This window comes from Actinopolyspora biskrensis (assembly GCF_013408175.1).
In the GTDB taxonomy this organism is placed as follows: Bacteria; Actinomycetota; Actinomycetes; order Mycobacteriales; family Pseudonocardiaceae; genus Actinopolyspora; species Actinopolyspora biskrensis.
Genome location: NZ_JACBYW010000005.1, coordinates 285,896 through 343,038 on the forward strand (window position 1 = coordinate 285,896; position 57,143 = coordinate 343,038).

Consider the following 57,143-nt stretch of genomic DNA (forward strand, 5'->3'; position numbering starts at 1 on the left):
TTTCCACGGCGGGAACATCGTGGGAGACGTGGTGGTTGTCCTTGCGGGATTCACGGTTACACCCGCTTGGGTGAGAAGGATGGAGAGGTGTGCCCATGAGCACTGCCGAGCAGACGAGTCGTCCCGAGGTCTACTTCTATTTCGATCCGATTTGTCCGTTCGCGTGGGTTTCCTCGCGGTGGATGCTCGAGGTCGAGCAGGTCCGGGACATCGATCTGCGCTTTCGGGTCATGAGTCTGGCCGTACTCAACTCGGGTCGAGATCTCGGGGAAGAGTACGAGGACATGATGGCCAAGGCGTGGAAGCCGGTTCGTGTGGTGATCGCGGCGGCCGAGCAGCACGGCAACGAAGTACTGTCCCCCTTGTACACCGCGATGGGGACGCGTTTCCACAACCAGGAGGACAAGGACTTCGATCGGGTGATCTCCGAGTCGCTGGCCGAGGTCGGTCTGCCCGCATCGCTGGCGGAGGCCGCGAACAGCGATGAGTACGACGAGCAGCTGCGTTCCAGTCACCACGCGGGCATGGACCCGGTGGGCGACGAGGTCGGTACCCCGACCATCCACGTGGACGGGGTGGCCTTCTTCGGACCGATCACCACCCGGATCCCGCGCGGTGAGCAGGCCGGCGAGCTTTTCGACGCGGCGCGCTCCCTCGCGAGCTACCCGTACTTCTTCGAGCTCAAGCGGACCAGGACCGAGAACCCCCGGTTCGACTGAACGGACCACCGACCGTGCGGGACTGCTCCGCGGCGGACCGGTTCCTCCCGTCGTCGGAGCATCCCCGCGGCAGCGGGCCCGGCCTCAGCCTCGGTCGACTCGTCCCAGGGCGGTGCGCATGGTCTCCGGTGGGTACGGGCCGCGCTCGACCGCTTCTTCCGCGGTGATCCCACCGCGGGAGTAAGCGGCACACAGCTCGGCGACGGCGCGGAGCTCGTCGCGCTGCTCGGCGGCCTGTCGACGGCTCATGGGGGTTCCGTGGCCGGCGACGATTCGTTCGGGACCCCCGCGCAGTGCCACGTCCAGGGTGCCCGGCCAGTCGAGCGGCCGAGCGTCCCCGAAATCCGGCGCGGCACCGCTTTCGAGCAGGTCCCCCGCGAAGAGGACGGAAGCGTCCCGCACCGACACGATCAGGTCGTGATCCGTGTGACCCGGGCCGGGATGGGCCAGCCGTGCCGTTCTGTTCCCGAGGTCGAGCTCCACGGGATCGTCCACGAGACGATTCGGCGACCGCACTTCGGTGTTCGCCAACGCTTCGGCCCTTTCCCGGTCCCCGGAGGCGCGGTAGTGCTCGACCCACTCCGCCCGTTGGAGGTCGACCGTCCTTTCCAGGTGAGCCGGGAAGTTCACATGGGCCCAGCGAGGTTCCTGCCCGAAGGCCGCGGCTCCGAAGCAGTGGTCGAAGTGCGCGTGCGTGAGAACCAGCTGCCAGGGCAGCGCGGTAACCGCGCGCACCGCCGCGGCCAACTCCTCTCCCTGGGCGCGGTCGCCTCGCGCGTCGACCACCAGTGCCTGCTCGTCGCCGAGTACCAGTCCGACGGTCAGATCCAGTTCGGCGTAACGACGAATCAGGACCCCGTCCGCGAGCTCCCTCCAGCGGACAACGTCTTCACCGGTCACGGGGAGAAACGTCCAATCCGGTCGTGTCGCTCGGTGTCGGGGCGGTCCCGCCCCGAAAGCCGGGAGCGGCCCGTCCGCCGATCGTACCGACTGACGCTTTCCTGTCGTGCTGACGACCGGTGTGGCGCTTCGGCGCCGGCAGCGCCGAGCCCCCACGCCGTCCAACGGCGCCGCCAAGCAGACCAGCACCCCGGCTGCTCTCAGCGGTGGCTGAACACCCCCGCGCGCAGCCGGGGCGCCCTCGTGCTCGCGCCGGTCTTAGCGGCGAGCTCGACGTCCTCGCCGTAACCCCGGGAAACGAGTTCGCGTCCCGAATCGCAGTACCGGATCGCCCGTCGAAGGTCCGTGGTGCTCCGATAGCTCCGCGCGGCGGTGCCCGCCTCCACGGAGCAGGATCCGAGCCCGTTCGACAGCGCCGAGATGATCGCGCCCGCTCCGAGCAGGTCCTCGACCGCGAACCGGAACGCGCCGTTCCCGCGCAGCTCGCCCGCGGCCACCACCCCTATCGGGCCGTTGCGCGCCGCTGCCCCAGCGGCAGCGGCCACTGTCCCGGCGTTGCGCAGGCAGCCGGTGAACACCACCGCCCCCAGTTCCGAGGCCTCGGAGCACAGGGCGGCTCCGTTGGGCGAGGCCAGTCCGACCAGCGTTCCCCCGGGGACCCGTTCCAGAGTGGAGGGGCTCAACGAGTAGCCCCCCTGCTCGCGGGCCCCGGCGAGTACGGCCCCGGCCGCCTCCGCCGCGTCACGCGCCCGGTCGTCGTGGTGGGGCAGCGGAAGCACGTGCGCGCCCGCACCGGTCGCCACGTCGACCGACGTGGCGAACGAGAGAACGTCGACCACGACCAGTACGGCGCAGTCCGCGCCGAGCCCGCGCAAGCCTTCGAGCCCCCAGTCGAAGCGCACCGTGTGACCGGATTGCACGACCGCCGGATCAGTCGGCTCGTGCGACATGTTCACCCCCTGACCGGGTGACTAAGGTACGGGAAACGGTTTGGCACACTACAAGAGTGCGCGTCTATCTTGGTTCCGATCACGCCGGTCTCGATTTGAAAACTCACCTGCACGAGCGGTTGGACCGACTCGGCTATGAGGTGGTCGACGTAGGCCCCTTCGTCTACGACGCCGAGGACGACTATCCGCCGTTCTGCGTCGAGACGGCCCGCCGGGTGGTCGCCGACGCGGGGAGCCTCGGCCTGGTCATAGGAGGATCGGGCAACGGCGAGCAGATCGCCGCGAACAAGGTTCCCGGGGCCAGGGCCGCGCTGGTCTGGAACCAGGACACGGCCAAGCTGTCGAGGCAGCACAACAACGCCCTGCTCGCCGGGATCGGTGCCCGCATGCACACGATCCCCGAGATCGAGCAGTTCGTGGACGTCTTCCTGACCACCGAGTTCGAAGGCGGCAGGCACCAGCGCAGGATCGACATGCTGGCCGACTACGAACGCAGCGGCGAACCCCCGGAACTGCCCGCAACATGATTCCGTGAGTCGGCCGAGCCCGCCGACGTCCCCGCCACGCGCGGTGGACGTCGGCTCCGGGAAGCGCGTCTTCTTCATCTCTCGATCGTGTGATTGGTGGTGCCGTTCCAGTGCCGGAAGGACACATGCTGCACCGGCTCGCCCGGCTCCACCAGCAGCGTTTCGCGGGGAACCCGGTCGGGGTGCACAGTCCCCAGGGACGTTTCGCCGCGGCGGAGGAGCTGGACGGAGCGACCTTCGAGCACGCCGAGGCACACGGCAAGCACCTCTGGCACTTCTACGGGGACGACAGGGTGGTGCACGTGCACCTCGGGCTGTACGGCAAGTTCACCGAGTCCCCCGTGCCGCTCGAACAGCCGCGCGGAAAGGTCCGGATGCGGTTGGTCGGCCCCACGCACGGCACGGATCTGCGCGGTCCGGCCGCCTGCGAGGTGCTCTCCCCCGACGAGGTGGAGAACCTGCGGGCGAGACTCGGGCCGGATCCGTTGCGGGAGGACGCAGACCCCGAGCACGCCTGGGAGCGGATCACCCGCTCGCGCTCCACGGTCGCGGCCCTGCTGATGGACCAGACCGTGCTGGCAGGAGTGGGCAACGCCTACCGCGCCGAAGTGCTGTTCCGGAACTCCTTGCCTCCGCGGTTGCCCGGGCGTTCGCTGTCCCGGCCGCAGTGGGAGGCCGTCTGGGGTGATCTGGTGAGGTTGATGTCCGGAGGGGTGCGGACCGGCCGTATCGACACCGTGCGGAGCGAGCACTCGCCGGAGGCGACCGGAAGGCAGCCCCGCCGGGACCGGCACGGCGGCGAGGTCTACGTCTACCGCCGTGGCGGAGCTCCGTGCCTGGTGTGCGGCACCCCGGTTTCCACGGCGGAACTGCAGGGGCGAAACCTCTACTGGTGTCCGAGCTGTCAGGCGGACTGAGCACGCGGGCCACGTGGCCCGCTGGGCTTTCCTGCGGTCAGAAGCCGCCGAAGTCGAATCCGTCCATGTCGAACTCGCCGCCGTCCCCTCCGGGGGCGTCCGCGCCGCCGTCGGCGCCGTCCCCTCCCGCGTCCCCGCCGGCGTCCTGGCCGGCGGCAGCTTCGGCGGGAACCCCGGACATGCCGCTGAACAGGGCCCCCATCAGCAGGAACGAGCCCATGCCCCAGGCTCCCGCTGCGAGGGCGGGTTTCCACCACGGCTCGCTGTACCAGCCACGAGGCACGGGCCGCCCCGCGACCCGGCCTCCCGGGTAGTAGTGCGGAGTGCGCTCGCCGGGTTCGGGTGAGGCGGCCTGCTTGCCGCCGTTGACCTCGACCTCGCGGTACTCGGTGACCGCCCCCGCTTCCCGCTGGCCGCTGATGTCCGGAAGTTCCGGTCCGGGGTCCATGTCCATGGCGGTCCGCGCGGCGCGCACGTAGTACAGCCCCTCGAGAGCGGTGCGGGTGGTCAGCCTGCACTGCTCCGGTGTGTCCGCCCGCTCCAACTGGGAGCCCGCGGCATTGTGCCGCTCCGCGGCGTCGGCCAGGGCCTGCTTGGCCGGTTCGGTGCTCCCGACGAGATTGAGTACCTGGCCGCCGAGACGTTCGACCCAACGTCGGGCGTCGGCCTTGGCGTCGTCGAACTCACGCTGCCTGACGGTCGTGCTGTGGTGGTACCACCACAGCAGTCCGGCCAGCAGCAGAACGACGATCACGATGAGTGCCGCTGCCGTTCCCATGGCTCCCTCCCACCGAGACGGGACACGACTCGGTGACGTCGACGATACGCGTTGCGCCGATCCCCCCGGAGTTCGAGCGTTCGTTCCCGCGCGGTGAGCGGATCCCCGTCCGCGGGAGCGCCCACGGGTGTTCCGGTATGTGGGACACGGAGGTGCGCGGGAAGAACGGGAGGCGACAGCGCGTTCCCCCCGGCGATGTACCGACTTCCGAATCGGCGACCCGTTTTCCGGACGTGCCTGTTCGCCCAAGCACTGCAGTGCGTGGACAACGGCTTCTGAGCGCCTGCCGGGAACCGCGGTTCCCGCTCCCTGACCCGGCCCCGTCCGTACCCGCTCTCAGGAACAAGTTCTCACCCGGATCGGAGAGTCGAACGTGTCCGTTCAAACCCCGGAAGTCGAAGCGACGAAGGCCCCTGAGCCGGAACGGAGACTTCCGGCCGTTCAGAAGACCCCGTTGATGACCGGCGCCGTGCTCGCCGTGGCACTCGGAACGGCCACGGCTGCCGTGGGCGGCTGGCGGATGTTCGTGCTGTACCTGCTCGGACTCGCCTTCGGCCTCGTACTCTTCCACGCGCGGTTCGGCTTCACCTCGGCATGGCGTCAGCTGGTGTCGGTCGGCCAGGGACGCGGACTGCGCGCTCACACGCTCATGCTCGCGGTCGCCTGCGTGCTGTTCGCCCCGCTGCTCGCGGGCGGCGTGGGCATCGGAACCGCCCCCGAGGCCTCGGTCTCCCCGCTCGGGGTCAGCGTGCTCGTCGGCGGGTTCCTGTTCGGGGTGGGCATGCAGATCGGGGGGTCCTGCGCCTCGGGAACCCTCTACAACGTCGGGGGCGGGCAGACAGCGATCGTGTGCACACTCCTCGGCTTCGTCATCGGTTCGGTGCTCGGGGCGTGGCACTTCGCCTTCTGGACCTCCGCGCTGCCCAGCGCCCCGTCCTTCTCCCTGGCCACCAGCACTCCGCTGGGCTACCTCGGCGCCGTGCTGCTCAGCCTGGCCGTGCTCGGAATCATCGCGCTCGTGACCGTCGTGGTGGAACGGCGCAAGCGGCCGCCGCGGGTGCCCCGTCCGGCGGCCGCCACGGGGATGCTCAGGGCACTGCGCGGCTCGTGGCCCCTCTGGGCCGGCGCCGTCGGTCTCGCCGTGCTCAACGCGGTCACCCTCGTGGTCAAGGGAAGCCCCTGGGGAATCACCTCGGCGTTCGCCCTCTGGGGTTCGAAGCTCGCCCGGGCGGCGGGAGTGAACGTGCAGGACTGGCCCTACTGGTCCACTCCGGACAACGCCGCCGCGCTGAACGGGTCCGTGCTCGCCCACGCCACGTCCGTGATGGATCTCGGGATCGTTCTCGGTGCCCTGCTCGCCGCTGCCGTGGGAGGAGCGTTCGTGCTGCACCGCCGTGTGCCGGGCAAGGTGGTGCTCGGCGCGATCATCGGCGGCGTCCTGATGGGCTACGGGGCGCGGATCGCCTACGGCTGCAACATCGGTGCCTACTTCGCCGGTATCGCCTCGTTCAGCCTGCACGGCTGGTTGTGGGCGATAGTGGCGATCATCGGCACCTACGTCGGCCTGAAGGCGCGGCCGCTGATCGGGCTCACCGTCCCGAAGAGGACGGACTCCTCCTGCTGAGTGACCGGGGCGGCCACCCGCCCCGGCCGGGTCAGCCGGACAGTTCCACTTCGCCGATCCTGTTCCACTCGCTGCACGCCTGCTCGCGGTTGAGTTCCACCAGCGAGATGGCGGGCACGCTCAGCGTCACGGGGTCGGCGACAGTGGCGTCGAGTGTCGCCTTGGCGAACACGGCGGGACCGTCCGCCGTGGCGTAGGCCAGGCTCACGTGCTGGTCGATCTCGTCCGGTGTCTCCGGGGGCTCGGAGCCGAGCACCTCGGCGGTGACCTCGCGCAGTCGTCCCCGCAGATCCGTCAGCGTGGCCTGGGGTTCGGCGGGCAGCGCCAACGACTCGGAGAGCACGAGCCCGCCGTGGAACGACAGCGACAGCGGGGCGAAGGAGGACAGTCGTTCCCGCGCCGCCCTGAGCAGCTCCTCGGCACGTCCTGCCGGGGCCTGTTCGTTGTCCTCGACCTCCTGCAGAAGGATGTGCATCCACTCCAGCGGAACCGGGTCGAACCCCGGCAGGTCGCGTAGCGAGTACTGGTACTGGTTGGCCAGTTTGCGAAGTTCGGGGCGGTCCCCGAGGGGCAGCAGCCAGGCGAGGCTGCTTCCCGATCGCAGTCCTCGGTTCCAGGGTGCGTGTTTGCGGACCTGATCGGCGTGCGGCATGTCGGTCACTCCCGGATGGTGCCCCGTCGGATCGGGACGGGGTCGAAACGGCACGGTTCGCGCGAAACGACGGAACCGTCGCTTCGAATGTCGGTCATCTCGTCCCCAAGTCTGCCGTCCCGGCTTCGCCGGACGTGATCGCCGTCAGCCGACCGAGGAGCTCCGGCTCCCGGTTGTCGCCTCGCGGTCGAGCGTGGCCACCGCGTCGGCGTCACGCACGCGGGCGGTCAGGACGAGACCGAGCGCTCCGAACACCACGGGTACCAGGAAAGCCCCGTGGAAACCGGCCATTCTGGCCTGGGCGACCGCCTGCGGGTCGGTCGGTGTGACCCCGCCCATGGCGGAGTCGGTGAACATCACCAGCGCGCTGGCGACCACCGCGGTGGCCAGTGCCGTGGCCACCTGCCGACTCACGTTGAACAGCGAGGTCGCCTGGCCCATGTAGGCCCCCGTGGTCTGCGCGAACGCGGCGGTTTGCAGCGGGGTCATCAGCATCCCCATCGCGCACCCGAGCAGCACCAGCGAACCGACCAGGCTCCACAACGAGCTGGACAGGCCCACGAACTGGAACGTGCCCGCGCTGACGAGCAGTACGGCGAATCCGCCCGCGATCAGCCGTCGTGGACCGATGCGGCCGTAGACCCTGCTGACCAGTTGGGTGACCAACAGCATGGACAGGGCTTGGGGCATCAGCACCAGCCCGGCCAGCAGCGCCGATGTGGAACGCAGGTTCTGCAGGTACAGCGGAACGAGGAACAGCACTCCGAACATCGAACCCGTCTGGCACAGCAGCAGCAGATTGCCGGTGCCGAAGATCCTGTTGCCGAGCAGCCGCAGGTCCAGCATCGGGTCCGTGGCGCTGAGCTCACGCCAGACGAGTCCGGAGATGAGCAGCGCGGCCGTGATGAGACAGCCCCAGACGACCGGGTTCGCCCAGCCCAGTTCGGCCGCTCTGTCGAGGCCGAAGAGCAGCGTGGCCAGCCCGCAGCCCGCCAGCAGGAACCCTGGGAAGTCGAACCTCGCCGGTTTCCTCCCGCGCTCCTCGACGAGGAAGAGGATCGAGCACAGCAGGGCGAGAGCACCGACGGGGACGTTGATGAAGAAGATCCACCGCCAACTGGCGGTCTCGATCAGCGTCCCACCGAGCAACGGTCCCAGCGCCGGTGCCGCGGTGATCGGTATGGCCAGGATCGCGGAGGCCTTGGCGCGCTCCTGGGCGGGGAAGGCGCGGAAGAGCATCGCCTGCCCGACGGGGACCAGCATCCCACCGCCGATTCCCTGCAGGAAGCGGGCGGCGATCAGGGTTTTGATCCCCGGGGCCGCTCCGCAGACCACGGATGCGGTGGTGAACACGAGTACCGCGAACTGGAAGGTTCGCTTGCTTCCAAAGCGGTCGGAGAACCAACCCGAGGAGGGGATGAACACGGCGAGGCTGATCATGTAGGAGGTCAGCACCCACTGCAGCGTGCCCGCACCGACCTCGAACTGCTCGCCGAGGGTGGCGAGGGCGACGTTCAGGATGGTCATGTCCAGGATCTGCATGACCAGGGCAAGCACGAACGTGATGCCGACCAGCCATTTGTACTCGAGCCGTCGCAACGGCGCATCGCCTCCGTAAGCGCGTTGGTGGGAAGACCCCCGGTGGTCTCCGCGGTAACCCGAAAGGTTTTCTCGGAGGTGGGCGCGAACACTCAGGATGGGTGAAACAGGTTGTGTGAGCCAACCGAATTCCGGGTTCGAGGGGTGGGGCGGTCGTCACACGGGGAGCGCGCCCGTCCGGTGGAGAGGTCGAGCCGGAGGGCGGACCGGCGGACGGCACGAAAAAAGCGGTGGTCATCCCGAAGGATGGCCACCGCTTTCACCGTCCGAGCGGGTGACGGGAATCGAACCCGCATAACCAGCTTGGAAGGCTGGGGCTCTGACCATTGAGCTACACCCGCAGTGCGTCGTCCATATTACAGTAGGGGACGACGGGGAAGATCCCCGGGGGTCCCACCGATCACGACGACCGCTGGTGCCGTAGTCTAACCCTCCGAGGTAGGGTTCCCGCAACGGACCCCATCGGGGTGTGGCGCAGCTTGGTAGCGCACTCGCTTTGGGTGCGAGGGGCCGTGGGTTCAAATCCCGCCACCCCGACGTTTCGGCCGGATATCCCCCGAGGATATCCGGCTTTTTCGTTCGCGAGCCGCGGAGCCCCGGCTTCTTCCGGTGCCCGCGTGGTCCGGGCGGGCACCCGCTCGGACCGGCCGGTCGTCGCGCGAGCCGCGGAACCACTCGTGCCCACCGGGCGAACCAACCCGCGCGGCCGCTCAGCTCAACTGCCTGATCGTCCCGGCGGTCAGCGCGTGCGACTCGACGGCCTGCTTGCCGCAGCTGTTCGGACGCGGAGGTGACAGCGGGACCTCCTCGACGGGCACTCGCCAGCTGCGTCCGTCCCGGTGCGCCAGCACCACTTCGCCGGAGGTCTCCGAACGGACCCGCAGGGTCTCCTCGGAGCGTTCCCCGGTGGCCTCGCGCACAGCCAGCTCCGCCACCTGGGCGGGTTGGCTCAGCGCGGAGCGGCCCCGGCAGTGCGTGGTCGTGACCTTGCCGACCGCGGTGTCCGAGAGCACCGCGTCCACCGCGTGCGGGGTGAGGCGGGCGTAGCTGTACCCGGTGGGCAGCACCACCGCGGTCGGGGCGAAACGGTGACCACCGGTGTGTGTGGTTTCCCACAGCTGACCCCGGTGTCGCCCGGAGAACTGGTCGAGCAGCGCACGTCCCCGCAGCGCGCAGCACCGGTCCCGTCTTCCGTTGGTGCAGACCAGCAGCACCGGCTCCGCGCACGGCTCGCCCCATCCGCCGTGCTCACCGGAGGAGAGCCCCGCCAGGTCGAGATCGAGCAGTTCCGCGGGGTCGGTCAACTCCGCCCTGCGCAACCAGCTCGCCCCCGGCGCGGTGTGTGCCAGGTACGCCGTGCGCGGGAAATCGGCGCCGAGGTCCGGGTGGCGTCCGGTGCGTCGGATCAGCTGGATCCGCACTCCGCTGGCCGTGGCCAGGGACGCGAGGCGATCGCCCAGCTCCGGGTCCAGATGGCTCTGCAGCAGCGCGTCGCGTCCCCACGGTCCCGGTTGTTCCAGGCACAACCAGCTCGTGGCCACGGGCGCTGTACCGGCCGTCGGTTCCGAGAGAGTTTCGGACCACGCCGCGCACGTGCTCGGTACGGTGCCGACATTGTCCTGCGATTCCTGCACATGTCCACTCAAGCACGAGGGGGATGGGATTCGCCCGCTCGGGCGGGTTGGTACCCGGAACGGCCGCTTGCGAACTCAGGCCATAGAATCGGAGGTCAGCCCGGCGTTGAAGGAGCTCGTCCACGGTGTGCCGTGGGGTTTCTTCCAGTTGAACAGCCGGGAGCCTTTCAAGCACGTTCGCACGAGGAGACCACGTGAAGAGCACCGTCGAGCACCTGAGCCCGACGCGCGTACGGCTCAACGTCGAGGTGCCGTTCGACGAGCTCAAGCCGAACTTCGACCGCGCGTACAAGGAACTGGCCAAGCAGGTCCGGATCCCTGGCTTCCGTCCCGGCAAGGTTCCGGCCAAGGTGCTGGAGAGCCGGATCGGCCGTGGACCCGTGCTCGACGAGGTCGTCAACGAGGCCGTTCCCTCCAAGTACTCGGAGGCCGTGACCAGCAGCGAGGTCCAGGCACTGAGTCGACCGGAGATCGAGGTCACCAACATCGTCGATGGTGAGCAGATCGAGTTCTCCGCCGAGGTCGACGTGCGGCCGGACCTGACTGTGCCCGCCTACGACGAGCTGGCCGTGAGCGTGGATGACCAGGAGGTCACCGAGCAGGACGTCCAGGAACAGCTGGACGAGCTGCGCGCCCGGTTCGGAACGCTCGTAGGGGTGGACCGTCCGGCGGCCAACGGCGACTACGTCAGCATCGACCTCTCGGCCACGGTCGACGGCCAGCAGGTCGAGGACGCGCAGACCAGCGGCCTTTCCTACGAGGTCGGTTCGGGCGAGCTCATCGACGGCATCGACGATGCGCTGACCGGTACGAGCGAGGGGGAGACCAAGAACTTCACCACCACGCTCGTGGCCGGGGAGTACGCGGGCCGGGAGGCCGAGGTCGAGGTGAAGCTGAACTCGGTCAAGGAGCGGCAGCTTCCCGAGGCGGACGACGAGTTCGCCCAGATGGCCAGCGAGTTCGACACCATCGACGAGCTCCTCGCCGATCTGCGCGAGCGGCTCGGCCGCGTCAAGCGGATGCAGCAGGGGATGCAGGCCAGGGACAAGGTCCTCGAGACCCTGCTGGAGCAGGTCGAGGTTCCGCTGCCGGAGAGCGTGGTTCAGTCAGAGGTCGAGGCTCGCGAGCACGACGCGATCCACCCGTACGACCACGACGAGCAGCGTTTCGTCGAGTCGCTGCAGGAGCAGGGCAAGACCCGCGAGGACTTCGACGCCGAGACGCGTCAGGAGGCCGAGCAGGCGGTCAAGACGCAGCTGGTGCTGGACACCATCGCCGACAACGAGGAGATCTCGGTCTCGGACAACGAGCTCACCGAGCGGATCATCTACCAGGCGCAGCAGTCGGGGATCAGTCCGGACCAGTACGTCCAGCAGATCCAGCAGTCCGGGCAACTGGGACGCATCTACTCCGACATCAGGCGCAGCAAGGCGCTGTTCTCGGTCGTCCGTCAGTCCACTGTCACGGACTCGGAGGGCAACGCCCTGGACATGGACGAGCTGCTCGGTACGCAGGACGAGGGCGATCAGCAGCCGGAACAGGTCGAGGGCGAGACGGTCGAGCAGGAGGAGCGGGACGCCGCGCAGCAGCAGTGATCGTGCGTGGCGGTTCGCCGGTCGGATGAACTCGACTCCGGCTCGGCGGACCGGACCTTTGGCGAAGACGGTCCCGCGGGATCGCGGACGCGTTCTCGCGACGCGTCGTTCCCGAAAAGGTCCTAAAGCTCTCAGCGAACGTGGGCGGCACCGGGAAGCTGGTGCCGCCCACGTTCGTTAGGGTCGGTTGTAACGGATCACCCGGACTCCGGCACTTCCGGTAACGGGCAACACTTCGAGCGGCCCGGTCAGACGACGTGCCTACCGGGTCCATTGTGGAAGAAGGCAGGGAGACGTGACCCAGGAACAGACTGTTCAGGCGTTCGACGCGCAGTCACCGCAGATGCGGACCGGTAGCAACGGGCTCTCGCTGAACGACTCGGTATACGAGCGGCTGCTGCGGGAACGCATCATCGTCCTCGGCTCCCAGGTCGAGGACACCATCGCCAACCAGATCTGCTCGCAGATGCTGCTGCTGGCGGCGGAGGACCCCGAACGCGACATCGCCCTCTACATCAACTCGCCCGGTGGTTCGGTTCCGTCGGGCATGGCCATCTACGACACGATGCAACTCATCAAGCCGGACGTGGCCACGGTGGCGATGGGCTTCGCGGCCTCGATGGGGCAGTTCCTGCTGTCGGCCGGTGCGAAGGGCAAGCGCTTCGCCCTGCCGCACGCCCGGGTGCTGATGCACCAGCCCTCCGCCGGACTTGGGGGGACCGCCTCGGACATCGCGATCCAGGCCGATGTGTTCTCCAGGCAGAAGCAGGAGATGGCCGAGTTGATCGCCGGACAGACCGGCCAGACGGTCGAGAAGATCATCCAGGATTCCGACCGCGACCGCTGGTTCACCGCCGACGAGGCGCTCGAATACGGCTTCGTGGACCACATCGCCAACCGCGCGAACCTGCCGAGCAGCTGATCGCGCGAACCAGCCAGTCCTGTCGGCATCACAGTCACGAGGAGTCACCGACGTGAGCTCATTCCAGACACCCCAGGCCCGGTATATGGTGCCCTCGTTCACCGAGCGCACCACGTACGGAGTCAAGGAGTCGAACCCGTACTACAAGCTGTTCGAGGAACGGATCGTGTTCCTCGGGGTGCAGGTCGACGACGTCTCGGCCAACGACATCATGGCGCAGTTGCTGTACCTGGAGTCCGACGATCCGGACCGCGAGATCCAGCTCTACATCAACTCGCCCGGCGGTTCGTTCACCGCGCTGATGGCGATCTACGACACCATGCAGTACGTGCGCCCCGACATCCGCACGGCCTGCCTCGGTCAGGCGGCCTCGGCCGCGGCCGTGCTGCTCGCCGCGGGCACCCCCGGCAAGCGCATGGCGTTGCCGAACGCGCGTGCGCTGCTCCACCAGCCCGCGACCGAGGGCATCTACGGTCAGGTCTCCGACCTGGAGATCCAGTCCAACGAGGTGCAGCGGATGCGTAAGCTCATGGAGTCCACGCTCGCCACGCACACGGGGCGCTCGCAGGAGCAGATCCACCAGGACGTGGAGCGGGACCTGATCCTGCCCGCCGAGCAGGCCAGGGAATACGGTCTGATCGACGAGGTCATGCCGTACCGCAAGCTTTCGAACAAGAAGTCCTGAACGCGGCCGACACGCCGAGCACGCCGGTGGTGCCGACGTGCTCGGCATCGGCGAGGCAGGATGTTGATCAGGTGGCCCGACCGGTCCGGGGACGACCGAGCCGCGGTGGTGAGCTGCTCGGGCGACGTTTCTCCCCGCGACCGGGATATGGCGGGTACCGTCGTGTGCAGAACCGACGTCGAACAACAGGCTAGGCGCGTGCTCAGCGGCGCGCCGGAGGGGACGAGGTCAGCGGCATGGCACGTATCGGTGACGGCGGCGACCTGCTGAAGTGCTCCTTCTGCGGGAAGAGCCAGAAGCAGGTGAAGAAACTCATCGCCGGCCCCGGCGTGTACATCTGTGACGAGTGCATCGACCTCTGCAACGAGATCATCGAGGAGGAGCTCGCCGAGTCCGGAGAGGTCAAGCTCGACGAGCTTCCCAAACCGGGTGAGATCCACGATTTTCTCGACCAGTACGTGATCGGGCAGTCCGCTGCCAAGCGCAACCTCTCGGTGGCCGTCTACAATCACTACAAGCGGATCCAGGCCGGCGAGCAGCAACAGCAGAGCGGCCGTGAGGCCAAGGACGAGAAGATCGAGCTGGCCAAGTCCAACATCCTCATGCTCGGTCCCACCGGCTGTGGCAAGACCTACCTGGCGCAGACGCTGGCCAAGATGCTCAACGTGCCGTTCGCCATCGCCGACGCCACCGCGCTGACCGAGGCGGGCTACGTCGGTGAGGACGTCGAGAACATCCTGTTGAAGTTGATCCAGGCCGCCGACTACGACGTCAAACAGGCCGAGAAGGGCATCGTCTACATCGACGAGGTCGACAAGATCGCCCGTAAGAGCGAGAACCCCTCGATCACCAGGGACGTCTCAGGGGAGGGCGTTCAGCAGGCGCTGTTGAAGATCCTGGAGGGCGCCACCGCGAGCGTTCCGCCGCAGGGCGGCCGCAAGCATCCCCACCAGGAGTTCATCCAGATCGACACCACGAACGTGCTGTTCATCGTCGCGGGTGCCTTCGGCGGTCTGGAGGACATCGTCGAGGACCGGATCGGCAAGCACAGCGTCGGTTTCGGTGCCGACCTGCGTTCCAAGGCCGAGGTCGACTCGGCGGACCACTTCGCGGAGGTGCTGCCGGAGGACCTGATCAAGTACGGGCTCATTCCCGAGTTCATCGGCAGGTTGCCCACCGTCGCCAGTGTTACCAACCTGGACAAGTCCGCGCTGGTCAAGATCCTGACCGAGCCACGCAACGCCCTGATCAAGCAGTACACCCGGCTGTTCGAGCTGGACGGTGTGGAACTCGAGTTCACCCAGGCCGCGCTGGAGTCCATAGCGGACCTGGCGATCGCGCGGGGCACCGGTGCCCGCGGTTTGCGGGCGATCCTGGAGGAAGTGCTACTCCCGGTGATGTACGACATCCCGAGCCGTTCGGACGTCGCGAAGGTGGTCATCACCGAACGGACCGTCCAGGAGAACGTGAACCCCACCATCGTCGCCCGGCAGAGCAGCCGGCACGAGCGGCGAGAGAAGTCGGCCTGAACGACTGAGGGTCGGCGGCTCGGTTTGCTCGGGTGGTTGCGTGGCGGAACCTCTCGCGGGCTCTCGCTGCGGGTGCCCCGACATCGGGTAGCCACCCCTACACGACGTCGGGGCCGTCCTCGCGAGAGCACCACGAGAGAACCCGCGGCGGTGCCGATCGCTCAGGCTGGTAAGCGCCTGCGTTGGGCTGAGCCCTTGGTCGGGAGTTCCTGACCGGGTCTTGGCGGTGCCGGTTGCCTGGGGGAATGTTTCGGCGCCGCCGCGCCGAGGAAGAGCCCGGTCGATGATTCGGCTGGAAGGCCTCGGTGAGCTACTTTCCTCCGTCGGGGGACATGTCGTCGTTTCCGCGTGTGTCGTCCGCGTGGTTCCCCGGCATGGGGGATCATCGGTGTCACGTGACCATCGTGATCACCGATGTTGGGGAGGGGCGTGCTGTGAGCGACATGCACGTTTTGCTGGTGCACGGATTCGGTGGTTCCGGGCCGTGGCACTGGCAGCAGTGGCTCAGCGGTCGGCTGGCCGAGCGCGAAGTCTCGTGTGAGCTGCCCGCGCTTCCGGACCAGGATCATCCGGAACTGGACCGGTGGTTGGCCGTGCTGCGCGCGCGGCTGGACAGCGTTCCCGCCGAGGACGAACTGGTGGTGGCCGCCCATTCGTGCGGGGCGGCGCTCTGGCTGCACCACGCGGCCACCATCGCGGGCAGGGCCAGGCGAGCCGACCGGGTTCTGCTGGTCTCCCCGCCGGGGCCGGACTGGCGTCACCCCGACGTGCGGGGAGTCGCGCCGTACCCGGTGGACGCCCACGCGCTGCGTCGTGCCGCCGGGTCGACCCGGCTGGTGATCGGTTCGGGGGATCCGTACCTGTCGGTTCAGGACGGGCACTGGTTGGCGGAGACCCTGCGGGTGGAGATGGACGTGCTCCCGGACGGGGAGCACCTCAACACCGACGCGGGGTACGGACCCTGGCCCGCCGTGCTGCGCTGGACGCTGCACGGCAGTACTCCGCTGGCGGACAGGTTCGAGACGGAGCCGAACACCTTCGGCGCTTCGTCCGGTGCTTTCCGGCTGGTGTGAGCGCGGCGCTCCCGGGAGTCAGCCGGTGGGGACGTTCTCGTCGACGACGAGACGCTCCGCTCCGGTGTAGACGTTCATCGAGCTTCCGCGCAGGAACCCGACCAGGGTGATTCCCTGCTCCTCGGCGAGTTCGACGGCCAGCGAGGAGGGTGCGGAAACGGCGGCCACGAACGGGACACCGGCCATGGCCGCCTTCTGCACCAACTCGAAGGACGCCCTCCCCGAGAGCATGAGCACGCTGCCGCGCAGCGGCACGCTCCCGTCGAGCAGCGCCCTTCCGAGGACCTTGTCCACGGCGTTGTGCCTGCCCACGTCCTCGCGGACGGCGAGCGGTTCTCCGGCTGAGTCGAACAGTCCCGCGCCGTGCAGGCCTCCGGTGCTGGAGAAGACGCGCTGCGCGGTGCGCAGCCTGTCCGGGAGCTCGACGAGGGTCTCCGTCCGGACCCGCAGCGGGTCCTGCTCCGGGGGGTGGGCGCTGCGCAGCCGGACCGCGTCGAGCGCGGCCTTGCCGCAGACCCCGCAGGACGAGGTGGTGTAGAAGTTGCGCTCCACCGAGTTGTCCGGCGGCGGGACTCCGGGGGCCAGCTGGACGTCGAGCACGTTGTAGGTGTTGCGCCCGTCGGGGCCGGGGCTGTCGCAGTAGCGAGCTCCCGCCACGTCGGTGTGGTCGCCGATCACGCTCTCGGTGAGCAGGAAGCCGTGTGCGAGCTCCACGTCGTGGCCGGGGGTGCGCATGGTGACGGTGAGCGGTTTCGAGCTCAGCCGGATCTCCAGCGGTTCCTCGGCCGCGAGGGTGTCGGGACGGGTGGTTCCGCCGTTCGGTCCGATGCGCAGCACGGGCCTGCGTACCGTGATCCGTCCCATGTGGGGGGCCTCCCATCCAGCTCTTCGAGCCATCACCGGCGTCGCGGAGGCACAGCATAACTCCCACGTCGTTCACGCGGCGTGTCCGAGGCAAGCCGGGCGGACGCTGCGGGGGAGTTCACCGGGAGCGTTCGTGCGGAACACTCCCGGCGCACTGATCACCAGGTGCAGAAACCGAGCTGTCCCCAGGTCTCGGGGCCGGTGATCCCGTCGACCTGCAGGCCGTACCAGCTCTGGAAGTTGATTACCGCTGCCTCGGTCTTCGGGCCGTACGCACCGTCCACGAACAGGTCCGGTCCCTTGACCTCGTAGGAGTAGTCGTTCAAAGCGCGCTGCAACGCGACGATCATCTCGGCGTTGTCGCCGCGCGAGTAGGTGGGCGGGCACTGCGCGACGGCTGTCAGCCGAGCAGCGCTCTGCCGGGACTCCTCGGAGCTTTGCGCGGCGGCGGTAGCGGTGGCGGGCGCGAGGACCAGCAGCGGCAGCATGACCGCCAGCGACAGGATTCGTCTCATCGGTTCTCCCAGTCGAGTCGAGATTCCGCTCGACATCGACGATCAGTCGAGCGGACTCGGACTCTAGCGAGGGGATTGCCGGAGCGGATCCGCTGTTCGGTCGATTCGACGCGCTCGGGTGGGAGGGGAGGACCGGAGGTCCGTGTCACCGTGATCCTCGTCCAGCCGCTCGGGAAGCGCCCGGTGCGGTTCCGGATCCGACCGGATTCCGGCCGCGAGGAGTGCTTCGCCGGTCCAGCGCTCCTCGCGATCGGAGGAGTTCACGGCACGTCGCTCACGGCCACGGGCCGAGTTCGGGGAGCGGGCCGCCGCTCGGGACCTGCTGCGGAGTGCGCCCCGCCAGCCAACACGCGATCGAGTGACAAGACCCCTCGATCTTGTGAGTGGGGGAGTTGCCCACCTCCCACGTCCGGTCCAGCTCCCGCGGGGCGAGCACCACCTCGGAGCCCTCCAGCCGCGGCAGCAGGAAGTCGATCGCGTGGGCGCAGAACTCGGACGACCAGCTCTGCTCGGTCCGGTCGAGATCGAGGTCGATCATGTGTATCTCCAGCTCACGCCAGCGGCACAGCACCAGGTCGGCGACGGTGCCGTCGCGGAAGCGCACCGGCCGCTGCCAGTCCTGCTCGGCCACCGAGTCCCAGACGATCTCCAGCTGCGCGTGCGAGGTGGCCAGCTGCTGCACCAGCCCGATCGCGTCCTGGCGCGCGTCGCGTTCGATCGCCTCGTCCCGGTCGCCGTCGGGGTACGGGTCCACCAGTTCCCCGCGCCCCGCGGCGCTGGTCATGTTCGCCAGCGAGATCGCGTTGTTCGCCAGATGAGCGACCACGTGCGCGCGGGTCCAACCGGGCAGTCTGGACCCGGTATGGAAATCCTCGGGTTCCAGCTCGCTGACCAGGTCCAACAGTTCGTGATGACCTTCCCTTACCCGGTCGAGAACGGCTTCGTTCATGGTTCGCGGGCCGCCTTCCACGCTCGGATCCGCCGTTGAGGCCTAGCACCGTACAAGCATGCCCGACGGGGTTCGTAGAATCCCGGTGTGACACAGACGAGCCCAGCAGCACAGCCCCGTGAACTTCCGTCGACCTGGAACCCGGCCGACGTAGAGGCCGAGCTGTACCAGCGCTGGGTAGACGCCGGCTACTTCGAGGCGGACCCCCACAGTGATCGTCCGCCGTTCTCGCTCGTCATCCCCCCGCCGAACGTGACGGGGAGCCTGCACATCGGCCACGCGTTCGAGCACACGCTGATGGACCTGCTCACGCGGCGCCGCAGGATGCAGGGCTACGAGGCGCTCTGGCTGCCCGGCATGGACCACGCCAGCATCGCCGTCCAGGCGTTGGTCGAGCGCCAGCTGCAGGACGAGGGCATCGACCACCGCGAGCTCGGTCGGGAGAAGTTCCTCGAACGGGTGTGGCAGTGGAAGGAGCAGCACGGCGGGTCGATCCTGTCCCAGATGCGCCGCCTCGGTGACGGGGTGGACTGGAGCCGCGAACGATTCACCATGGACGCGGGCCTGTCCAGAGCCGTCAACACGATGTTCAAGCGCCTCTACGAGGACGGGTTGATCTACCGCGCGGAACAGCTGGTCAACTGGTCGCCGGAGATGCGCACCGCGATCTCGGACATCGAGGTCGAGCACCGCGAGGTCGAGGGCGAGCTCGTGACGATGCGCTACGGCGACGGCGACTCGGCCCTGGAAGTGGCCACCACGCGGGTGGAGACCATGCTCGGTGACACGGCAGTGGCCGTGCACCCGGAGGACGAGCGCTACAAGCACCTGATCGGCACGGAGATCGAACTGCCGCTGGCCGGACGCGGCATCCCGATCGTGGCCGACGAGCACGTCGATCCCGAGTTCGGCAGCGGTGCGGTCAAGGTCACTCCGGCGCACGACCCCAACGACTTCGAGATCGGGCGCCGCCACGACCTGCCGATGCCGACCGTCATGGACGAACGCGGCCGCATCGCCGACACGGGCACGCGGTTCGACGGGATGGACCGCTTCGAGGCGCGCGAGGCCGTGCGCGAGGCGCTGCGCGCGGAGGGGCGCATCGTCGCCGAGAAGCGTCCCTACGTGCACAGCGTCGGGCACAGCTCCCGCTCCAAGGAGCCGATCGAACCCCGCCTGTCCATGCAGTGGTTCGTCAAGGTCGGCCCGCTGGCGAAAGCAGCGGGGGACGCCGTGCGCGACGGCCGTGTCGAGGTGCACCCGCCCGAGATGGCCAAGCGCTACTTCGACTGGATCGACAACCTGCACGACTGGGCTATCTCCCGGCAGATGTGGTGGGGCCACCGCATTCCGATCTGGTACGGGCCGAACGACGAGGTCGTCTGCGTCGGGCCGGACGAGCGGCTCCCGGAGGGCGAGGGGTGGCGCCAGGACGAGGACGTGCTGGACACGTGGTTCTCCTCCGGGCTGTGGCCGTTCTCCACGATGGGGTGGCCCGACGACACGCCGGACCTGCGCAAGTTCTACCCGACGAGCGTGCTGGTCACCGGCTACGACATCCTGTTCTTCTGGGTCGCCCGGATGATGATGTTCGGTCTCTACGGCATGTCCGACCGCGCGCCGGAGGAGGCGGTGCCGTTCCGCCGGATCGCGCTGCACGGCATCGTCCGGGACAAGCACGGCAAGAAGATGTCGAAGTCCTCCGGCAACACCGTGGACCCGTTGCAGTGGATCGACACCTACGGCACCGACGCCGTGCGCTTCACCCTGGCCAGGGGCGCCAACCCCGGCGCTGACGCGCCGATGAGCGACGAGTGGGTCGCCGGGGCGCGCAGCTTCGTGACCAAGCTGTTCAACGCGACCAAGTTCGCGCTCGGCAAGGATGCCTTCGCCCCCGAAAGGCTGCCGGGCCGGGAGAGGCTGACCGACGCCGACCGCTGGATCCTCGACCGCTGCGACGCGCTGGTCACCGAGGTGGACGAACTCCTGGAGGACTTCCAGTTCGCCAAGTCCGTCGAGGCGCTGTACCACTTCACCTGGGACGAGTTCTGCGACTGGTACGTGGAGCTGTCCAAGGTCCAGCTCGACGAGGGCGGTGAGCGGGCCGAGTCGACCAGGGCGGTGCTCGGCAGGGTTCTCGACGTGCTGCTGCGCCTGCTGCATCCGACGGTTCCCTTCGTCACCGAGGCGCTGTGGACGGCACTGACCGGGCGGGAGTCCGTCGTGATCGCCGAGTGGCCGACCCCGGAGGGGAACCCGGTGGACACGGCGGCCGCCGAGCGGATCGACGCGGTCCGTAGGCTGGTCACCGAGATCCGTCGGTTCAGGGCCGACCAGGGGCTGAAACCGAACCAGAAGGTCGCGGCCGAGCTGGACGGAATCGAGGCGGTCGGCATCGCCGATCACGCGGCCGCGATCCGCACGTTGGCCAAGCTCACCGAGCCGGGAACCGATTTCAGCGCCTCCTCCTCGATGCGGGTGGGCCTGCAGGACGGTGAGGTCTCCGTGGGGGTCGACCTCTCGGGAGCCGTCGACATCGCCGCCGAGCGCAACCGCCTCGCGAAGGACCTGGAGGCGGCCGAGAAGGAGCTGGCCGGAACCGAGCAGAAACTGAACAACCCGTCGTTCACCGAGAAGGCTCCCGCGGAGGTCGTGGACAAGATCCGCTCCCGGCGGGAGAGTGCGCTCGCCGAGATCGAGCGCATCAACACCCGGCTGGAGTCGCTTCCGGAGGCGTGAGCGTGTCGTGGTGCGGGGACCGGACGGTGCCCGCACCGGGAGGAGAGTGTTATTCGTGGCCGACTCCGAGCCCGGCGAGCTGCAGGAACTGCGGGTCGTCGAGTCCGAGCTCAACGAGCGCTGGCCGGAAACCAAGATCGAGCCCTCACTGGAGCGGATCAGGGCACTGACCGACCTGCTGGCCGAGCCGCAGCGGGGGTACCCGGTCGTGCACGTCGCGGGGACCAACGGGAAGTCCTCGACGGCGCGGATGGTCGACGCGCTGATGACCCGGATCGGATTGCGCGTCGGGCGCTACAGCAGCCCGCACCTGCAGCTGGTCACCGAGCGGATCAACATCGACGGAGGTCCGATCAGTCCCGGTGCCTACGTCGAGGCCTACCGGGACATCGCCCCCTACGTCTCCATCGTGGACTCCAACAGTGAGGTCCCGATGAGCAAGTTCGAGGTGCTGACCGGCATGGCCTTCGCGGCCTTCGCCGAGGCCCCGGTGGAGACCGCGGTGCTGGAAGTCGGACTCGGGGGCGGATGGGACGCGACCAACGTGGCCGACGCCCAGGTGGCCGTGCTGTGCCCGGTATCCCTGGACCACGCCGAGTACCTCGGGTCCGACATCGCCGAGATCGCCGCGGAGAAGGCCGGGATCATCAAGCAGGACTCGGTGGTGGTGATGGCCTCCCAGAGCGAGGAGGCGCAGGACCCCATCCTGCGCAAGGTCGCGGAGATGGACGCGACGGTCGCGCGTCAGGGCCAGGAGTTCGGCGTGCTGGAGCGCACCGTCGCGGTGGGCGGGCAGATGCTGCGGCTGCAGGGGCTCAGCGGGATCTACGAGGACGTCTTCCTCCCGGTCCACGGGGAGCACCAGGCCCACAACGCCGCGCTCGCGCTCGCCTCGGTGGAGGCCTTCTTCGGCGCGGGATCGGAGCGGCAGCTCGACATCGAGCAGGTCAGGGACGCGTTCGCCGGGGTGGTTACCCCGGGCAGGCTCGAACGGGTCCGCGCGGCGCCGACCGTGCTGGTCGACGCCGCGCACAACCCGCACGGCGCGCGGGCGCTGGCCGACGCGGTCAGCGCCGAGTTCTCGTTCCGCAGGCTGGTCGGTGTCGTCGGCGTCATGGCCGACAAGGACGCCAGGGGCATCCTCACCGAACTGGAGCAGGTGATCGAGGAGCTCGTCGTCACCCGCAACTCCGCTCCGCGCTCCATGGAGCCCGACGACCTCGCCGCGCTGGCCGAGGAGCTGTTCGGCAGGGAGCGGGTGCACGTCGAACCCAGGCTGGACGACGCCGTGGCGTCCGCGATCAGCCTCGCCGAGCACACCAGCGATCCGAGCGACTCCATCTCGGGAGCCGGGATCGTGATCACCGGTTCGGTGGTGACGGCGGGTGAGGCACGCGCCCTGTTCGGCAAGGAGCCGGTGTGAACGAGGGACGCGCGGATGACGCGGAGGAGGCCGAACGCCGTCGGGGACTTCCGGAGGCCCCCGAGGAGGTGCGCGACCCGTGGAAGGGGTTGCGCGGTGTCATGGCGGGGACGCTGGTCCTCGAGTTCATAGTGTTCGGGCTCGCGCTGCCGGTCGTCTGGCAACTCGGGTCCGGCGCGAGCAGCGTCGGATTCGCCGTGGTGGCCGTGCTGACCGTGCTGCAGCTGTTCGCGGCGTTCGTGCAGCGCCGCCGCTGGGGACTCGGCGCGGCGCTGGTACTGCAGCTGTGCATGATCGGGTGCTTCCTCGTGCACCCGGCCATCGGGATCATGGGGTTGATCTTCGCCGGAGTCTGGGGCTACGTGCTGTACCTGCGGCACGACGTGGCCAAGCGGATGCGTGAGGGGAGGTTGGCCGATCAGCTCGGCCATCCTCCCGGACATCCGCCGCAGCGGTGAGGACTCGGAGAGTGCACGGATCGGCCTGCTCGGGTGCTTCCGGGGGGAACCCCAGAGCCCCCGGCGGTGCGAGTGGCTCGGGGTGGAAAGCGGCTGTGCGCTTGCCCGCCGACCGCCCCGGCCGAGCGAGTGCTCGCCCTGTCCGCGCTCCCCCAGGGCGGCGGATTCAGGTTCGCCGTCATCCGGGGCTGCGCTGGCGTCACCCGCTCGACTGGCACGGAGAGCGTCCCGAGACCGGGGACCGCTCACGAACAGGCGGTAGGTTCCACCGAGCGAGCGGTCCCGGCAACCGGAGCGGAAACCGCGGTCGGGCCACTCAGGCCACGTCGATGACCGCGCGGCCCCTTATCTCCCCGCGATCCAGCGCCGTGAACGCCTCCTCGGCCTCGTCCAGGGAGTAGTGCCTGCTCACCGCGTCCTGCGGGCGCAGCAGTCCACGTGCCACCAGGTCCAGCAACACCGGCATGTCCCGGCGCGGTTTGGCTCCGTAGGACCCCTTCACCTGGAGTTTGCGCCGGGCGATGGTCGCCAGGTTCAACTCGCCGACGGTTTCGGGCGGAGCGATTCCGACCACGACGACCTGGCCGCCCTCGACGACCGAGTCCCGTGCGACCTCGAAGGTCGCCCGTGAGCCGAGCGCCTCGAAGGCGACGTCGACACCGCGTCCTCCGGTGAGTTCGCGGATCGCGGTGGGCGCGTCCGTCTCGCTCGAGTTCACGGTGCTGGTCGCGCCCAGCTGCCTGGCCGCTTCGAGCTTGTCCTCCCCGATGTCCACGGCGATGACCTCTCCCGCTCCGAAGACGCGGGCCAGCTGGATCAGCGCCGAACCGACACCACCCGCGGCGATCACGGCGACCGTGTCCCCGACCCGGACGTCAGCCGCGTGCCGCAGGGCGCCGTAGGCCGTCATCGTCGAGCAGCCGACCGCGGCCACGTCCGAGAGCTCGACCCCGTCCGGAACCCGGTACACCGAGGTGGCCGGGGTGACCGTGCGCTGGGCGAGTCCGCCCATCGAGTACATCCAGACCGGCTCGCCGCCCGGGCGGGACAACCTGCTCCTGCCGTCGTAGAGCTGGCCCTTCGCCCTGTTGTAGGCGAAGAAGTCCAGGCAGATCTCCTCCTCGCCCGCCGCGCACCGCGCGCAGCGCCCGCACGGCATGATGAAACTGGTGACCACGCGGTCCCCGGGGGAGAGCCCGCTCACCGCGCGTCCCACATCGCTGACCGTTCCCGCGACCTCGTGACCCAGCACGGCCGGAGTGGGGAACGGCAGCTCGCCCTTGCGGACGTGCAGGTCCGAATGGCAGGCGCCGCAGGAGGCGACTTCGATGGTCACCTCGTCGTCGGCCGGGGCCGCGTGCTCGATGTCCTCCAAACGCAGCGGCTCGTTCACGGCGGTGTGTACGGCGGCGCGCATACCTGAACTCCTCACCACTCGGGCGACAGACCAGTTGGTCGGTACATCATCGGGGAAGCTACCGCGACAGCCGCGCGCGGACCACCCCTGAGAGCGCGACCGGTTCGGGTGGGAGTCCGTGTGGCTCGCCCCCTCGAGTGGGAGGAGTTCGTGACGAATACCCTTGACACGGGAGGAATCCCGGCGTTGTCGACCGGGTCCGCAGCGACCCCGGACTTCTAGGAGAAACCCGTTGAGCGAGCGCACTCTCGTCCTCGTCAAACCCGATGGCGTCGAGCGAGGCCTGGTCGGTGAGGTGATCAGCCGGATCGAGCGCAAGGGGCTCAGGCTCGTCGCTCTGGAAATGCGCCACGTCGATCAGCAGCTCGCCGAGCAGCACTACGCCGAGCACGACGGGAAACCGTTCTTCAACTCGCTGCTGGAGTTCATCACCTCCGGCCCCGTGGTCGCCGCCGTCGTGGAGGGTCCGAAGGCCGTCGCGGCCTTCCGGCAGATCGCCGGTGGAACGGACCCGGTCGAGAAGGCGGACGCGGGGAGCCTGCGCGGCGACTACGGTCTCGAAGTGCAGTACAACCTCGTGCACGGTTCCGACTCCGCGGAGTCGGCCGAACGCGAGCTCAAACTCTGGTTCCCGGATCTGCAGGCATGAGCGAAGAGGAATTCATCACCGGCCCCCACCGGGTCGATCAGCCGCACCCCGAGCTGCCCCAGGCCCTGGCCGATCTGCTCGGCAGGGTGACCGTCGCGGGCGGTGCCACCGGGTTCACGGCGGACACCGAGCTGGAAACGCTCACGGCCACGGCCCAGCGCGTCGTCGACGACGCCTCCACGCGGCCGAAGCGGCGGCACATCCTCACCGCGGGCAAGCAGCACACGCTCGCGGGAGCGGTGATTCTGCGCGTGGGCGAGTTCCCGGTGGAGCGGCACCGTGCCGACATCGAGTGGTTGCTGGTCGACCCGCAGGTTTCCGAACGCGGTATCGGCGAGCAGCTGTTGGACGCGGCCGAATCACACGCCAGGGCTCTCGGGCTGACCCAGCTGACCCTGCGGATCCGCTCGGAGCCCGCCGCGGAGGAGTTCTACTCCGAACGGGGCTGGACCGAGCGGGGACGCTGGCCACGATCCCTGCGGGTGAGTGACGAGGAGTTCCGCGACGAGGTGTGGTTGACCCGCGACCTCTGAACGCCCGAAACGACGGCCGATGCGCGCGGACGAGCATCGGAAACCGGCTCGTGGGTGGGCCGGGCTCGTCCGGCCGGTTCTCCGGAGCCGTGCGCGGAGCCCCCGGCCGATGATGCGCCCTCCCGCGTGTTCGCCACGCGGGAGGGCGCACGGCTCTTTCCGCGCGGCCCGCTCGTTAAGCTTGAGGACGTGCCTGTGGAATCCGTGTACGACCGTCTGGAACCGCTGCTTTCCCGGGTGTCCAAGCCCGTTCAGTACGTCGGCGGCGAGCTCAACTCCACCGCCAAGGACTGGGACGAGGCCACCGTCCGCTGGTGCCTGATGTATCCGGACGCCTACGAGGTCGGGCTGCCCAACCAGGGCGTGATGATCCTCTACGAGATCCTCAACGAGCAGCCCGGCGTGCTCGCGGAGCGGACCTACTCCGTCTGGCCCGATCTGGAAGAGCTCATGCGTGAGCACGGGATTCCCCAGTTCACCGTGGACGCCCATCGTCCGGTCGGCGCTTTCGACGTGCTGGGGGTGAGCTTCGCGACCGAGCTGGGGTACACGAACCTGCTCACCGCGCTGGACCTCGCCGGAATCCCCCTGCACGCCCGGGACCGCACGGAACGGCATCCGATCGTGTTGGCGGGTGGACACGCCGCGTTCAACCCGGAACCGGTCGCCGATTTCGTCGACGCGGTGGTGCTCGGTGACGGTGAGCAGGCGGTGCTGGAGATCACCGGACTGGTCCGTGCCTTCAAGGAGGAGGGGAGTCCGGGAGGGCGGGCGGAGCTGTTGTCCAGGCTCGCCGCGCGCGGTGTTTACGTGCCGGGTTTCTACGACGTGCACTACGACGAGGCGGGACACATAGCCGAGGTCGTGCCGAACCGTTCGGGAGTGCCGCACCGGGTGTTCAAGCGGACCACCACGGATCTGGACGAGTGGCCCTATCCGAAGCAGCCGTTGGTTCCGACGGCGGAGAGCGTGCACGAGCGGATGAGCGTGGAGATCTTCCGCGGGTGTACGCGCGGGTGCCGTTTCTGCCAGGCCGGCATGATCACTCGTCCCGTGCGGGAGCGCTCCAACCGCGGTATCGACGACATGGTCCAGCGCGGCCTGGAGGCGACGGGGTTCGAGGAGGTCGGGCTGCTGTCGCTGAGCTCGGCCGACCACTCCGAGATCGGTGAGATCACGAAGGGGCTCGCCGACCGCTACGAGGGAACCAACACCGGGTTGTCGTTGCCCTCGACGCGGGTGGACGCCTTCAACGTCGATCTGGCCAACGAGCTCTCCCGCAGCGGCCGCCGTTCCGGTCTGACCTTCGCTCCGGAAGGAGGCAGCGAACGGATCAGACGGGTCATCAACAAGATGGTTTCCGAAGAGGATCTCATCAGGACCGTCTCCACCGCGTTCTCCAGTGGTTGGCGGCAGGTCAAGCTGTACTTCATGTGCGGGCTGCCGACGGAGGCCGACGAGGACGTGCTGCAGATCGCCTCGATGGCCAAGGAGGTCATCAGGGCGGGACGCAAGGTCTCCGGGCGCCACGACATTCGTTGCACGGTCTCGATCGGTGGTTTCGTGCCGAAGCCGCACACCCCGTTCCAGTGGGCCGCTCAGGCGGATCCGGGCACCGTCGACGAGCGGATGCGCAAACTCCGCAAGGAGATCAGCTCGGACCGTCGGTTGGGGCGCAACATCGGTGTGCGCTACCACGACGGGAAACCCTCGCTGATCGAGGGACTGCTCTCGCGCGGGGACCGCCGGATCGGGCAGGTGATCGAGCGGGTGTGGCGCTCGGGCGGGCGTTTCGACGGCTGGAACGAGCACTTCTCCTACGATCGCTGGGTCGCGGCCGCCGCCGAGGTCCTGCCGCGGTTTGGCGTGGATCTCGACTGGTTCACGACGAGGGAGCGTTCCGCGGAGGAGATCCTGCCCTGGGAGCACCTGGACTCCGGGCTGGACAAGGAATGGCTCTGGACGGACTGGCAGGATGCCCTCGAGGCGCGTGAGCAGGACGACTGCCGCTGGACGCCCTGCTTCGACTGCGGTGTGTGCCCGACCACGGGCACCGACATCGAGGTGGGCCCCTCGAACCGCCCCCTGCTTCCGATCACTCCGGTGAGCAGCGGGGCACCGGTGCGGAACACCGCGTTCGACTCCGTGGGCGGAGACGCCTGACAGGGCCCTTCCGGGCGAGTTGTTGGCCGGGCCGGGGCTTTTCCCCTCGGTGCTACCGGCGCCGGAACCTCGGTCCGGTCCGTTCGCGCGCCCCGGGAGGCTCCGCCGAGTGACCACCCACGACGAGGGAGAACAGAAAACATCGGTGAGGCTGTATGGTGCGGGACGTCCCCGGTTGGTGTCTCGTCCGGGGTCGGCTTCGTCCTCGACAAGACCACGGAGGATGCTCTGAGTCCGCAACACCAGCCTCGCCCCGCGCTTTCCACGGGGCACAGGATCCGTTTTCGGTACACGAAGCGCGGTCATCTGCGGTTCACCTCGCATCGTGACTTGGCCAGGGTCTTCGAGCGCGCGTTACGACGTGTGGGGGTGCCCGTGGCTTACTCCGAGGGGTACAGCCCGCGTCCGAGGATCTCCTGGGCCGGGGCGGCTCCGACGGGAGTGGCCAGTGAGGCGGAGTACGCCGAGGTGCAGCTCGCGCGAAACATCGCCGTGTCGGACTTGCACGAGGAGTTGCGCTCGACACTTCCCGCCGGGATGGACGTGGCGGAGATCGTGCCCGCGGAGTCGGGTTCGCTGTCCGAACGTCTGGAAGCCAGTTCCTGGCGGGTCGAGATCGAGGGAGTCGGGCCGGACGAGCTGGAGCGAGCGGTGCGGCTGCTGTTGGCCTCCGGGACCGCGGAGGTCGAACGGGTGACGAAGAACGGGCGTCGTACCCTGGATGCCAGGGCGGCGTTGGTTTCCGCCGAGGTGCGCGTTCTCGCGGATCACGGTGCACACGAAGGCACGGAGAGTGTTTATCACTCGGTCGATGCCCCTCGTGTGGACGATTGCCCGGATCGTGCACAACGATATGGGATACTTGTGATGGTTGTACGACACACTACGCCAGTCGTGCGACCCGACGACGTACTTAAGGCCCTTCGCGTCGTCGCCGACCTGCCCACACCGGGGGTTGCGCGAGCCACACGGTTGGCGCAGGGTCGGCTCGACGACGGAGGCGCGATCGCCGATCCGCTGGCCCCTGACAGGGCGGCGGCCGGAACCCGGCAAGTGGGTACCACGTTCGGGTGATGGATTCGGCGGGGACGCCGTCGACCACCGTGCGGTTTCCTGGGGTTTTGGCCAGGGGCGCAAGGGATCCAACAGAATTACCGCCACCAAGTGGCGGAGGGCAGAGAACATATGCAGACCCCCGTGTGGCCGCGTCCGCGCCGGACGCGCCCGGGGGCGAAGGAGCTGAATGTTGAACAGGGATACGTCCGCTGGAGACACCAGCGGACAATCGGTGACATCTCAGAGGGATGAGCGGGCGCAGGACGAATCCGCCAACCGGACCTTTGAAGTGCCCGCCAAGCTGCGAGTGCACGCTTTGGCGAAGATGCTGGGGGCGACCAGCCGCGAGGTCATAGCCACTCTGGGAGAGATCGGCCAGTCCGTGCGCAGTGCGCAGTCGAACATCACGCGGGAGGTCGCTCTCGAAGTGGTGCGTTCGTTGCGCCCGGAGCGGCTCGATTCCGGGCAGGGGCGTGACGAAGGCGGTGCGGACCCTGGTGACTCGAGCCGGGCGAGTACGCGGAGCACGACCGCGGAGGCCCCCCGGGCCGCTTCCGGGGGCACGGAGAGTGAACCGACACAACAGACTGAGACTAGCGGGGAGACCGGTGGGCCGAGTGACTCGGCCTCGCCGGAGACCCCCGGTACGGTGGGTGAGGAAATGGGCGCGCGCTCCGAAAAGGCGGAAAACAGGAGCGCGGAACAGGGGGACGGCGCACTGTCGCCCGCCTTCGCGGCTCCCCAGGCCATGTTCCTCGCTCCCGAGACCCGGCGGGCCGCCGAGTCCGCGGATGCGTCCGCGGAAGCTCCCGAGAGCACCGAGACGGTCGAGAGCGAGGAGGAGTCCGACTCCGCCGACGCCGTCGAGGAGGGCGAGCAGTCCGAGGGGGCGTCGACACGGCGCAGGCGGCGGCGTGGCCGCAGGGGTCGTGGCCGTGGCAGGGGAGGCGAGGGCGAGAGCGTCGAGTCCCCCTCCGAAGGCACGGTGCCGAGTGATTCCGGGGAGTACTCCGGCTCCGGGGACGAGGCCGAGGGCGGCGGCAAGACCTCCCGCGAGGACAAGAAGTCGAAGAAGGACAAGAAGGACAAGAAGTCCAAGAAGGAGAAGTCGGCCGATTCCGGCGCCGCTTCCGCTGCGCAGCAGGGCGGCCACTCCGCCGGGGGTGGAGGGGACTCGGCCGAGTCCGCTTCCGAGGCCGCCGAGCAGCCCACGGGGCAGGACGAGGACGCGGAAACGGCTTCGGCCAGCAGGCGCAGGCGCCGCAGGCGCCGTAAGAGCTCCGGTGAGTCCGAGAGCGCCGCCCGCGAGGACGACCCGCCCAACACCGTGGTGCACGTTCGCGAGAACAGCCCCGAGGGCGGGCGCCAGGAGGCCGAGGACGAGGTGCGTGCGATCAAGGGATCGACGCGTCTGGAGGCCAAGCGGCAGCGACGCAGGGACGGCAGGGAAGCCGGTCGCCGCCGGGCGCCGGTGCTCTCCGAGTCCGAGTTCCTGGCCAGGCGCGAATCCGTCGAGCGCAAGATGGTCGTGCGGGAGAGCGGGGGCCAGACCCAGGTCGCGGTCCTCGAGGACGACATCCTGGCCGAGAACTTCGTGACCTCCTCCGGGAACGGGTCGCTGGTCGGCAACGTCTACCTCGGTCGGGTGCAGAACGTGCTTCCGAGCATGGAGGCGGCGTTCGTGGACATCGGCCGGGGGCGCAACGCGGTGCTCTACGCGGGCGAGGTCGACTGGGAGTCCGCCGGTCTGGCCGGGAAGTCCCGCAGGATCGAACAGGCGCTTTCCACGGGCGACAGCGTCCTGGTCCAGGTGACCAAGGACCCGCTGGGGCACAAGGGCGCGCGGTTGACCACCCAGGTCAGTCTGCCCGGTCGTTTCCTGGTTTACGTGCCGGGCGGCGGCGCCACGGGGATAAGCCGCAAGCTGCCGGACAGCGAGCGCAAACGCCTGAAGGAGATCCTGAAGCGGATCGTTCCCGACGAGTCCGGGGTGATCATCCGCACGGCTTCCGAGGGGACGAGCGAGGAGGCCATCGACCGCGACGTGCGGCGGCTGCAGGCGCAGTGGGAGGACATCAAGGAGAAGTCCGAGGCCTCGGGCACACAGGCCCCGCAGCTGCTCTACGCCGAACCGGATCTGCTGGTCAAGGTTGTCCGCGATCTGTTCACCGAGGACTTCTCCTCGTTGACGGTGCAGGGCAACCAGGCGTGGGAGACGATCGAGTCCTACGTGCAGCACGTGGCTCCCGACCTGCTGGAGCGGTTGAACAAGCACGTGGGCAACAAGGACGTCTTCACCGAGTACCGGGTGGACGAGCAGATCGCCAAGGCCCTCGACCGCAAGGTCTGGTTGCCTTCCGGGGGGTACCTGGTGATCGATCGCACCGAGGCCATGACCGTCATCGACGTGAACACGGGCAAGTTCACCGGTTCCGGGGGGAACCTGGAGGAGACGGTCACGCGGAACAACCTGGAGGCTGCCGAGGAGGTGGTCCGCCAGCTGCGGCTGCGTGACATCGGCGGCATCGTCGTCATCGACTTCATCGACATGGTTCTGGAGTCGAACCGTGATCTCGTGCTGCGCAGGCTCACCGAGTGCCTGGGGCGGGACCGGACGCGGCACCAGGTCGCGGAGGTCACCTCGCTGGGGCTGGTGCAGATGACCCGCAAGCGGGTCGGAACGGGGCTGTTGGAGGCCTACAGCAGCACCTGCGAACACTGCCGCGGCCGTGGTGTGCTGGTTTCGAGCGAGCCGATCGATCACAGTCAGCACGGTGGTTCCGGGGGATCGCGGAAGAACAAGCAGCGCGGCAAGGCGCAGTCGTCCGAGACGTCGGGACGCCAGGCCGAGTCCTCCGCAGCGGAGGAGACGGTGCGGGATCGCGGTGGTGCCGCCGCGGAGGAGAAGCCCTCCGAGTCCGGGGAGCCCGGCAAGGAGGAGCACGCCGCGAGCCCGGGCAAGCGTTCCGAGTGGAAGCGCAAGACCGTCCGCTCCGCCGGTGACGCGGAGGCAGCCGCCACGGAGAACGGGCGGGAGAGCACCGCCGCCGAACCGGCCGCCGAGTCGGGGGCCAACGGTTCCGCGCCGGTCAGCTCCGGTTCCGCCAAGACCGAGTCGGCCAAGTCCGACTCGGGGAAGTCCGGTTCCGCCAAGACCGAGTCGGCCAAGTCCGACTCGGGGAAGTCCGGGTCCACGAAGTCGGGCTCCGCCAAGTCCGCCTCCGCCAAGGCCGGTGCTGCCGAAACAGCTCCTGCCGGGGCCGATTCCGGGGAACCGAGGAACGGGCAGCGGCAGCCTCGGGACGAGGTCGCCGAGACCGCCGGGGACTCCACGGAGGCCCCGGGACGGAGCAGGCGCAAGGTGAGCAGGCCGACGGGCAGTACCGGCTCGACCGCTCAGCCCGTCGTCGTGAACCCCGCTCCGACCTCCTCCGAGGCCTCGTCGCGGGAAGTGAGTACGGAGGAGGACTCCTCCGCCGTTTCGGCGGGGCCTGCGCGTCGTTCGAGGCGCCGCGCGGCGGGACGCGCCGCGGGGCCGCCGGTGGAACCCTCCGAGGAGTGAGATCCGCGTGGCCGGGACCCGACTGCTCCGTCGTGGTCCCGGCCCGCTGCTCGGGTCCCCGCGTGTTCGCCGCGCCCTGCGCTCCGTCGCGTCGACCGGTTCGTGCCACTCGCGGACGGACCGTGGTGCGGGACCGAATGGCGTGTCCCGGATCCGCGCCGTTGCCGCAGTTTTTGTGAAAGCAGTTCAATGAACGTATTCTTCCGCTGAAAGCTTTTCCGGATCGATCTCGGGGTTTTCATCCGGATTGTTGGCGGATGCGCGACCGTGCCGTTCCTGTCGCGGGAACGGCACGGTTTTGTTCTGTCCGGGGCCCTCCCGGTGCTTCGCGTCGTCTCCGCCGGAGGCGGGTACGCACCGTGTCGGATCTGTTCCGGCGGAGGGCCGGACTCGTGGTCGCTCACGTCGGACAACGGTGTTCCGCGCACGGGGAGCCGCGGGAGTGGCGTACTGTTTCAAAGTAGCTCATAGTGACTAATTTCACGAAAATCCTTCGTGTTTAGCGTCACGGTATGGCGTTCCGTGTGACTTGCGTCTAGAGTTACTCCTCGGTAAGAGTAATGGATATCACTCAGTGTGTTTCTTCTCCCACTAGTCGAGTGAGTGCCGTGCGTGCTCAAGTTCCCGGACCACCGAGGTGACCCCATGGCCACGAGGCGAAGGGCCGACGCCGAAAACGACAACGCAGCAGATGGACGTACTCGCTGGAAGGTTTTCACGCTCGTATTCGCAGCGGGCATTTCCGGAGTGGCACTGATGCTCACGGGGCTTTCCAAGGGCGCCGTGGCGGCCTCCTTCGCCGTCTCCGGTACGAGCTACAAGGCCTCGGCGGACAAGCTCACCGCGGACGGCGTGGTGCAGTTCGGCTCCGTCGACCGAAGCGCCGACGAAGCGCACCCGGTGCTGGTCAACGGTTTCAAGCACGCGAAGCTGACCAATTTCTGCCAGTCCATCCGTGTTCCGGACCTGCCCGGAGTCGGGGACGCGACCGTTCGAATCGAGGCCGCGGACGGGATGACCGCCGACAACCTCGTCCTCGGTGTCGAACAGGTCGAGGGCGACCTGACCCTCGACAACGTCGAGATCGGCAGGGACGCCTCCAAGCTGGACACGGGACCGGAGGGAGTTCAGGGAACCCCGGGAGGTTTCGGCATCCAGGCGAGCGGCGCCACGATCGACGACCTGAAGCAGCAGGCATGGTCGACGACGGCCTCCACGCTCAATCTCAACGACGTGAACATTTCCGTGGTGCCGGGAAACGAGCCCTGCTACTGACGCGGGCGAGTCGCCCCCGATCGTCCGCTTGACGACCCGATCCGCACGCCGTGAGGAACGGCCCGAGGAGGGCACCCGTGAGCAAAACGTCGAAGGTCCGCCCAGGAGGGAACAACAGGCAGCGGCTCGCGAGGGCCCGCGTCGTGTTCCGGGACTGGCGCAGAACGAGACCGTTCTGGGCAGGACTGTTCACCCTGGTCGCCGCGCTGTTGCTGCTGTATCCGCCGTACGCTTCGCTGAAGTTCGGGGACGTCGAGGTGTCGCTGCGCACGACGGCCGGCATCACGGCGCTCGTGATCGGCATGGTGCTGATCGCGTGCGGCATCTCGTTCTGGATGCGTCCGGAGCTGCGGCTGCCCGCGGGCATCGTGACCCTGGTGCTGTCCGTGGTGGCCATCGTGACGGCCAACCTCGGCTCCTTCCTGATCGGAACCACCATGGGGCTGATCGGCGCCGCCCTCGCGATCGCCTGGTCCCCGAGTCGGCGGAGCGGAAAGCACGGCTCCGCGGACTCCGCGGGCGGAGCCGGGGAGTCGAGCGGAACCACTCCTGCCCGGGGCGGCGTTTCCAAGCCCTCCCCGGTCCCACGTGAGCGTGCGGGAAAGGAGCGGGACGAGGCGGCTTCTCCCGCGGGCGCCGTGCGAATCGACGGAGGCGAGGCGTGAGTCGAGACCGTGATCGCACGTGCTCGCGACGGAAGGACGAAGGCGTGGCCCGGAGGCGTCCGGGGGTGTTCCGGGGCGTGGTCACGACCTCACTGGTAACGGGGCTGGCCGTGGTGACCGGAGCCGCCGGGCTGGTCGACCCGCCCTTCGTGGCGGCCCAGCAGTCGGACTCCGTGCAGCTCCTTCCGAGTCCGACGAGCACGTCGCCTCCCCCGGGAACCGATGATCCCTCCGGGGAGGCGCCCACGACATCGGAAACGCCTCCCGAGGAGGGAACCGGGGAACCGGAGGACTCCCGGGAACGGGGAGCTCCCGGATCCGGGGCCGAGGAGCCGGGAGGGGAAGGAGACCCCGGGAGCGGGGGCCAGGAAGGGCTTCCTCCGCCTCCGGACCAGCATCCTGACGTGCGCCCGGGCCCGGGGCGGATCTGGACGTTGACGGCGAGCACCTTGACCCTGGAGGGGGTGCGCTACAACGGGTTCGCCACCCAGGAGGTCAACGGCGAGCAGGTGCGCACCATGCACTTCACCGTCGACGCGTTGCGGATCGGGGACCTGGTGCAACGCGGTCAACTGGCCGGTGGGGAAGACGTCCGGGTCGCGGCGGATCGCGGGTCGGTGTCCACGGTCACCGAAGGGCCGATCGATCTCTACACGCGCAAGCTGACCGGAACGCTCAACGTCGCGGGCTACCCCCTCGTCCCGATGGAACTGTCCCCCGAGGCGCTGCTGATGCCGAATCTCGATCTGAGCTTCCTCGAGCTCCCGAAGCTGACCTTCAGTGACGCGGTGGTGCGCAACGTCGATCTCGACGGGGGTAAACTGTTCATACCGGGGGCGGAGATCGCCCCTGAGTGACGTGGGTTGCGAGCGGCCTCGCGTGGGATCGTCGTTCCTTCCGATCGCACGGTGCCTTCGGGTGACCCCTGGGCGGGATGCGCTGTGCACAGCACTGTATGATGGTGTGGAATTTCTCGCCGCCGGACGGGCGGAGGGGGTTCGACGCCTGTCAGGCGAGGTCCGCCCGGTAAGGTCGGCTGTCGTCGCGGAGGCAGGAACCCACTGTGGCGCCGCCTGGTCGGCGTACTGGGAATCCCCCTTGCAGCGGGGATGTGCGTACGTCGCAGACTGGTGAACTAGCGAAACCGAGCAGCAGGAGACTTCCGACTCATGTACGCGATCGTCAAGACCGGCGGCAAACAACACAAGGTCGCTGTCGGGGACGTCGTCGAGGTCGAGAAGCTCGAGGGCGAACCGGGTTCCGAGATCACCTTCCCGGCGCTGATGGTCGTCGACGGCTCCGAAGTCACCGCCGACGCCGACGCGCTCAAGAAGGTCTCGGTGACCGGTAAGCTGGTCGAGCAGACCAAAGGTCCCAAGATCCACATCCACAAGTTCAAGAACAAGACCGGATATCACAAGCGGCAGGGCCATCGGCAGCAGCTGACCCGCGTCGAGGTCACCGGCATCACCAAGTGAGGGCGTGAGGAGACATGTCAACTAAGAAGGGCGCGTCCAACTCTCGGAACGGCCGTGACTCGAATCCCAAGTTCCTGGGACTCAAGCGTTTCGGCGGCCAGCGAGTGAACGCTGGCGAGATCCTGGTGCGGCAGCGCGGTACCAAGTACCACCCCGGCGGCAACGTGGGGCGTGGCGGTGACGACACGCTGTTCGCTCTTTCCGCCGGTTCGGTGGAGTACGCCCGCAAGCGCGGCCGCAAGTTCATCAACGTGGTGCCGAGCGAGGCCTGAACCGGCTTCCGGCACATCCATGTTTTCCGCGAGGGGCGGGGCCGGTCGCGAACCGGTCCCGCCCCTCGTTTGATTTCCACCCCCGCCTTGGAGGTTCCCCGTGTCGCGCTTCGTCGATCGCGTGACGATTCATGTCGCCGCAGGCGACGGAGGTAATGGTTGTGCCTCGGTGCACCGGGAGAAATTCAAGCCTTACGGGGGACCGGACGGCGGCAACGGTGGCAAGGGCGGGGACATAACGCTGGTGGTGGACCCCGGCGTGCACACGCTGCTGGACTATCACTACCGTCCCCACGTCACGGCCGAGCGGGGCAAGCAGGGGCGGGGCAGCATGCGCAACGGCGCCTCCGGTGCGGACCTCGAACTGCGGGTGCCCGAGGGAACCGTCGTCTCCGACGCGGAAGGCGAAGTGGTCGCCGACCTGGTGGGCGAGGGAACCAGGCTCGTCCTCGCCAGGGGAGGCAACGGCGGTCTGGGCAACGCCGCGTTGGCCTCGAAGAGCAGGAAGGCTCCCGGTTTCGCCCTGCTGGGCGAGCCGGGGGAGTACGGTGACTTCGTCCTCGAGATGAAGTCGGTCGCCGACGTGGGGCTGGTGGGCTTTCCCTCCGCCGGCAAGTCCTCGCTGGTCTCGGTGCTCTCCGCGGCACGTCCCCGGGTCGCCGAGTACCCGTTCACCACGCTGGCTCCGAACCTGGGAGTGGTCACGGCGGACGACAAGGTGTTCACCGTGGCCGATGTTCCCGGGCTGATCCCCGGTGCCAGCCAGGGACGCGGGCTCGGTCTCGAATTCCTCAGACACGTCGAGCGGTGTGCCGTGCTCGTCCACGTGGTGGACTGCGCCACCTTCGAACCGGAGAGGGACCCGCTTTCCGACATCGACGCCCTGGAGCACGAACTCGCCGAGTACACCCCGGCGCTGAGTGAGGAGCAGGGGGCCGTCGACCTGAACGAGCGGCCGCGCCTGATCGTGCTGAACAAGATGGACATCCCCGACGCGCGCGCCATGGCGGACTTGGTCCACGAGGGGGTGCGTGAGCGCGGCTGGCCGGTGTTCGAGGTCTCCACGGCCACGCACGACGGGCTGCGGGAGCTGCGTTTCGCGCTGGCGGAGCAGGTCGAGAACTTCCGGGCTCAGCTGCCGACCCCCGAGCCGAGGCGAGTGACGGTGCGTCCCAAACCGGTCGACGACAGCGGATTCACCGTCGAACCGGACCCGGAGGTCGAGGACGCCTACGTGGTGCGCGGTGAGAAGCCGGAGCGGTGGGTGCGGCAGACCAGCTTCGACAACGAGGAGGCCGTCGGCTATCTGGCCGACCGGTTGGCCAAGCTCGGCGTGGAGGACGAGCTGGCCCGCAAGGGGGCTCAGCCCGGAAGCCAGGTCACGATCGGGACGGTCTCCTTCGACTGGGAACCCACCACGCCCGAGGGCAACGCCGCCACCGGCGGTGCGGGCGTCTCGGGACGTACTCGTGCTTCCCCGGAGGAGCGCAAGGAAGCGAAGCGGGCCCGTCGAACCGGGACCACCGACGCCGCGGGCTTCCCCTCGGCCGGTGATGACGCGGTGGAACCCGCCGAGGCCCCCGAAGCGGAAACGGACGAGGGCGAACTGCGATGAGTTCCGGTGTCGCGACCTCCGCGGAATCCCCCACCCGTCGTGCCGTCTCGACCGCCCGACGCGTAGTGGTCAAGGTCGGATCGTCCTCGTTGACCACGGCGGAAGGCGGTCTGAACGAGGAACGGCTGACCGCGTTGGTGGCGACGCTGGCGCGGCGCGTGGAGGCGGGCAGCCAGGTCGTACTGGTTTCCTCCGGTGCCATAGCGGCAGGCATCGCTCCCCTCGGGCTGGAAAAGCGCCCCGGGGATCTGGCCACGCAGCAGGCGGCGGCCAGCGTGGGGCAGCAGGCGTTGGCGCACGCCTACGCGGCCACCTTCGCCCGTTTCGGGCTCACGGTCGGACAGGTGCTGCTGACCGCCGACGACGTGGTTCGCAGGTCCCACTACCGCAATGCCCACCGGACCCTGCAGCGGCTGTTGAACCTCGGAGCGGTTCCCGTGGTCAACGAGAACGACACGGTCGCCACCGCCGAGATCCGCTTCGGTGACAACGACCGGCTGGCCGCTTTGGCGGCGCACCTGGTCGGTGCCGATGCGCTGGTGCTCCTCTCGGACGTGGACGCGCTCTACGACGGTGATCCGCGTCACGGGCAGGCCAGGGCGGTGCGTGAGGTTTCCGCCGCCGACGACCTCGAGGAGGTCGCGGTGGGCGGTGCGGGCTCCTCCGGACTCGGGACCGGTGGGATGGCCTCCAAGGTCCAGGCCGCGCGGGTGGCCTGCTCCGCGGGGATTCCAGTGCTGCTGACCTCGGCCGATCTGGCGGAGTCCGCGCTGGGGGACGCCGATGTGGGGACCGTTTTCGAGACGACGGGGCCGCGGCTCTCGGCCCGGAGGTTCTGGCTGGCCCACGCAGCGGGGGCCAGCGGCAGACTGCATCTCGACGCGGGCGCGGTGTCGGCAGTGGTCCGGCAGCGCCGTTCGCTGCTCGCGGCGGGGATCACCGGTGTGGAAGGCGCTTTCGCGGGTGGGGACGTGGTCGAACTCGTGGGTCCCTCCGGTCGCGCGGTGGCCAGAGGAGTGGTGGCCTACGACGCCGCGGAACTGCCGGACCTGATCGGGAGGTCCAGCCACGAGCTTCCGGTCGAGCAGCGTCGCGAGGTGATCCACGCCGACGATCTCGCGCCGACGCACTAGCCGAAGCCTTCCGCTCGTCCTTGTCGTGGCTGCTCGGACGGAGGCTGCGGCGGCCGCCTGCGCCGAAGGACACCAGGGGTCCGGCCCTCAACCGGGCCTCCGGGGCAGCCGAGCCCGAAGCCCCGGAATCCGGGCGGGGGGTCAGGTGGTGCCCAGGGTCAGCGGGAGGACGCTCGGAGCTCCGGCCCTGCGCAGCAGCCTGGCCACGACCGCGAGGGTCCATCCGGTGTCGGAGTAGTCGTCCACGAGCAGCACCGGACCGCCGAGCTCGGCGGGCGAGCTTCCGGCCGGGAGTTCGAACCTGTTCCACAGTCCGGCCAGCCTCCGGGCGCTGTTCGGGCTCGCCGAGACCTTCCGGGCCGGATCGGGCGCGACCCGGCCGAGCAGTGGCAGCCTTCCGATGGAGGCGATCCGCTCGGCCAGACTGCCGACCAGCTCCGGCCTGCTCAGGGAACCGATCCCCAGGACACCGACCGGCCGCTGTGCCCAGTCCCAGTCGGCGAGCACGCGCACGCAGGCCTGCACGAGGTCCTCGGGGACCTGCCCGTCCGCCGCGTCAGCGGCGAGCAGCTCACGCAGCCTGTTTCCCCAGGAGATGTCGGTCAGCCTTCCGAGGGCGCGGCCCTGCTCGTGCTGTTCGTCCCCGGGGATCCTGCCCGTGATGTCGATGCCGACCGACTGCATCCCGCTCGGCCACATCTTGCGGGGCGCCAGTGGTGTTCCCGCCCGGTTGAGGTGGTGCTGCGCCTGTTCGACGGCTTCCGTGGAGACCCCCTCGGAACGCCCCACGCCGGTGCAGTTGTCGCACCGCCCGCACGGTGCCGCGTGCGGATCGTCGAGTTCGGAGCGCAGGAACTCCATGCGGCACTTCGTGGTCTCCAGGTAGTCGAGCATCGCCCGCTGCTCGGCGTGGCGCTGCTCGGCGATCCGCTCGTAGCGCTCGGCCTCGTAGGACCACTGATTTCCCGTGCTGGTCCAGCCGCCCTTGACCCGCTGTACGGCCCCGTCCACGTCGAGCACCTTGAGCACCATCTCCAGCCGGGAGCGGCTCAACTCGACGTGGGGTTCCAGTGCGGCGGTGGACAGCGGCCGGTCCGCCTGCGCGAGGGTGTTCAGCACCGCGCGCACGGTCGTTTCGGGAGGGAACGTCAGCGAGGTGAAGTAGTCCCAGATCCGCTGGTCCTCCTGGCCGGGCAGCAACAGCACCTCGGCGCGTTCCACACCGCGCCCCGCGCGGCCGATCTGCTGGTAGTAGGCGATCGGGGAGGCGGGGGCGCCCAGGTGCACGACGAATCCGAGGTCGGACTTGTCGAACCCCATCCCCAGCGCCGAGGTGGCCACCAGGGCTTTGACCTCGTTGTTCAACAGCGCCTGTTCGGCCGAGCCACGCTCGGCGGCTCCCGTCCGGCCGGAGTAGGAGCTCACCTCGAAGCCGCGCTCGCGCAGGAAGTCGGCGGTCTCCTCGGCGCCGGCGACCGTCAGCGCGTAGATGATGCCCGAACCGGGAAGCCGCTCGAGGTTCTCCGCCAGCCAGGCCAGTCGTTCCCGGGGGCCGGGCAGCCGCAGCACCCCGAGCCGGAGGCTCTCCCTCTCCAGGGTGCCGCGCAGCACCAGCGGGCGGTCGGCGCCGTCCGAGTGGTCGGTCACGCCCAGCTGTTCCGACACGTCGTGAACCACGCGGTCGTTGGCGGTCGCCGTGGTGGCCAGCACGGGGACGCCTTCGGGGAGCTCGGTGAGCAGGGTGCGCAGTCTGCGGTAGTCGGGGCGGAAGTCGTGTCCCCAGTCGGAGATGCAGTGGGCCTCGTCGACGACGAGCAGGCCGGTGTTGTGGGTCAGCGCGGGAAGCACGTTGTCCCTGAACTCGGGGTTGTTCAACCGTTCCGGGCTGACCAGCAGCACGTCCACCGCGCCGATGGCGACCTCCTCCTCGACGGAGGACCACTCCTCCTGGTTGGCGGAGTTGATCGTGACGGCGTGCACGCCCGCCTGTGCCGCCGCGTCGACCTGGTTGCGCATCAGGGCCAGCAGCGGGGAGACGATGACCGTCGGCCCTTCCCCGAGCTCGCGCAGCAGGGCGGTGGCCACGAAGTACACCGCCGACTTCCCCCAGCCGGTCCGCTGCACGACCAGGGCCCGTCGCCGGTCCAGCACCAGCGCCCGGATGGCGCTCCACTGGTCCTCGCGTAGTGCGGCGTCGGGACCGGCCAACGCGCGCAGGTGCTGCTCGGCCATCTCACGAAGAGCCTGTTCGTCCACGCGCCGATTCTTGCGCAGGCCGTTCGGCGCGAGGAAACGGGTCCGGTTCGTTCCGGCGCGCCCCGCCAAGCGGACCGACTCGCGCAACCTCTTAAACTGTTGGTGTGAGCATCGACACCGATTCCGGCGGTGGACCGGTCACCGTGGCGGAGAACCCCGGTACGGAGCAGGACCTGCGCGAGCGCGTGCGCGAGGACGCGCGCCGGGCGCGCCGGGCCGCGGCCGAGATCGGTCTGGCCACGCGGAACACCAAGGACGCCCTGCTGCACGCCCTGGCGGATGCCCTGCGAGACCGTTGTGACGAGGTCCTCGCCGCAAACGCCCTCGACGTCGAGGCGGCACGCGCCTCCGGCATGGAGTCGAGCCTGGTCGACAGGCTGACCCTTTCCCCCGAACGAGTGGAGGGGATGGCCGAGGGGTTGCGTACCGTCGCCGAGCTACCCGACCCGGTGGGTGAGGTCGTTCGCGGCAGCGTGCTCGGCAACGGACTGCGGCTCCAGCAGGTGCGGGTGCCGTTCGGGGTGGTCGGCATGGTCTACGAGGGGCGCCCCAACGTCACCGTGGACGCGGCCGGTCTGGCGCTGAAGTCGGGCAACTCCGTGCTGCTGCGCGGTTCGGCCTCGGCCGAGCGCTCCAACGCCGCGCTGGTCTCCGTGCTGACCGACGTGTTGCGCGAGCACGAGCTGCCCGCGGACGCGGTGCGCCTGCTGCCCTGCCACGACAGGGCCTCGGTGCACCACCTGGTCACTGCGCGCGGTCTGGTGGACGTGGTGATCCCCCGGGGAGGAGCCGGGCTGATCTCGGCGGTGGTGGAGCAGGCCACCGTGCCCGCGATCGAGACCGGTGTGGGCAACTGCCACGTCTACGTCGACGCGTCCGCAGACCGGCGGACCGCGCTGGACGTCCTGATCAACTCCAAGACGCGGCGCTACGGCGTGTGCAACTCGGCCGAGAACCTGCTGGTGCACCGCGACATCGCCGAGTCCTTCGTCCCCGAGGCCGTCGAGGCGCTGCGCGCGGAAGGCGTGACGGTGCACGCCGACGAGCGCTTCCTGGCGCTGGCCGGAGGCAGCGAGGGCGTGGTCCCCGCGGTCGAGGAGGACTGGGACACCGAGTACCTCTCGGCCGACATCGCGGCCTCCGTCGTGGACTCCCTGCCGGACGCGGTCGAGCACATCGCCGCGCACGGCTCCGGGCACACCGAGGCGATCGTCACCGACGATCTGCGCTCCTCCCAGCGGTTCACCGCGCGGGTCGACGCGGCGGCCGTGGTGGTCAACGCGTCCACCGCCTTCACCGACGGCGGGGAGTTCGGCATGGGAGCCGAGATCGGTATCTCCACGCAGAAGCTGCACGCGCGCGGGCCCATGGCCCTTCCCGAGCTGACGACGACCAAGTGGCTGGTCCACGGGGAGGGGCAGGTCCGGCCCGCGAACTGATTCCGCCGCCCCACGAGGGCTCGCGCTCCACCTCCTCGCCGGCGAGGAGGTGGAGCGCGCGGGGTTCCGGCGACCGCTCCGGTGTGCCGCAGTGGTGAATCTCCGGGCCGCATGCTCTACCGTCGGTGCTCCAGGTTCCCCGGCTCGGTCTCGGGAGGCGGTTTGTGCGAGGACCGGCAGCCACGGCGCAGGCGTGATCCTGCCGCGACCAGAACGGCGTTGCTGCGTGCGGCTGCCGAACTGTTCGCCGAACGCGGGTTCGATCAGACCACGGTCCGGGACGTCGCCGCCCGTGCCGAGGTGAACCAGGCCCTGCTGTTCCGGTACTTCGGTTCGAAGCAGGAGCTGTTCGCCGAGGTGCTCAGTCACAACAGCGAGGCCCTGCTGGACAGCGTCGCCACTCAGGAGTTGCCGAGGCGGATACTGGAGAACGTTCTCGCCGACCGGGCCGGCTCCGGGGCCGAGCACACGATCGTGGCCATGCTGCGTTCGTTCAGCGACGAGCGGGCGGCGCGGGTGCTGCGTGACGAACTCGGCGGTTCCTACGTCGAACGCCTCGCGCGGCTCAGCGACTCGGCGGACGCGGACCTCCGCGCGGATCTGGTGCTGGCCTGGCTGTTCGGTATCGGCATGATGCGTTCCGTACTGGGCAAGGAGCCGCTGGCGGAGGCCTCCGACGAGGTGATCGTCGGGTACGTGACCCGTGCGGTCTCGTTCCTGCTGGAAAAGAGCGCTCCCTCCGAGGAGGAGGACTGAAGCGCGCGGAACGCCACCTGTTCGGCGGAATGCTCGGTCGGGGAAGGCTGCTTAGTATGAGCTTAGTAAGCAGTTGCTTACTTCCGTCTCGTGTCCGGGGAGCCGAGCATGACCACGATCGACCCGACGCCGCGAACCTATCCGTTCAGTGCCCCCGACCGACTGCGGTTGGACCCGTTCTACGCGGAGTTGCGCAAGCAGGAACCGGTGTCGCGGGTGCGTCTTCCCTACGGGGAGACCGCGTGGCTGGCCACGCGGTACTCCGATGTGCGAACCGTCTTCGCCGACCCTCGCTTCAGTCGCGCCGAATCGGCCGAGCGGGACGAACCACGGGCACGACCGACGCAGCAGCGCACGGGGATCCTGACGATGGACCCTCCCGAGCACACCAGGCTGCGCAAACTGGTCGCCAAGGCCTTCACCGCGCGGAGGGTGGAGCAGTTGCGGCCGCGCGCCCAGCGGATAGCCGACGACCTCGTCGGGCGGATGCGCCGGAAGGGAGCCCCGCTGGACCTGGTCGAGGAGTTCGCCCTCCCGCTCCCGATCACCGTGATCTGCGAGCTGCTCGGGGTGCCCTACGAGGACAGGGACGACTTCCGGGTCTGGTCCGATGCGTTCCTGTCCACGAGCAAGCTCTCCGAACAGCAGGTCGAGGACTACGTCGCGCAGATGAGGGCCTACATGGCCGAGTTGGTCGAACAACGCCGTGCCCGGCCCGAGGACGATCTGTTGAGCGGACTCATACAGGCGCGTGACGAACAGGACAAGCTGTCCGAGACGGAGCTGTTGGACCTGGCCGTCGGCCTGCTGGTCGCGGGACACGAGACCACGGCGACCCAGATCCCCAACTTCGTCTACGTGCTGCTGACCCACCCTGCCGAGCTCGAGTGGCTGCGGAACTCCCCGGAACGGGTTCCCGAGGCCGTGGAGGAGCTCATGCGCTTCGTGCCTCTCGGCGTCAACGCGGCCTTCCCCAGGTACGCCCTGGAGGACGTGGAGCTGGGCGGTGTGCTGATCCGCGCGGGCGAGCCGGTGCTGGCCAGTCTGGCCTCGGCCAACCGCGACGAGGAGGTCTTCGAGCGGCCGGAGGAGCTGAACCTGGCGCGCGGGTCCAACGCGCACATCGGTTTCGGCCACGGCCCGCACCACTGCCTGGGAGCCCAGCTGGCGCGGATGGAGCTGCAGGTGGCGCTCGGCACTCTGCTGGGCGAGTTCGCGGACCTGCGCCTCGGGGTGGCCGAGCAGGACGTGTCGTGGAAGACCGGGATGCTGGTGCGCGGGCCCCGGCGTCTTCCGGTCGCCTGGGGAGCGGACTGATAGGAGTTTCCCGACCGGGACCATCGGTGGATACGTATCTTGGAGGTTTTCGGATGAGCTGGCGGGTCGAAGTCGACGGTGCGACGTGCATCGGCTCGGGCATGTGCTCCGCGATAGCGGAAGGGTATTTCGAACTCGTGGACGGGGTTTCCCAGCCGGTGCGTACCGAGGTCGAACCGACGGACGACGTCGTCGACGCGGCGGAGTCCTGTCCCGTGGAGGCGGTCATCGTGCGGGACGCGGACTCGGGGCGGAAGTTGGCCCCCGAGCACTGATCGGTTTTCCGTTCCGGCCGTCGGAGGTACTCACCCGGCAGCGTGGTCGTTTCCGCGCCGTCGGAGCCGGAACTCGCCGCGACCGGACACGTCTTCGCGGGAGGGACTCCGGTCGACGCGGTGGGGTCGATCACCACGTGTTCGACTACCCGTCACGCGTTCCGCGGTGGCGGGTTAGGCTGGGGCACCATGTCGCGACCCCGCCGAATCGGCGTCATGGGGGGAACCTTCGACCCCATCCACCACGGCCATCTCGTCGCAGCGAGCGAGGTGCAGGCCCAGTTCGGCCTGGAGCAGGTGCTCTTCGTCCCGACGGGACAGCCCTGGCAGAAGGGCCACGAGGACGTCAGCTCGGCCGAGGACCGGTACCTGATGACGGTGATCGCCACGGCCTCGAACCCGCGGTTCTCGGTCAGCAGGGTGGACATAGAGCGTGGTGGTCCGACCTACACCATAGACACCCTGTCCGATCTGCAGCGCCAGTACCCGGACGCGCAGCTGTACTTCATCACCGGTGCGGACGCGCTGGAGCAGATACTGTCCTGGCACCGGGTCGAGGACCTGTTCGACCTGGCCCACTTCATCGGGGTCACGCGTCCGGGCTATGCGCTCGACGACGAGCACCTGCCGAAGGGGTCGGTCACGCTGGTCGAGATACCGGCCATGTCCATTTCCTCCACCGGCTGTCGGCAGCGCGTCTCCGGCGGGATGCCCGTCTGGTACCTCGTCCCCGACGGGATCGTGCAGTACATCAGCAAGCGCGGGATGTACCGCACGTTCGGGCAGTCACCAGCACCGGAGTGGGGACCGAGGCCGGACGGTTCGTGACGAGCGCAGCCCGGCTCCGGGGAGGAGCTTCGCAGCCCCGTGCCCCGGTTTCGGAGGCTCGGGCTGATCCGTCCGGGCAGGGGACTCCCCACGCGTTCCGCGTCCCGGAGGTCGGATGGTTATCCTCGTTCGGGTATGGGTCGCAGACCGTGGCCACCGAGAGGAGCGATGTGGCAGCCAGTGAAGACGCCCGTGAATTGGCGTTGGTAGCCGCGCGGGCGGCGTCGGACAAGAAGGCCGAGGATCTCCTTCTGCTCGACGTGTCCGACCGGCTCATCATCACCGATTGTTTCGTGATCGCCTCCGCTTCCAGCGAGCGGCAGGTGGACGCGATCGTCGAGGCGATCGAGGAGAAGATGCGCGCGGCGGGAACAAAGCCCGTTCGCAGGGAAGGAACCAGAGAGGGCCGCTGGGTACTGCTCGACTTCGTCGACGTGATCGTGCACGTCCAGCACTCCGAGGAGCGCGCCTTCTACGAGCTGGAGCGGCTGTGGAAGGACTGCCCGGTCATCGAGTTCGAGGAGGACGCGGGAACGGACGGTTCCACGCCCCACCGGGACGAAGCGGACCGGGACGAAGAGGGCGGGCAGGCGTGACCCTGCAGCGACTGGTGCTCTGGCGGCACGGTGAGACGGAGTACAACGTGACCGGCCGCATCCAGGGGCACCTGGACAGCGAACTCACCGAAGCGGGGCTGGAGCAGGCCAAGAGGGCCGCCCCCGTGATCGCCGAGTTCACCCCCGAGGTCGTGGTGAGCTCCGACCTGCGCCGTGCCGCCGCGACCGCCGCCGCCTACGCCGAGGTGAGCGGCCGGGAAGTGCGGCTGGACAAGCGGTTGCGGGAGACCCACGTCGGCCGGTGGCAGGGACTCAGCGGAGCCGAGGTGGAGAACGGCTGGCCCGGTTGGATGGGGACCTGGCGTGCCCAGCCGACCTGGGCTCCCCCGGACGGTGAGTCCAGGGTCGAGGTCGCCGAGCGCGCGCACGAGGTGGTGCGGGAACTCGACGAGGCCTGCGGGGGAACCGTCCTGGTGTGCGCGCACGGCGGGCTGATAACGGCGCTGACCGCCCGGCTGCTGGAGTGGCCGACCGACATGTGGCCGAGCCTGGGCGGCGTGGGCAACTGCAGGTGGGCGGTGCTCTCGCGCAACGCCGTGGGGCGCCAGGGCTGGCGGCTGCTGACCTACAACGGCGGACTGCCCGAATGAACGAACCGTCGGAACCGGCGGACGTCTCCGGGGCGGTGACCTCCGTTCTCCCCGACGGAGGCACCGCCCCGTGACCGTATCCGTCGTCACGGACTCCACCGCGTACCTCCCGCCCGAGCGTGTCGGCTCGTACGGGCTGCGCGTGGTTCCGCTGCACGTGCGGCTGGACGCCGCCGACTCCAGGCCCGAGACGGTGTTCACCCCGGAGGAGCTGACCGCTGCCCTGGAGTCGGGTCGGCGGGTGACGACTTCCGGGGCCACCGTGCCCGAGTTCGTCCGGGCGTACCGGGACGCGTTGAGCGCGGGTGCGGACGGGGTCCTCTCGGTTCACCTGTCCGGGGAGCTGTCCGGCACCTGCGACGCCGCTCGGGTGGCCGCTCGCGAGGTGGACCCGGACAGGATCCGGGTGCTCGACTCGCGCTCCGTGGCGATGGGGCTCGGCTTCGCCGTGCTGGCCGCGGCGGCTCGCGCGGCGGAGGGCGCTCCGCTGCCGGAAGTGGCCGCTGTGGCGGAGCGGACCGCGCTGCGCGGCACCGTGCTGTTCTCGGTGCGGACGATGGAGTACCTGCGCCGGGGCGGCAGGATCGGCGCGGGGGCCGCGCTGCTGGGGACCGCGCTGGCGGTGAGACCGCTGCTGCGGGTGCGCGACGGGCTGATCGAGGCCACGGAGAAGGTCCGGACCACGGGACGGGCCGTGAGCAGGCTGGAGGAGCTCGCGGTCGGGGCGTTCCCCGACCGCGCCGCCTCGGAACCGGTCGCGCTGGCCGTGCACCACCTGGCGGCGCCCCGGCGTGCCGAGGCACTGGCCCGCTCGGTGCTGGCCCGCGTGCCCGACTGCTCGGACTGCGTGATTTCCGAGGTCGGCCCCACGGTCGGCGCGCACACGGGTCCGGGGACGGTCGGAGTCGTCGTGTTGCCGGGAGGCTGGGGCGCGCCGGATTCGGATGCCGCTTCGTGAGGTTTCCCGACTCAGGTTCTTCCACAACTCCTCGAACCGTGCACAGGACGTTGTTCTCGGTGTTCTGACATCCCCGTGAGCGGGCTAGCTTCGGAAGCATGTCCGATCTTTTCCCGTCGCGGAGTCCCGAGTCACGGGCGACCGGAGAGGCCGAGGCCTCCACCGAGGGGAGTGCGCCCGCGCGGGAACGCCTGCGGGAGCTGATGGCCGCCGCGGAGGACGCGTCGCCGGCGGATCCCTCCGAAGACGAGAGTGCTCGGGAGCGGCGAATTCCACGGTGGCTGCGGGAGCGGTTGCCCCGGTTCCTGCTCGGGGCGTTGCCCGATCCGGGACGCGCCGGGTGCTTCGGTGTGGTGGCCCTCGCGGTGCTCGGCTGCGCCGTCTTCGCGGTCACCTGGAACCCCGGTGACCGGAGCACCCCGGTGCCCTCCCGTGCGCTGCCCACCGTGGAGCGGGCGGTGACCACCACGTCCCCGCCCGAGCAGCTGGTGATCAGCGTGGTGGGGAAGGTCCACGAGCCGGGACTGGTCACCCTGGACGCGGGCGCGCGCGTGGCGGACGCGCTGCGCGCGGCGGGCGGCCCGCTTTCGGACAGCGACACGCTGGCGCTCAACCTCGCCCGTGAGCTCTCCGACGGAGAGCAGATCCACGTGGGTATCGAGCCCCCGGACGGAGCGGAGCGGCCCGCGAGCGGGGCGGACCCCGCCTCCTCCGACACGCTGGATCTCAACGTCGTGGAGGAGGAGGGACTGAAGGAGCTCCCCGGGGTGGGCCCCGTGACGGCCGGTGCCATCCTGCGGTGGCGCTCGGAGCACGGGGACTTCGACTCCGTGGAACAGCTGAGCGAGGTGGACGGAATAGGTCCGGCCACACTGGCCCGCCTGCGCGATCTGGTCCGCGTGTGACCGCGAAGGCGGTGGCGACCGCGCCGAGCACGGGGAAGGGGGCCGCGCGGTCCGCCGACACGCGGCTGGTTCCCGCCGCGGTGGGGACGTGGGCGGTGACGCTGGTCTGCCTGTACACCGGTTGGCAGGTGGCTTCCGGTGTGGCCGGTGCGGGCTGCGCCGTCACCGTGGCGCTGGTTTTCGCCCGTGGCCGCTGGGTCAACGGCGCGGCCGTGCTGGTGGTGCTGGGTGCCGCCACGGCTTTCTGCCTCGTGCCCAGGTTGCACCACGTGGAAAACCACGAGCTGCGTGCCGCGGAACTGCACGGGGAAAGCGTCGGGGTCCGGGTCGAGCTCACCCGGCGTCCCCGCTCGACGGACGCTGACCCGGCCAGTGGGAGGGGAGCCGGTGAGCGCTCCGTGGTCCGTGCCGAACTGCGCGCCCTCCGGACGGGGGGCGAATGGCACCGCACCGGTGGGAGAGCGCTGCTGCTGGTGCCCACATCCTCCTGGGCGGACTCGCTTCCGGGGCGGACGGTGCGCACCACGGCGGTGGTGGTGCCGCCGCACGGGGCGGGGCTGCTCACGGCCGTGCTCGTGGTGCACCAGCCCCCGGAGGAGCTGCGGGCGGCCCCGTCCGTCCAGCGGGTGGCCGAAGGGCTCAGAGCCGGGCTGCGGGAAGTCTGCTCGAAGGTCCTCGGTCCCGAGGCCGCCGGTCTGCTCCCCGGCCTCGTGATCGGGGACACCGGCGCCCTGCCCGCCACGGTCCGCGAGGAGTTCCGAAAGGCGGGACTGACCCACCTCACGGCCGTCTCCGGAGCCAACCTCGCGATCGTCTGCGGTGCCGCGCTGGCGCTGCTGCGCCTCGTACGGGCCCCGCGTCCGCTGGCGGCCGCGGGCGCGGGCTGCGCGTTGCTCGGGTTCGTGGTCCTCGCGGGAGGGGAGCCGAGCGTGCTGCGAGCCGCCGTGATGGGAGGGATCGGCCTGCTCGCCCTCGTGCTGGGACGCGGGCGTGCGACGCTGTCCGCCCTGGCGGCGAGCGTGATCGTGCTGCTGCTGGTCGATCCCGAACTCGCGATCAGGCCGGGATTCGTGCTCTCGGTCACCGCGACGGCGGCGCTGGTGCTGATCGCCCCCGGCTGGTCGGCGGCCCTGCGTGGGCGGGGAGTCCCGCACGGGCTCGCGGAGGCCCTGGCCGTGCCCGCCGCGGCACAGCTGGCGACCGGTCCGGTGGTCGTGGCCCTGTCCGGCGAGTTCAGTGTCGTCGGCGTGCTCGCCAACATACTGGCCGAGCCGGTGGTGGCCCCGGCCACGGTGCTCGGCGTGGCCGCCACGCTGACTGCCGGAATCCCCCGGGTGGGCGAGTTGCTCGTGCGGGCCGCCGCTCCGGAACTGGAATGGGTACTGCTCGTCGCCCGGCGGGCCGCTGACGTCCCGCTGGCGACGGTTCCGCTGCCGGCCGGGGTGTTCGGAACCGTCCTGCTGGCCGGTATCGGGGGGCTCGTGGTCCTCGGAACGCGTTTTCGCGCCACGCGGCGGTGGACGGTGCTCGGTGCCTCCGTCTCGCTCGTGGTGGTGCTGCTCGTACCCGTGGCGGTCCGTCCGCCCTGGCCACCCGCCGGGGCCTGGAGCCTCGTGGCGTGCGACGTCGGGCAGGGGGACGCCCTGGTGCTGGCGACCGGGGCGCGGAACACCGCCGTGGTCGTGGACACGGGACCGAGCGCCGCGCTGGTCGGTGAGTGCCTCGATCGGCTGGGGGTCGAGCGGGTGCCGCTGCTGGTGCTCACCCACCCGCACTCGGACCACTTCTCCGGTATCGCCGGAGTGTCCGACGGCAGGAGGCTCGGACGGGTCGCCCTGGGCGGATCCTGCAGCGGGGAGTGGAGCGGGACCGGGGTGCGGCAGCGGATCGAGGCGGCGGGAGCGCGCGAGGTGCGGCTGGCCGCGGGGCAGCGGTTGGGCTGGCCCGGCCTCGTTCTCGAGGTGCTCGCCCCGGCAGCGGGCGGATGTCGTGCGGCCGGGGAGCGGGTCAACGACGCCTCGACCGTGCTGAGGGCGACCACCCCGGCCGGGAGGGTGCTGTTGACCGGCGACATCGAGCTGGCCGCCCAGCGGCGGCTGCTCGGAAGCGGCGGGCGACTGCGTGCGGAGGTGCTGAAGGTCCCGCACCACGGCTCGCGCCACACCAGCGAGGAGTTCCTGCGCGCGGTTTCCCCCGAGCTGGCGTTGATCAGCGTCGGGCACGGCAACGACTACGGGCACCCGAGCGGGACGATCGTCGCGACGCTGCGGAGTTCGGGAGCGCTCGTGCGGCGAACCGACCGCCGCGGGGACATCGCGGTACTCGGCGCTCCGGGACGGTTGCGCGTGGTCGGCTCCGGGCGCCCCTTCCGTTCCGGCGGATGATTCGCGGGGACACGGGCGCGCCGCGGAGCAGCCGAGCGGTTGCCCGGGGCGGACCCGGAAACGAGGTGCTCGCTTCGGGGCCCGCCGCGCTCGTCGGGAATCGCTTCCCGAATCCCGGGAACGTCCGGGAGGACGAGCGGATCAGTCGTTCAGCGCCCGGTCCACGGCCTCCGTGTTCGGCTCCACGGTGGCCTTCGGGCCGACGTGCTCCTGCAGGGAGTCCATCGTTTTGAGGCCGTCGCCGGTGATCATCAGCACCGTCTCGGAGTCGGGGTCGATCTGGCCCGCCTCGATCAGCTTCTTCGTGGTCGCGACGGTCACACCTCCCGCCGTCTCGGCGAAGATGCCCTCCGTGCGGGCCAGCAGCCTGATGCCCTCGATGACCTCCTCGTCGCTGACGTCCTCGACGGCACCGTTGGTGCGGCGAATGGTGTCCAGCACGTACGGGCCGTCGGCCGGAGCGCCGATGGCGAGCGAACGAGCGATGGTGTCCGGACGGACCGGTTGGACCATGTCCTGCTCGCCCTTATAGGCGTTCGACACCGGGGAGCACCCGGATGCCTGGGCGCCGAAGATCCGGTACGGGCTCGGTTCGACCAGCCCGACCTCGCCGAGCTCGCGGAAGCCCTTGTCGACCTTGGTCAGCTGCGATCCGGAGGCGATCGGGACGACGACCTGCTCGGGCAGCCGCCATCCGAGCTGTTCGGCGACCTCGAAGGCGAGGGTCTTGGACCCTTCAGAGTAGTAGGGGCGGACGTTGACGTTCACGAACGCCCAGTCCTCGTGCTCGCCCGCCAATTCCGTGGCGAGCCTGTTCACGTCGTCGTAGTTGCCGTCGACGGACAGCAACGAACCGTCGTACACGGCGGTCATGAGCACCTTCGCCCGCTCGAGCGAGGAGGGGACCAGAACCACCGAGTCCCATCCCGCCCGTGCGGCGGCCGCGCCCACCGCGTTGGCGAGGTTGCCCGTGGACGGACAGGCGAGCACCTTGAACCCGAACTCGCGAGCGGCGGCCAGCGCGACGGCGACCACCCTGTCCTTGAAGGAGTGGGTCGGATTGCCCGTGTCGTCCTTGACCCAGATCCGCTTCACGCCGAGCGCCTCGGCCAGCGCGTCCGCGCGGATGAGCCGCGTACAACCGGGATCGGTGTTCGGGTGCTGCTCCACGTCGGAGGGTACGGGCAGCAGCTTCTTGTACCGCCAGATCGAATTGGGACCGGATTCGATGTCCTCGCGGCGTACCCGGCCGAAGTCGTAGGTGACTTCGAGCGGGGAGAAGTCCTCGAGGCAGACGAACTCGGGCGCCAGCGGTTGCCGGTGCCCCTCTTCCTTGGAGACGAGCTCCGCGGCCGGTCCGAGGTCGAGCTTCCGGTTCGCCGCATCGGTCTGTGTCTGGGCGGCAGCTGTCATCGCGAGGTCCTCTCCCCTCATCTGTCCCGCTGGCGGGGTCGGAATTGGCACCGTTTTCGCCGACTGCCTCGCGATCGTGATCACGACAGTCGACGCTGGTTGCCGGGGCTTCGCAGGGCCGGTCCCTCTGCCCCTCTGGATGAGCTATCCAAGTTGTGCGGGCAACGTTACTTCATGCGCCCGCCATTCGACCACTACGACCCAGCATCCGGGACGGGGTTGACGGGGTGGGCCGGTGTCAGAATGGGGGCATGAATCCTCCGGACGCAGCAGCGCCCGCTCCGTTGCACCTCGTTCTCGGCGAGGAGGAACTGCTGGTGGAACGCGCCGTTTCCGAGACCCTGACGGCGGCTCGCAGGGCCGATCCGGAGACCGAGCTGCGGCGCGCCAAGGTGAGTGACCTCACTCCTCCCGAGCTCGACGAGATGCTCAGTCCCTCGCTGTTCGCCGATAGCCGCGTCGTCGCGCTGGACAACGCCCAGGAGGCGGGAAAGGAGATCGCCGAGGCGCTGCTGGCCCTGGCGCGTCAACCGGCCGAGGGAGTCGTCCTGCTCGTGCTGCACAACGGTGGTGGTCGTGCCAAGCAGGCCAAGGAGCTGCCCACCGCGCTGCGCGACATGGGGGCGTCCGTGACCGAGTGCGGAAAGCTGACCCGGCACTCCGAACGGGAGGGGTTCGTCCGGGCGGAGGCGAGCAGGTGCGGAGGGCGCATCGACCCCGCGGCGGTGAGCGCTCTGCTGGAGACGGTCGGCAACGATCTCCGGGAGCTCGCCTCCTCGGTGTCCCAGCTGGTCGCCGACACCGACGGCAGGGTGGACGAGGCTGCCGTGCGGCGCTACCACCAGGGCAAGGCAGAGGTGACCGGCTTCGTCGTCGCGGAGAAGGCGGTGATGGGGGACCGTGCCGGGGCGCTGGAAGCGTTGCGCTGGGCTCTGCAGCTCGGAGTGGCGCACGTGCTGATCGCCGACGCGCTGGCCGACGCGGTGCGGACCATCGGCCGGGTGGCCAGTGCCGGTGGAGGTGACCAGTACCGGCTGGCGCGTGAGCTCGGCATGCCGGCTTGGAAGGTCAAGAAGGCCCAGTCGCAGGCGCGGGGCTGGAACAGGCAGGGGGTCACCAGGGCGATGGGACTGGTGGCCTCGCTCAACGCGCAGGTGAAGGGGCAGGCGGCCGATGCCGAATACGCTCTGGAACGAGCCGTGCTGGAGCTGATCGAGCTGCGCTCGGGGTGAACTCCCGAGCCCGACGGACTTTCCCGTCGCCGCTCCTGGAGCTGAACGGGTCCCCTCCGGTATCGCCGAAGGGGACCCGAGTTTCTCCGTTTGGCGACATTCGCCTCCGCCGGGCGCCGCTCCGTGTGGTCGGCCCCGTTCACCGCGCGGAACATCGTCCGCGTGGTCCGAACGGTCCTCCTCGCCGCGGAGGTGAACCGCCCGCCCGGATCGTCAGAGCTGGTTCAGCTGCCGAGCCATCGAGGACTTCTTGTTGGCGGCCTGGTTGCGGTGGATGACGCCCTTCTTGGTGGCCTTGTCCAGCTCGCGGGTCGCGGCCCGCTCCAGCTCGGTGGCCTTCTCCTTGTCGCCGGCGGCAGCGGCCTCGCGGAACTTGCGCATCGCGGTCTTGACCGTGGTCTTGACCGACTTGTTGCGACGGCGATTGCGCTCGTTGATCAGGACACGCTTCTTGGAGGACTTGATGTTGGCCACTGGTACGCCTCTTTCTGATCGACCGGAGTGTCGCGACCGCGCTCGAACGGCGCCGTCCCGCGCTGTCCTCGTGCGAAGGCGACGAGGGCGTCGGACGGCCTTCCTCCATGTCGGAAACGCCGCGCGGTGCGGTTGGCCATGGTAGCAATCCCGAACGCAGCCACCGCGTTCGGTTCGAGGAGGTCAGCCACCGTGCTCGCCCGGCTGTCCCTCGTGCTTGGCCGGACGCCCTCTGCGGGGTCGGTTCCCGGCGTTGCTCGGCAGTCTCCCCGCGTCCTCGAGCGCGCGGCGCAGCAGGAACTCGATCTGCGCGTTGGTGCTGCGCAGTTCGTCCCCAGCCCACTGCGCGAGCGCGTCGTGAACGGCCGGGTCCAGCCGCAGCAGGAAGCTCTTGCGGGATGCCACGGAACACCTCAGTGATACAACGAGCCGGTGTTGACCACCGGCTGTGCCGCGTTGTCGCCGCACAGCACTACCAGCAGGTTACTGACCATGGCGGCCTTGCGCTCCTCGTCGAGCTCGACGACCTGCTGTTCGGAGAGGTCTCGGAGAGCGGACTCCACCATTCCGACCGCGCCCTGGACGATCCGCTCCCGCGCCGCCACGACCGCGTCGGCCTGCTGGCGCTGCAACATCGACTGCGCGATCTCCGGAGCGTAGGCGAGGTGGGTGAGGCGGGACTCCACGACCTCCACCCCGGCGGACCGGACCCGCTCGGCGACCTCGACGGACAGCTTGGTGGTTATCTCGGCCGCGTTCTCCCGCAACGAGAGGTTCTCCGATCCCGCCTTGTCGTAGGGATAGCTGGTGGCGATGTGCCGCACCGCCGTTTCGGTCTGGGTCTGCACGAACTCGACGAAGTCGTCGACCGTGAACGAGGCCTGCGCGGTGTCGGCGACCTGCCACACCACGACCGCCGCGATCTCGATCGGGCTGCCGTCGGCGTCGTTGACCTTCATCACGTTGGTCTCGTGATTGCGGATCCGCGTGGAGATGCGCTTCCGCGTGGTCAACGGGTTGACCCACTGCAGGCCCGAGGTGCGCAGCGTCCCGGTGTAGCGGCCGAGGAACTGCAGCACCCGCGCCTCGCCCGGGGAGACGGCCACCAGGCCGACCAGGGTCAACACCCCTCCGATCGCGGCGATGACCCCGATCGCGACCAGCCACCACGCCGCCGTCGTGCCCCCGGCGAACATCAGCGCTATGCCCCCGAGCAGCGCGAGCACTCCCAGGCCGAGCATCGGCAGCCCGGGGGCTTGCTCCCGCGCCGCGTATTCGCGGATCTCGGACTCGGGCATCGAGACGGTGGCCTCGGTGGCCTCGGACGTGCTCCCCGACGGTCGGGTGGCGGAGTCCCCCTCGCTCATCGATCCTCCTCGGAGTCGAAACCGATGTCTTGCTGACATTAAAGTGATATCACTTTTTCGGTGGGGGCTCAATCCCGGACCGCCGGACGATCCCGGCTGCTCGCGAGGCCCGGGCGTCAACCGATCGGACAAGCCGTCGGGCTCGCGCGATGGCGCGTGCCGGGTGGTGAGGTCCGCGGGACGGAGGGCTCGCGACCGGTGCGGATGTCCGGCGGATCCGACCGCGATCGGGTAGGACGGGGGCATGGACGTTCTCAGCAGCAGGATGATTCTGCGACCCGGTGATCACGATCGCTCGGTGCGGTTCTACCGCGACACGCTCGGGCTGGCGATCCACCGCGAGTTTCCCGGCGGCACGGTGTTCTTCCTCGGACAGGGGTTGCTGGAGGTGTCCGGCAACGGCAGTACCGGCCCGAGCCCCGACCAGATGCTGTGGCTGCAGGTGCGGGACGCCGCCGAGAGCGTCCGGGAGCTGCGCGAGCTCGGGGTCCGGGTGCTGGCCGAGCCCGAACGCCAACCCTGGGGGCTGATCGAGGGAACCATCGCCGATCCGGACGGGATGCGGATCGTGCTCGTCGAAGTGCCGCCCGAACATCCGCTGCGCTCCGACGTGCGTCAGCAGTGAGCGCTTCCGCCCCACCGCGCTCCGGCTGTACCGTCTCGCTCGAGACCGTCACTTCGGGAAGCGCTCCGGAAGAGCGCTTCGCGCGGAACCGTCGGTGCCGGGGGCGGTAGTGGGCCTCGGAGCACCCCGGTCCCGGAGCTGGCATCGGACATCCACGACTTTCGTGGGACGATGGGAGCAAATCCCTGCCCGTACGCGAGTCGACATCCCGCGAGGAAGACTTCAGTGAGCACCTTCGCAGACACGACCTTCACGTCTCCTGAACGCATCAGGAACTTCTGCATCATCGCCCATATCGACCACGGCAAGTCGACACTGGCCGACCGGGTGCTGCAGCTCACCGAGGTGCTCGACGAGCGCGCGTACCGGGACCAGTACCTGGACCGGATGGACCTGGAGCGTGAGCGCGGCATCACGATCAAGTCGCAGAACGTGCGGCTGCCGTGGCAGCTCGACGGCGAGGACTACGTGCTGCACCTGATCGACACCCCGGGGCACGTCGACTTCACCTACGAGGTCAGCCGTTCCCTGGCCGCGTGTGAAGGCGCCATCCTGCTGGTCGACGCGTCCCAGGGCATCGAGGCCCAGACGTTGGCCAACCTCTACCTGGCCATGGAGCACGACCTGGAGATCATCCCCGTGCTCAACAAGATCGACCTCCCCTCCGCGGAACCGGACTACTACGCTTCGGAGCTCGCCCACATCATCGGCTGCGCGGAGTCCGACGTGCTGCGGGTCTCGGCCAAGAGCGGTGAGGGCGTGGCCGAGGTGCTCGACGCGGTGGTGCTCAACGTGCCCGCTCCGGTAGGTGAGCAGAGCGCGCCCGCGCGCGCGATG

At 69.2% G+C, this 57,143-nt stretch carries 52 protein-coding genes, 2 tRNA genes and 1 riboswitch (1 of these 55 cut by a window edge); of the genes, 38 read left to right on the forward strand and 16 right to left on the reverse strand.

The window, feature by feature from the left end:
* Positions 1-95 precede the first annotated feature (95 nt).
* Complete coding sequence (locus FHR84_RS14700; RefSeq protein WP_179536084.1) at positions 96-719, forward strand: mycothiol-dependent nitroreductase Rv2466c family protein; 624 nt, start codon at positions 96-98, stop codon at positions 717-719.
* A gap of 84 nt (positions 720-803) precedes the next feature.
* On the opposite strand, the gene FHR84_RS14705 is transcribed toward FHR84_RS14700, so the two are convergent.
* Both FHR84_RS14705 and FHR84_RS14710 read right to left on the reverse strand, forming a co-directional pair.
* Complete coding sequence (locus FHR84_RS14705) at positions 804-1,619, reverse strand: MBL fold metallo-hydrolase (protein WP_179536085.1); 816 nt, start codon at positions 1,617-1,619, stop codon at positions 804-806.
* 200 nt (positions 1,620-1,819) lie between these two features.
* Positions 1,820-2,521 carry a 2-phosphosulfolactate phosphatase gene (locus FHR84_RS14710; protein ID WP_343075285.1) on the reverse strand — a complete coding sequence of 234 codons (702 nt, stop codon included), beginning with the start codon at positions 2,519-2,521 and terminating at the stop codon, positions 1,820-1,822.
* Between the two features lie 104 nt (positions 2,522-2,625).
* Here FHR84_RS14710 and FHR84_RS14715 point away from each other — a divergent pair, with 104 nt between their 5' ends.
* On the forward strand, positions 2,626-3,096 hold the full coding sequence (locus FHR84_RS14715; RefSeq protein ID WP_179536087.1) for a ribose-5-phosphate isomerase: 471 nt from the start codon (positions 2,626-2,628) through the stop codon (positions 3,094-3,096).
* Positions 3,097-3,206: 110 nt separating this feature from the next.
* The gene (locus tag FHR84_RS14720; protein ID WP_179536088.1) at positions 3,207-4,013 is read left to right on the forward strand and encodes an Fpg/Nei family DNA glycosylase; all 807 of its coding nucleotides are present in this window, start codon (positions 3,207-3,209) and stop codon (positions 4,011-4,013) included.
* A 37-nt stretch (positions 4,014-4,050) separates the two neighbouring features.
* Here the strand turns inward: FHR84_RS14720 and FHR84_RS14725 are convergent, their stop codons facing one another.
* A complete protein-coding gene (locus FHR84_RS14725) occupies positions 4,051-4,791 on the reverse strand; it encodes a hypothetical protein (protein ID WP_179536089.1) in 741 nt (246 codons plus the stop codon).
* Between the two features lie 373 nt (positions 4,792-5,164).
* Between FHR84_RS14725 and FHR84_RS14730 the strand changes: the two genes are divergently transcribed.
* Entirely contained in the window at positions 5,165-6,415 is a 1,251-nt protein-coding gene (locus FHR84_RS14730; protein ID WP_179536090.1) for a YeeE/YedE thiosulfate transporter family protein, read from the forward strand.
* A 31-nt stretch (positions 6,416-6,446) separates the two neighbouring features.
* Here the strand turns inward: FHR84_RS14730 and FHR84_RS14735 are convergent, their stop codons facing one another.
* From FHR84_RS14735 to FHR84_RS14745, 3 genes are all read right to left on the reverse strand, one after another.
* The gene (locus FHR84_RS14735) at positions 6,447-7,067 is read right to left on the reverse strand and encodes a 2'-5' RNA ligase family protein (RefSeq protein ID WP_179536256.1); all 621 of its coding nucleotides are present in this window, start codon (positions 7,065-7,067) and stop codon (positions 6,447-6,449) included.
* A gap of 144 nt (positions 7,068-7,211) precedes the next feature.
* Positions 7,212-8,666 (reverse strand): DHA2 family efflux MFS transporter permease subunit, encoded by a 1,455-nt coding sequence (locus FHR84_RS14740; protein ID WP_179536091.1) that lies wholly within the window; start codon positions 8,664-8,666, stop codon positions 7,212-7,214.
* A gap of 269 nt (positions 8,667-8,935) precedes the next feature.
* Positions 8,936-9,007, reverse strand: a tRNA-Gly gene (locus tag FHR84_RS14745).
* A gap of 122 nt (positions 9,008-9,129) precedes the next feature.
* Here FHR84_RS14745 and FHR84_RS14750 point away from each other — a divergent pair.
* A tRNA-Pro gene (locus FHR84_RS14750) sits at positions 9,130-9,203 on the forward strand.
* Between the two features lie 173 nt (positions 9,204-9,376).
* Here the strand turns inward: FHR84_RS14750 and FHR84_RS14755 are convergent.
* A complete protein-coding gene (locus FHR84_RS14755) occupies positions 9,377-10,300 on the reverse strand; it encodes a ferredoxin family protein (protein WP_179536092.1) in 924 nt (307 codons plus the stop codon).
* 194 nt (positions 10,301-10,494) lie between these two features.
* On the opposite strand from FHR84_RS14755, the gene tig reads away from it, so the two are divergent.
* From tig to FHR84_RS14780, 5 genes are all read left to right on the forward strand, one after another.
* On the forward strand, positions 10,495-11,895 hold the full coding sequence (tig, locus tag FHR84_RS14760) for a trigger factor (protein ID WP_179536093.1): 1,401 nt from the start codon (positions 10,495-10,497) through the stop codon (positions 11,893-11,895).
* A gap of 343 nt (positions 11,896-12,238) precedes the next feature.
* The gene (locus tag FHR84_RS14765) at positions 12,239-12,817 is read left to right on the forward strand and encodes an ATP-dependent Clp protease proteolytic subunit (RefSeq protein ID WP_179536257.1); all 579 of its coding nucleotides are present in this window, start codon (positions 12,239-12,241) and stop codon (positions 12,815-12,817) included.
* Positions 12,818-12,869: 52 nt separating this feature from the next.
* Positions 12,870-13,502, forward strand: coding sequence for an ATP-dependent Clp protease proteolytic subunit (locus tag FHR84_RS14770; RefSeq protein WP_179536094.1), 633 nt, complete (start codon positions 12,870-12,872; stop codon positions 13,500-13,502).
* 236 nt (positions 13,503-13,738) lie between these two features.
* Complete coding sequence (gene clpX / locus FHR84_RS14775) at positions 13,739-15,031, forward strand: ATP-dependent Clp protease ATP-binding subunit ClpX (RefSeq protein WP_179536095.1); 1,293 nt, start codon at positions 13,739-13,741, stop codon at positions 15,029-15,031.
* Between the two features lie 443 nt (positions 15,032-15,474).
* Positions 15,475-16,104: an alpha/beta hydrolase gene (locus FHR84_RS14780; RefSeq protein ID WP_179536258.1), complete on the forward strand. Its 630-nt coding sequence runs from the start codon at positions 15,475-15,477 to the stop codon at positions 16,102-16,104.
* Between the two features lie 18 nt (positions 16,105-16,122).
* On the opposite strand, the gene fdhD is transcribed toward FHR84_RS14780, so the two are convergent.
* From fdhD to FHR84_RS14795, 3 genes are all read right to left on the reverse strand, one after another.
* Positions 16,123-16,968, reverse strand: coding sequence for a formate dehydrogenase accessory sulfurtransferase FdhD (gene fdhD / locus FHR84_RS14785; protein WP_179536096.1), 846 nt, complete (start codon positions 16,966-16,968; stop codon positions 16,123-16,125).
* 158 nt (positions 16,969-17,126) lie between these two features.
* Positions 17,127-17,483 (reverse strand): peptidoglycan-binding domain-containing protein, encoded by a 357-nt coding sequence (locus FHR84_RS14790; protein ID WP_179536097.1) that lies wholly within the window; start codon positions 17,481-17,483, stop codon positions 17,127-17,129.
* A gap of 274 nt (positions 17,484-17,757) precedes the next feature.
* Positions 17,758-18,432 carry a maleylpyruvate isomerase family mycothiol-dependent enzyme gene (locus tag FHR84_RS14795; RefSeq protein ID WP_179536098.1) on the reverse strand — a complete coding sequence of 225 codons (675 nt, stop codon included), beginning with the start codon at positions 18,430-18,432 and terminating at the stop codon, positions 17,758-17,760.
* Between the two features lie 87 nt (positions 18,433-18,519).
* Here FHR84_RS14795 and FHR84_RS14800 point away from each other — a divergent pair, with 87 nt between their 5' ends.
* Genes FHR84_RS14800 through FHR84_RS14810 form a run of 3 tightly spaced genes read left to right on the forward strand, consistent with a single transcriptional unit; the run spans position 18,520 to position 23,052 of the window.
* Positions 18,520-21,171: a valine--tRNA ligase gene (locus tag FHR84_RS14800; RefSeq protein ID WP_179536099.1), complete on the forward strand. Its 2,652-nt coding sequence runs from the start codon at positions 18,520-18,522 to the stop codon at positions 21,169-21,171.
* A gap of 55 nt (positions 21,172-21,226) precedes the next feature.
* Positions 21,227-22,594 (forward strand): bifunctional tetrahydrofolate synthase/dihydrofolate synthase, encoded by a 1,368-nt coding sequence (folC, locus tag FHR84_RS14805; protein ID WP_179536100.1) that lies wholly within the window; start codon positions 21,227-21,229, stop codon positions 22,592-22,594.
* On the forward strand, positions 22,591-23,052 hold the full coding sequence (locus FHR84_RS14810) for a DUF4233 domain-containing protein (RefSeq protein WP_179536101.1): 462 nt from the start codon (positions 22,591-22,593) through the stop codon (positions 23,050-23,052). Before folC ends, FHR84_RS14810 begins: the two co-directional genes overlap by 4 nt.
* Positions 23,053-23,368: 316 nt before the next feature.
* Here FHR84_RS14810 and FHR84_RS14815 read toward each other — a convergent pair whose 3' ends face one another.
* Entirely contained in the window at positions 23,369-24,469 is a 1,101-nt protein-coding gene (locus FHR84_RS14815) for a zinc-binding dehydrogenase (protein WP_179536102.1), read from the reverse strand.
* A gap of 232 nt (positions 24,470-24,701) precedes the next feature.
* Here FHR84_RS14815 and ndk point away from each other — a divergent pair, with 232 nt between their 5' ends.
* The 12 genes from ndk (at position 24,702) to proB (ending at position 38,870) form a co-directional block, all read left to right on the forward strand.
* Positions 24,702-25,118, forward strand: coding sequence for a nucleoside-diphosphate kinase (ndk, locus tag FHR84_RS14820; RefSeq protein WP_017973799.1), 417 nt, complete (start codon positions 24,702-24,704; stop codon positions 25,116-25,118).
* Complete coding sequence (locus tag FHR84_RS14825; RefSeq protein WP_179536103.1) at positions 25,115-25,651, forward strand: GNAT family N-acetyltransferase; 537 nt, start codon at positions 25,115-25,117, stop codon at positions 25,649-25,651. The genes ndk and FHR84_RS14825 overlap by 4 nt, the downstream gene beginning before the upstream one ends.
* A gap of 189 nt (positions 25,652-25,840) precedes the next feature.
* The gene (locus tag FHR84_RS14830) at positions 25,841-27,814 is read left to right on the forward strand and encodes a TIGR03960 family B12-binding radical SAM protein (RefSeq protein ID WP_179536104.1); all 1,974 of its coding nucleotides are present in this window, start codon (positions 25,841-25,843) and stop codon (positions 27,812-27,814) included.
* Positions 27,815-28,144: 330 nt separating this feature from the next.
* The gene (locus FHR84_RS14835) at positions 28,145-28,888 is read left to right on the forward strand and encodes a TIGR03936 family radical SAM-associated protein (protein WP_246300581.1); all 744 of its coding nucleotides are present in this window, start codon (positions 28,145-28,147) and stop codon (positions 28,886-28,888) included.
* 307 nt (positions 28,889-29,195) lie between these two features.
* The gene (locus tag FHR84_RS14840) at positions 29,196-32,432 is read left to right on the forward strand and encodes an Rne/Rng family ribonuclease (protein ID WP_246300642.1); all 3,237 of its coding nucleotides are present in this window, start codon (positions 29,196-29,198) and stop codon (positions 32,430-32,432) included.
* Between the two features lie 645 nt (positions 32,433-33,077).
* Positions 33,078-33,707, forward strand: a complete 630-nt coding sequence (locus FHR84_RS14845; RefSeq protein ID WP_179536105.1) for a DUF6230 family protein — start codon at positions 33,078-33,080, stop codon at positions 33,705-33,707.
* A 77-nt stretch (positions 33,708-33,784) separates the two neighbouring features.
* On the forward strand, positions 33,785-34,372 hold the full coding sequence (locus FHR84_RS14850) for a DUF6114 domain-containing protein (RefSeq protein WP_343075288.1): 588 nt from the start codon (positions 33,785-33,787) through the stop codon (positions 34,370-34,372).
* Between the two features lie 44 nt (positions 34,373-34,416).
* On the forward strand, positions 34,417-35,229 hold the full coding sequence (locus FHR84_RS22065; RefSeq protein WP_218862909.1) for a hypothetical protein: 813 nt from the start codon (positions 34,417-34,419) through the stop codon (positions 35,227-35,229).
* 312 nt (positions 35,230-35,541) lie between these two features.
* Positions 35,542-35,850 (forward strand): 50S ribosomal protein L21, encoded by a 309-nt coding sequence (rplU, locus tag FHR84_RS14860; RefSeq protein WP_092523342.1) that lies wholly within the window; start codon positions 35,542-35,544, stop codon positions 35,848-35,850.
* A gap of 14 nt (positions 35,851-35,864) precedes the next feature.
* On the forward strand, positions 35,865-36,122 hold the full coding sequence (rpmA, locus tag FHR84_RS14865; RefSeq protein ID WP_017973807.1) for a 50S ribosomal protein L27: 258 nt from the start codon (positions 35,865-35,867) through the stop codon (positions 36,120-36,122).
* Positions 36,123-36,222: 100 nt separating this feature from the next.
* Positions 36,223-37,737, forward strand: coding sequence for a GTPase ObgE (gene obgE, locus FHR84_RS14870; protein WP_179536106.1), 1,515 nt, complete (start codon positions 36,223-36,225; stop codon positions 37,735-37,737).
* Entirely contained in the window at positions 37,734-38,870 is a 1,137-nt protein-coding gene (gene proB, locus FHR84_RS14875) for a glutamate 5-kinase (RefSeq protein ID WP_179536107.1), read from the forward strand. The genes obgE and proB overlap by 4 nt, the downstream gene beginning before the upstream one ends.
* A 141-nt stretch (positions 38,871-39,011) precedes the next feature.
* Here the strand turns inward: proB and FHR84_RS14880 are convergent, their stop codons facing one another.
* Complete coding sequence (locus FHR84_RS14880) at positions 39,012-41,102, reverse strand: RecQ family ATP-dependent DNA helicase (RefSeq protein ID WP_246300646.1); 2,091 nt, start codon at positions 41,100-41,102, stop codon at positions 39,012-39,014.
* 167 nt (positions 41,103-41,269) lie between these two features.
* On the opposite strand from FHR84_RS14880, the gene FHR84_RS14885 reads away from it, so the two are divergent.
* From FHR84_RS14885 to FHR84_RS14930, 10 genes are all read left to right on the forward strand, one after another.
* A complete protein-coding gene (locus FHR84_RS14885; protein WP_179536263.1) occupies positions 41,270-42,565 on the forward strand; it encodes a glutamate-5-semialdehyde dehydrogenase in 1,296 nt (431 codons plus the stop codon).
* Between the two features lie 111 nt (positions 42,566-42,676).
* On the forward strand, positions 42,677-43,321 hold the full coding sequence (locus FHR84_RS14890; RefSeq protein WP_179536109.1) for a TetR/AcrR family transcriptional regulator: 645 nt from the start codon (positions 42,677-42,679) through the stop codon (positions 43,319-43,321).
* A 108-nt stretch (positions 43,322-43,429) separates the two neighbouring features.
* Complete coding sequence (locus FHR84_RS14895) at positions 43,430-44,638, forward strand: cytochrome P450 (RefSeq protein ID WP_179536110.1); 1,209 nt, start codon at positions 43,430-43,432, stop codon at positions 44,636-44,638.
* Between the two features lie 53 nt (positions 44,639-44,691).
* Complete coding sequence (locus FHR84_RS14900; RefSeq protein ID WP_179536111.1) at positions 44,692-44,913, forward strand: ferredoxin; 222 nt, start codon at positions 44,692-44,694, stop codon at positions 44,911-44,913.
* A gap of 189 nt (positions 44,914-45,102) precedes the next feature.
* On the forward strand, positions 45,103-45,741 hold the full coding sequence (gene nadD, locus FHR84_RS14905; protein ID WP_179536112.1) for a nicotinate-nucleotide adenylyltransferase: 639 nt from the start codon (positions 45,103-45,105) through the stop codon (positions 45,739-45,741).
* Between the two features lie 170 nt (positions 45,742-45,911).
* The gene (gene rsfS, locus FHR84_RS14910; protein ID WP_179536113.1) at positions 45,912-46,337 is read left to right on the forward strand and encodes a ribosome silencing factor; all 426 of its coding nucleotides are present in this window, start codon (positions 45,912-45,914) and stop codon (positions 46,335-46,337) included.
* Entirely contained in the window at positions 46,334-46,948 is a 615-nt protein-coding gene (locus FHR84_RS14915; protein WP_179536114.1) for a histidine phosphatase family protein, read from the forward strand. Before rsfS ends, FHR84_RS14915 begins: the two co-directional genes overlap by 4 nt.
* A gap of 70 nt (positions 46,949-47,018) precedes the next feature.
* Entirely contained in the window at positions 47,019-47,906 is an 888-nt protein-coding gene (locus FHR84_RS14920; protein ID WP_179536115.1) for a DegV family protein, read from the forward strand.
* Between the two features lie 98 nt (positions 47,907-48,004).
* On the forward strand, positions 48,005-48,811 hold the full coding sequence (locus FHR84_RS14925; protein ID WP_179536116.1) for a helix-hairpin-helix domain-containing protein: 807 nt from the start codon (positions 48,005-48,007) through the stop codon (positions 48,809-48,811).
* Positions 48,808-51,195 carry a ComEC/Rec2 family competence protein gene (locus FHR84_RS14930; RefSeq protein WP_179536117.1) on the forward strand — a complete coding sequence of 796 codons (2,388 nt, stop codon included), beginning with the start codon at positions 48,808-48,810 and terminating at the stop codon, positions 51,193-51,195. The genes FHR84_RS14925 and FHR84_RS14930 overlap by 4 nt, the downstream gene beginning before the upstream one ends.
* A gap of 141 nt (positions 51,196-51,336) precedes the next feature.
* On the opposite strand, the gene thrC is transcribed toward FHR84_RS14930, so the two are convergent.
* Positions 51,337-52,608: a threonine synthase gene (thrC, locus tag FHR84_RS14935; RefSeq protein WP_179536118.1), complete on the reverse strand. Its 1,272-nt coding sequence runs from the start codon at positions 52,606-52,608 to the stop codon at positions 51,337-51,339.
* Between the two features lie 14 nt (positions 52,609-52,622).
* A riboswitch (SAM riboswitch) is annotated at positions 52,623-52,754 on the reverse strand.
* Between the two features lie 105 nt (positions 52,755-52,859).
* Between thrC and holA the strand changes: the two genes are divergently transcribed.
* A complete protein-coding gene (holA, locus tag FHR84_RS14940; RefSeq protein ID WP_179536119.1) occupies positions 52,860-53,840 on the forward strand; it encodes a DNA polymerase III subunit delta in 981 nt (326 codons plus the stop codon).
* 213 nt (positions 53,841-54,053) lie between these two features.
* On the opposite strand, the gene rpsT is transcribed toward holA, so the two are convergent.
* From rpsT to FHR84_RS14955, 3 genes are all read right to left on the reverse strand, one after another.
* Positions 54,054-54,314, reverse strand: coding sequence for a 30S ribosomal protein S20 (gene rpsT, locus FHR84_RS14945; RefSeq protein WP_179536120.1), 261 nt, complete (start codon positions 54,312-54,314; stop codon positions 54,054-54,056).
* 183 nt (positions 54,315-54,497) lie between these two features.
* Positions 54,498-54,719: a hypothetical protein gene (locus FHR84_RS14950; RefSeq protein ID WP_179536121.1), complete on the reverse strand. Its 222-nt coding sequence runs from the start codon at positions 54,717-54,719 to the stop codon at positions 54,498-54,500.
* Positions 54,720-54,727: 8 nt separating this feature from the next.
* A complete protein-coding gene (locus FHR84_RS14955; protein ID WP_179536122.1) occupies positions 54,728-55,681 on the reverse strand; it encodes an SPFH domain-containing protein in 954 nt (317 codons plus the stop codon).
* 244 nt (positions 55,682-55,925) lie between these two features.
* On the opposite strand from FHR84_RS14955, the gene FHR84_RS14960 reads away from it, so the two are divergent.
* Both FHR84_RS14960 and lepA read left to right on the forward strand, forming a co-directional pair.
* Positions 55,926-56,306 (forward strand): VOC family protein, encoded by a 381-nt coding sequence (locus tag FHR84_RS14960; protein ID WP_179536123.1) that lies wholly within the window; start codon positions 55,926-55,928, stop codon positions 56,304-56,306.
* A gap of 225 nt (positions 56,307-56,531) precedes the next feature.
* Positions 56,532-57,143 carry the beginning of a translation elongation factor 4 gene (gene lepA / locus FHR84_RS14965; RefSeq protein ID WP_179536124.1) on the forward strand. Its footprint extends 1,242 nt past the window's final position, so only the first 612 of its 1,854 coding nucleotides appear in the window; it begins with the start codon at positions 56,532-56,534; its stop codon lies off the right edge, out of view.

Coding starts and splice junctions, on each gene's coding strand:
- FHR84_RS14845 (WP_179536105.1), top strand. CDS start 33,078: ATGGCCACGAGGCGAAGGGCCGACGCCGAAAACGACAACGCAGCAGAT.
- FHR84_RS14900 (WP_179536111.1), top strand. CDS start 44,692: ATGAGCTGGCGGGTCGAAGTCGACGGTGCGACGTGCATCGGCTCGGGC.
- FHR84_RS14765 (WP_179536257.1), top strand. CDS start 12,239: ATGCGGACCGGTAGCAACGGGCTCTCGCTGAACGACTCGGTATACGAG.
- FHR84_RS14880 (WP_246300646.1), bottom strand. CDS start 41,102: ATGGCCGAGCAGCACCTGCGCGCGTTGGCCGGTCCCGACGCCGCACTA.
- clpX (WP_179536095.1), top strand. CDS start 13,739: ATGGCACGTATCGGTGACGGCGGCGACCTGCTGAAGTGCTCCTTCTGC.
- FHR84_RS14735 (WP_179536256.1), bottom strand. CDS start 7,067: ATGCCGCACGCCGATCAGGTCCGCAAACACGCACCCTGGAACCGAGGA.
- FHR84_RS14960 (WP_179536123.1), top strand. CDS start 55,926: ATGGACGTTCTCAGCAGCAGGATGATTCTGCGACCCGGTGATCACGAT.
- FHR84_RS14780 (WP_179536258.1), top strand. CDS start 15,475: ATGCACGTTTTGCTGGTGCACGGATTCGGTGGTTCCGGGCCGTGGCAC.
- FHR84_RS14955 (WP_179536122.1), bottom strand. CDS start 55,681: ATGAGCGAGGGGGACTCCGCCACCCGACCGTCGGGGAGCACGTCCGAG.
- rplU (WP_092523342.1), top strand. CDS start 35,542: ATGTACGCGATCGTCAAGACCGGCGGCAAACAACACAAGGTCGCTGTC.
- thrC (WP_179536118.1), bottom strand. CDS start 52,608: ATGACAGCTGCCGCCCAGACACAGACCGATGCGGCGAACCGGAAGCTC.
- FHR84_RS14725 (WP_179536089.1), bottom strand. CDS start 4,791: ATGGGAACGGCAGCGGCACTCATCGTGATCGTCGTTCTGCTGCTGGCC.
- nadD (WP_179536112.1), top strand. CDS start 45,103: ATGTCGCGACCCCGCCGAATCGGCGTCATGGGGGGAACCTTCGACCCC.
- FHR84_RS14840 (WP_246300642.1), top strand. CDS start 29,196: ATGCTGGGGGCGACCAGCCGCGAGGTCATAGCCACTCTGGGAGAGATC.
- proB (WP_179536107.1), top strand. CDS start 37,734: ATGAGTTCCGGTGTCGCGACCTCCGCGGAATCCCCCACCCGTCGTGCC.
- FHR84_RS14700 (WP_179536084.1), top strand. CDS start 96: ATGAGCACTGCCGAGCAGACGAGTCGTCCCGAGGTCTACTTCTATTTC.
- FHR84_RS14825 (WP_179536103.1), top strand. CDS start 25,115: ATGAGCGAAGAGGAATTCATCACCGGCCCCCACCGGGTCGATCAGCCG.
- FHR84_RS14815 (WP_179536102.1), bottom strand. CDS start 24,469: ATGCGCGCCGCCGTACACACCGCCGTGAACGAGCCGCTGCGTTTGGAG.
- FHR84_RS14790 (WP_179536097.1), bottom strand. CDS start 17,483: ATGAGACGAATCCTGTCGCTGGCGGTCATGCTGCCGCTGCTGGTCCTC.
- fdhD (WP_179536096.1), bottom strand. CDS start 16,968: ATGGGACGGATCACGGTACGCAGGCCCGTGCTGCGCATCGGACCGAAC.
- FHR84_RS14925 (WP_179536116.1), top strand. CDS start 48,005: ATGTCCGATCTTTTCCCGTCGCGGAGTCCCGAGTCACGGGCGACCGGA.
- holA (WP_179536119.1), top strand. CDS start 52,860: ATGAATCCTCCGGACGCAGCAGCGCCCGCTCCGTTGCACCTCGTTCTC.
- FHR84_RS14795 (WP_179536098.1), bottom strand. CDS start 18,432: ATGAACGAAGCCGTTCTCGACCGGGTAAGGGAAGGTCATCACGAACTG.
- FHR84_RS14895 (WP_179536110.1), top strand. CDS start 43,430: ATGACCACGATCGACCCGACGCCGCGAACCTATCCGTTCAGTGCCCCC.
- FHR84_RS14890 (WP_179536109.1), top strand. CDS start 42,677: ATGCTCTACCGTCGGTGCTCCAGGTTCCCCGGCTCGGTCTCGGGAGGC.
- rpmA (WP_017973807.1), top strand. CDS start 35,865: ATGTCAACTAAGAAGGGCGCGTCCAACTCTCGGAACGGCCGTGACTCG.